Source organism: Exiguobacterium sp. EF_C8 (assembly GCF_054956715.1).
In genome coordinates, this window is record NZ_CM143264.1 from 2,199,102 (window position 1) to 2,256,772 (window position 57,671).

Consider the following 57,671-nt stretch of genomic DNA (forward strand, 5'->3'; position numbering starts at 1 on the left):
TCCAGGATATTCTTGAATTAAATCGTATAGGTGCTGCAACGATAAGTTTTCAACGGAAACATCGAGTTTCGAGAAGACTTTTGAACGCGTTGAGATAATCTCGTCCGTTCCATCTTCCGTCATTCGAAGAATCTGTTTGATTTCATCGAGCGATAATGGTTCTGAAAAAATATTACGTTCTACGAACGGGATTTCATGTTCTTCAAGCCACGCGCGTGCTTTCCGACAAGAAGTACAACTTGGTGAAGTATAGAGTGTTACCATTGAAAAACATCCTCCCCCTGATTTAACATCATTCAACACCTAAGTGAATACATAGATATCGATGATGGTTCTATTACTTGACAGTTTACATCTAATAAAGCAGAAAACCTAGCTTTTTTATAAAGATGAAAGAACTTTTCGTAAAAAAGCTTGTTAAAGCCACCACGTGGCTTTAACAAGCTGGCGTGTGATCAAATGGCTGAGAAATCGTCTCTTTTGCTTTAGGAAGTTTCATTTCTTTTAGTTTTTTCTCTAAAATATCCCGCAAAAGGCGCTTCTTCAGCTTTTTCTTTTTGTCACGTTCTTTCATATTCCGACACCCCAATCGGTCCGAAACAGAACTAACAACCTACGAAAGCAAAATAATCATCTTCTACATTAGTAATTATACCACGTATATCAAAAATCTATTCCTACTTTAAGCAATTAAATATGTGAGATTGTCGATTAAGTAATGAAAAATAGTTGCAATTTCTTTCAATTTTCTGTAGAGTGTATAGAAATATCAACGCTCAGGAAGGAGTTTTTCATTCATGTCATTAACACTCGTCACTATTCTCGATCATCCGATCGCTCAAAAATATTTATCCCGTTCTGGCTTGAATCATGCGATTTCAGTAGCTGAACGCGCACTGACGCTCGCTACGAAGCGAGGTTTAGATGCGGATACAGCTACGAAAGCTGCACTCCTCCATGACATCGGGCATTACGAATGGTATACCGATGGCACTTGGAACTATGATCTCTATCGTCAAAATGATATTCATGCCATTAAAGGGGCTGAACGCGCTCATAAACTTTTGATTCGCCTTGGTGAAGAACCAGCTCGTGCCAAAGAAATCGCACTTGCCGTTCTCTTGCATACGGATTCGTATCTTCCACCTGGTGCAATCAACCGGACACCACTTCAACAACTTGTGCACGATGCGGATACGCTGGAAGAACAACCAGGCGGACTACATCACTATGAAAAAATCGATTTTGATGAAGCCATGCGCCGTCTTGATGCGATTGATTCTGTCGTTCATCGCTTCGCACATCTTCCACGAATTGCATCAGAAAATTAAAAGGCATTTCCACGATCAACGTGGAAATGCCTTTTGTTTTAAACAATTATACGAGTTGCGCTTGATATGCTTCCAGTTCTGCATCCGTCATCGAAACAAAATGACCTGGTTCGATTTCACGAAGTGGTGGAATGCTTGAATCTTCATCTGATTTACCAACAGGTCCACTCGTCGGACGATCATAAACGATCCGCTTACGCGTACGCTCGTGCTCTGGATCCGGAAGAGGAATCGCAGACAAGAGCGATTTCGTATAAGCATGGACCGGATTCTCATATAAGCGATCCGCACTACATAGTTCAACGAGGTGACCTTGGTACATAACACCGATACGATCCGAGATATATTTTACCATCGATAAGTCGTGGGCGATGAACAAGTAAGTCAAACTACGATCACGTTGCAGTTTTTTCATCAAGTTGACGACCTGCGCTTGAATCGATACGTCAAGTGCCGAGATTGGCTCATCCGCGATGATGAAGTCCGGTTCTACAGCAAGCGCACGCGCGATTCCAATCCGTTGACGCTGACCACCCGAGAACTCGTGTGGGTAACGGCTCGCATGTTCTTTCGTCAAACCAACTGTTTCGAGTAAATCGTACACACGGTTATTCCGCTCGTCTTTCGACTTTGCTAGACCATGAATATCAATTCCCTCAGCGATGATATCACCGACTGTCATCCGTGGGTTGAGTGACGCATAAGGGTCTTGGAAAATCATTTGCATCGCACGGTTGAACTTCAGTTTATCTTTACGCGACTTTTTACCATGAACGTTTTCACCTTTGAACATGACTTCGCCGTCTGTCGCCTCATACAATCCGATGATTGAGCGACCAGTCGTTGATTTACCACAACCCGATTCACCTACAAGACCAAGTACTTCGCCTTCATAGATATCGAATGATAAACCATCAACCGCTTTAACGACACGTCCGCGTCCAATGTTGAAGTGTTGCTTCAAGTTTTTTACTTCAAGTAATTTATTACGGTTTTCCATTATTTCAGACCGCCTTTCAGAAGCGATTTCGCGAATACGCTATCTGGGCGGTATTTCAACGCCAGATCCCGAATTGCAAGTGGTGGCTCAACATACGGTGCTTGTGGGTGGAGCAACCATGTCGCCGCTTCGTGAGTATCTGTAATTTTGAAGAAAGGAGGTTCTTTTTCAAAATCAATCTTCATTGCATATTTATTTCGTGGTGCAAACGCGTCACCGACTGGTGGATGAAGTAAGTTAGGTGGTGTTCCTGGAATCGCCGGTAAATCTTGTGAACGGTCATCCGATGGACGTGGCATTGAACCAAGGAGTCCCCAAGTATATGGATGACGTGGCTCGTAGAAAATCTCATCGACTGTACCCTTCTCAATTAATTTACCTGCATACATGACCGCTACACGATCGGCCATGTTCGCTACGACGCCTAAATCGTGCGTGATGAAGATGATCGCTGTACCCGTTTTTTGTTGAATGTCTTTCAATAACTCAAGGATTTGCGCTTGAATCGTAACATCGAGTGCTGTCGTCGGCTCATCGGCAATCAAGACTTTCGGATTACAAGCAAGTGCGATTGCGATGACGATCCGTTGACGCATCCCACCAGACAATTGGTGTGGATATTGTTTCAGACGTGCTTCTGGGTTTGGAATCCCTACAAGCGTCAGTAATTCAAGCGTACGTTTTTTAGCAGCATCACCTGTCAATCCTTGGTGACGTTTTAAACCTTCGGCAATCTGTTTGTAGATCGTCATTGTCGGGTTAAGTGATGTCATTGGATCTTGGAAGATCATTGCGATATCACGACCGCGTACTTTTTGCATTTCTTTATCGGAAAGCTTAACCAAATCGCGACCTTCGAATAAGATCTCACCTTTTGTGATTTCACCTGGCGGATTTGGAATCAGACGCATGATGGCTTTTGAAGTAACCGATTTACCAGAACCGGACTCACCAACGATTGCGAGTGTTTCACCTTTTTTTAAATCGAACGATACTCCGCGGACGGCTTGAACCGTCCCGGCGTACGTATGGAAAGCGACATTCAGGTCGCGGACTGACAAGATTGTTTCCATTTTGGATGAGCTCCTCTCTAATCTAATATTTGTTAGCGACGTAGACGTGGATCGAACGCATCACGTAATCCATCTGCCAACATGTTGAAGCTGATCATGAGGAGTACGAGCACTGTCGATGGAACGACGAGCAAGAAAGGAAACGTCTTAAGTTCTTTGTACCCTTCATTGATCAGTGTACCAAGCGACGGTTGCGGTGGTGCAAGCCCAAGACCGATGAAGCTTAGGAAAGCTTCGAAGAAGATTGCCCCAGGAATCGTGAACATGAGCGAGATGATGATTGTACCCAAGGTATTTGGAATCAAATGTTTGAAGACTAAACGTGCGCTAGAAGCACCAAGTGTACGTGCTGCGAGAACGAATTCTTGGTTCTTTAGTTTCAGGATCTGACCACGAACGAGTCGACTCATCCCGATCCAACCAGTAATCGTCATCGCGAGGATGATCGTCGTGATTCCCGGTTCAAGAATCAAGATGAAGAGGATGATCAGGATTAAGTTCGGTACCCCTGTCAGGATTTCCGCGATCCGTTGCATGATATTATCGACGCGACCACCGTAATAAGCTGAAATACCACCGTATGTGACACCGACGAGAACGTCAATAAGCGCTGCCATCAAACCGATGAAGAGTGAAATTTTAGTCCCTTCCCAGACACGTGACCAAAGATCACGACCAAGGTGGTCCGTACCAAACCAATAATTTTCTTTTACTTGTTTTTGTTTATAAAAATCGATTGGTGTCTCACCAAGTGTTGCCATACCATCAAAGCCAGCCCACTCTAATCCTGTTACTTTAGGTGGAAGTTTAGCTTGAGTGATTGTTTGGGTATAAGCATCTTTACCAGAGATTGCAGGACCCGCTAATGACATGATGGCAATCACGATGATCAAGACAAGAGAAATGATCGCTGCTTTGTTTTTACGCAAGCGCATCCAAGCATCCTGCCAAAAGTTTAAGCTTTTACCGGCAATTCGTTCACCGGCTTGTTCATTGAACTCAACTTGTTGAAACAATGATGAATCGAACTGTTCCGCTTTTGCATTTGAATTTTGTTCAGCCATTATTTACTACCCCCCAAACGAATCCGTGGATCAACGACACCGTATAGCAAGTCGACGATTAAAATCATGAGAATGAAGATTGCCGAGAAGAACAGCGTCGTACCCATGATAACTGTATAGTCATTTTGTGTGATTGACGATACGAACAACTCACCAAGCCCAGGTACAGCAAAGATTTTTTCGATGACAAATGTACCTGTGATCAATGCAGCAGTCATAGGTCCAAGAATCGTAATAGCAGGAATCAATGCATTCCGAACCATGTGTTTCCAAGTGATTGATTGACCATCTAGGCCTTTTGCTTTAGCTAACGTGACGTAATCCTGACCTGTAACCTCAAGCATTTCCGTCCTTACGAATCGGGCAATCGAGGCGGTGACCCCAAGAGACAACGAAATCGTTGGTAGAATCGTATGCGCCGGACTTTCCCAGAACGCTACTGGCAAAGCGCCCCATTTCACGCCGACATAATACTGAAGGAGTGAGGCGAATACGAAAGATGGTACTGAAATCCCGAGAACCGAGATGAACATTGCTCCGTAGTCGACAACTGTGTTGTGACGAAGTGCAGCAACTACACCAAGTACGAGACCTAAGAGTACACCAAGTACGAGTGCTTGAACTCCAAGTTGAGCCGATGGTCCAATTCGTTCAGAAATTAAATCTGTAACTGGACGGCTGTCATATTTGAACGATACACCAAGGTCTCCTTGGAATAAGTTAACCATGTACGCTGCATAGCGTTGTGGTAGTGGATCATTCAAATTGTACTTATCCCGAAGGATATTCAACTGTTCAGGAGAAAGTTTCTCCTGGTTCTGGAATGGTGAACCTGGTAGCAGATCCATCAGGAAGAAAGTGAACGAAGCGATGAGTAAAAACGTCAATACGCCGTAAACCAGGCGTTGAGCTAAATAACGGCCCATAAGATGGCACCCCCTATAAAGATTTTCTGTTTTTTTCGAAACATCAATAAAATCAGTATGACCCACAATTGTCGGAACATTCAAGAATTTTGTTATAAAAATTTAAAATTCTTTTTAATTGTGCTTTGATTCGATGTTCGATCAGACGCTTTTTTTAATGTCGTCCAATAGTCAGAATTTTTCGTTTGATTCCATTATACTTTGCTAACAAAGTAATTAGAACCACTTTTTTACGAAAATTTCACATTTCCGCTAAAAATGAGTTTCCGTTCATTCAAAGTAGTATAAAACAGGAGCGCACCCGAACTGACTTAGGGACGCTCCCGTTCTCGATTACTTCACATCAACATATTTGTATTGGAAATCTGCTCCGAACAATTGACGGTTGAAATCTTTAACCGACGGACGGCTCAAGTATGCAGAACCAGCTTGATAGATTGGTGCGATGGCTTGATCTTTTTCAATCAACTGCGCCTCAGCTTGTTTGAACAAATCCAAACGCTTCGTCAAATCTGACTCGTCGTTTGCCGCATTTAATAATTTATCATACGCAGCTGATTTGTACTTCACGTCATTTTGGCTGTTCGTTGATTCGAAGATGGAAAGGTTAGACATTGGATCTTGGTAATCTGGACCCCAAAGTGAGTAAGAAACTTGGTAGTCTCCTTTTGTTTCAAGATCGAGTTTGTTCTTGAACGGCTGTTGCTTAATTGAAACCGTGACATTCGGAAGATTCTTCTCGATTTGACCTTTCATGTACTCACCGATTTTTTTCGCATCTTCACTATCGAACGAAAGCAATTCAATCGTTGTCTTTTTATCGCCATTTGCTTTTTTCCAAAGATCTGCTGCTTCTTTCGCGTCACGATCGAACCAGTTGATGTCGCTCGTGTAGTCTTTGCCTGATGCATCTTTGACGAAGTCTTTTGGAATGAAGCTTGTCGTCGGAATCGAACCGTTCGCAAGAAGTGTATCCGTGATACCTTTTGGATCGATCGCACGAGCGATTGCTTTACGGGCATTGACATCTTTCATCGTTGCATCTTCGTTATTGAATTTCAAGTAAGCGATCGAAGAACGAAGCGCTGTCTTGAATTCAGGTTTCGATTTGTAAGCTTCAACTTGCTCTGAAGTCAAAACTGCGTAATCGACATCATTTGAATCATAAAGATTTACTACTGTTGAATTATCTTTAACGACACTGATTGTGACTTCGTCGAGTTTGACAGCATCTTTATCCCAGTAGTTATCGTTTTTCTTCAGGACACGTTTTGAATCCGTTTTCCAAGTTTCCCAAACAAAAGGACCGTTATAAAGCAATTTATCTGGTTTTAGTGAGAAGTCTTTTTCGTTTTTCTTGTAGAATTCTTCACTGATTGGTGTATACGTACCGAACGATGTCAGTGAAAGGAAATACGGAGCTGGACGCTCGAGTTTTACTTCTAACGTTTTATCATCGATTGCTTTAACACCGAGTTCATCAACAGGCTTTTTACCTTGCGTGACATCAGAGCCGTTTTTTAACGTGTCAAAGATGTACGAGTAACTAGAACCTGTTTTTGGATCAGCAGCACGTTTCCATGCGAATTCGAAATCCTGTGCTTTGACGGGTGTACCGTCTGACCATTTCGAATCACGAAGTGTGAACGTATACGTTAAATTGTCGCTTGAGATATCCGTTTTTTCTGCAAGTGCTGGAATCGCTTTTCCGTCTTTGTCTAAACGATAGAGACCTTCCATCGTGTTCCCGATCATGTTGAAAGCGACGGCATCCGTAGCCTTCGCCGGGTCCACTGTCGTAATGTCCGAAGTGTCCGTTAAGCGTAGATTTTTCTTGCCGTCTGTCGAACCTGAATCTTTGTCTCCACCACCTGTCGAACATCCAGCAAGCACAGCGCTTCCTGCAAGCATGACTGATAAAGCGAGACCGACTGTTTTTTTCTTCATCGGTAAGTCATCTCCTTTTCAATTTTCAAGTTGCCATAATGCGTATGACATCAATAACGTCCCGTCGAAACTGCAATGTATTCCCCAAAATGCATTGACCTAGTTTCAAAAACTTAAACGAAGTGATAAATTGATTTTATGTGAGAATAGCATTAACGTCAAGTGAATAGTCACACTATTTGCTATTTTGCATCATTCATTTGTTACCGATTCGTAACAGCATTAAAAGTTTCGTATACTAAGGGTATCTATGTACGCAAAGGGGGATTTTCATGCGATCGACGTATTTCCGACCGGTCATCATTGCGGTCATTCTTGTTCTGCTTTACACGATTTGGGCAACTATGACGGATTCGACACACAGTATCTTGTATCATCTGTCTGGTGGTTTATTCATAGCAGGATTCTTGTTAGTTGCAGTAGGATTCTTCTCGAATATGTCTGCTAACGGTTTCTTCCGTGGCATGACAGCTGGATTCAAAAAGCAGCGGGAAGCGAAGTTGCGAGAGATTGATGGCGATTATTACGAAGATGAAGACGAGGAGGAAGAAGTGCTTCGCAAAAAGCAACGCCGTGCTTCAGCACGGACGAAACCCTATGTCTCAAGCGGTATCATCTTCATCGTCGTCTCACTGATCATCTCATATTTTTAAACGAAATCAACGTGACGCTTTACCTAAGGTATGATAAACTCAAGCTAATCAAACAAGAAAACACGACGACAAAGAGTAGTAACTTAGATCCACTCCTCTCAGAGAGTCCATGGTGCTGAAAATGGACAGGTGATGCCTAAGTGAATGGACTTTCGAGTGGCTGATTCGAAACAAGTAGAGTCAGATGGGTTTGCCCATTACAGCAAATTGAGCGGCTATGTAAATAGCAACTTGGGTGGCAACGCGATGACTCGTCCCTTGATTTTCAAGGGGCGTTTTTTATTTTGATTTTATTATTTGGAGGGATTTCATTATGAAAACGATTTTCTCAGGTATCAAACCAACCGGAACGGTCACACTCGGAAATTACTTAGGTGCCATGAAGCACTTCGTGAACTTACAGGATGGTCATGATGCATATTATTGCGTCGTCGACCTGCATTCGATCACGGTCGATATCGATCGTGTTGAACTGATGAACAATACACGCGCCCTTGCTGCTCTTTATATCGCAAGTGGTCTGAACCCAGAAAAATCAACGATTTTCGTTCAATCAGAAGTTAAAGCGCATGCGCAACTCGGCTGGATGTTGACATGTCTTTCCGGTATGGGTGAACTAGAACGCATGACGCAATATAAAGATAAATCACAAGGAAAAGAGCGGATTGGTGCAGGGTTGTTCGTCTACCCGACACTCATGGCAGCTGATATCCTACTCTACGACGCGGAACTCGTTCCGGTCGGTGACGATCAAAAACAACATATTGAGTTAACGCGCGATTTAGCGCAACGATTTAATAGCCGCTATTATGAGACGTTCACATTACCAGAACCGATCATTGCTGAATCAGGTGCCCGGATCATGAGTTTGACGACGCCAGATAAAAAGATGTCGAAATCTGATCAAAATCCGAAAGGCTTCATCTCGATGCTTGACGCACCGGATGTCATTCGTAAAAAAGTGAAATCAGCTGTCACGGACTCAGAAGGTATCGTAAAATTCGATCGAGAAAACAAACCAGGTGTGTCGAATTTACTTGAGATCTACTCCCTACTCGCTGGTATCTCGATTCCAGCTCTTGAAGCAAAATACGAAGGCTCGAATTATGGAACATTCAAAGCAGATGTTGCGGAAGCGATCATTGCGGAACTCGAACCGATTCAACAGCGCTATTATGAATTGATTGACTCTGAAGAGCTTGATCAAATTCTCGACGCTGGACGTGATCGCGCAGAAGCAGTTGCTGCCAAAAAACTTGCGAAGATTGAAAAGGCAATGGGCTTACAACGGAAACGTGCGAAAGTAAAAAAATAATTCGTCCTTTACGCGAAAGACCGGGGCATCCCGGTCTTTTTTATATATCACAGATAAAAAAAGGCTTCCGAATCAAATCGGAAGCCGTTTTTATTTTGCTTATTTTCCTTCAATCGAAGCCCATTTGTATGAGAAGTCTGCGCCGAAGTTATGCTCGACGACTCCTTTAACGTATGGTTTAACGAGGAATGCACGTCCACGCTGATAAACAGGTGAGATTGCTGCTGAATCAAGAAGGATTTTTTCAGCTTCTTGTAATTCAGACCAACGTTTTGCTGCATCTGTTTGAGTTTGTGCATCTTTGATGAGTTTATCGTACTCTTTGTCCGACCATTTACCACGGTTGTATGGTCCGCCCGTGACGAAGAGATCGAGGAACGTCATTGGATCTTGGTAGTCAGGACCCCAGCCTGCGAGTGAGAACTGGAAGTCACCTTTGTTTTCAAGATCAAGTTTGTTTTTGAATGGTTGTTGCTTGATCGTAACCTTCATACCTGGAAGGTTTTTCTCAAGTTCCCCTTTCAAGAACTCACCGATTTTTTTCGAGTCGTCGCTGTCATAGTTCAAGAGCTCAAGATCAACCGATTTTTGACCGATTTCTTTGAGACCCTCTTTCCAAAGTTTTTTCGCTTCGTCGGCATTGTATTCGTTGAATGCCGGATACTTGTCGCGGAAATCTTTTCCGTCAGCATCTTTCGCGAAATCTTTTGGTACGAGGTAGTTCGCTGGAAGTGATCCGTTTGCAAGGATGACATCCGTGATTCCTTTTTTGTTGTAACCCATGTCGATTGCGCGACGGATTTTTTCGTTATCAAGTGCTTTTACCTTTGTGTTGAGGTAAAGGTAGAAGATCGTTGATTCACCTTTTGTTTTGAACTCTTTATTGTCTTTGTACTGGGCAACGAACTCAGAAGTTAGACCTGTACGATCGATGTCGCCTTTTTCATATAAGTTAACGCCTGTCGCTGTCTCTTTAACGACCTTAACGTTGATCGTTTTGAGTTTAACGGCATCTTTATCCCAGTAGTTATCGTTTTTAACCATTTTCCAGCCTTGCTCACGTGTCCATTCTGTTAACTTGAATGGTCCGTTGTAAAGCGATTTGTCTGCAGTCGAACCGAAGTCTTTCCCGATTTTCTTCGAGAGTTCTTCTGATTTCGGCATGAATGGTCCGAATCCAGTGAGCCCGAGGAAGTAATCTGCAGGTGCTTTTAGTTTAACTTCGAGCGTTTTGTCATCGACTGCTTTAACGCCGATAGCATCACGATCACCTTTCTTCGTGTTGTACTCTTCTGCACCTTCGATATTGTAGAAGACATATGCATACTGTGAAGCGTTCTCTGGATTAAGAACTTCTTTCCATGCATATTCAAAGTCTTTTGCCGTGATTGGTGTACCGTCAGACCATTTCGCATCACGTAATTTGAACGTGTATGTTAATTTGTCATCGGAAACCGTGTGACTTTCAGCGATACCCGGAGTCGGCTGCTGCTTGTCATCAAGACGGTAAAGACCTTCCATCGTGTTGTTCAATACGTTAAATGAAACTGAGTCTGTTGAAGTCGTCGGGTTGAGTGTCGGAATATCCGAACCTTCGATCAAATTAAGTGTTTGATCATTTGATTTTTTGCTTGAACCTGTGTCGCCCGATTTGTCGCCTGAATCCGTTGTCGAACAAGCTGCGAGGAACGCACTTGATACGAGTGCTACCGATGTAGCTAAAGCAAAGCTTTTCTTCTTCATGTTACGATGACCCCCCTAGGTTTCTAAAAAAATGATACTGTCAGGTTTTTGACCGAAAAAAAAAGAATTACTATATTCGAATCAAACCCTTCGTTACAAATAGTTTACAATGTTCTGATAATTTTGCAAACCTTTTATCCGATTTTTCTAAATATTTTTTCAAAAAAGACTGGGACCTTAAGAAATAATGGTCCCAGTTAAGTGATTATTTTAAAATTTTCATCGAGCGGAGTAGGTATTCCGGTCCATAAATCGGTACTTCAATTCCTTGAATCGTATCAGAAACATATAATTTCTCAGTCGTCTGATACAAAGGAACGACGACAGCATCCTGATGGATTAACCGTTCTTCGGCTCGATGATAGAGTGCTTGTTTTCGTTTTATCTCTTTTTCTTTTCTTGCTTTTTCAACTGTCTGGTCGTATACCTTGGATTGATAATTTACCGAATTTAAAGGATTGTCTGAGACGAACTGATTTAAATAGGCTAGCGGTCCTGGATAATCTGGCATCCAGCCAGTAAGCGTCATCGCATATTGTGATGATTGTTCTTTATTAATTTTCTCTTCGATCGCAACCGGCTTAAGAACGATATTAATTTCAGGTATTTGTTTCTCAAGATAGGTTTCGAGTTGTTCCCCAATCCGTTTTGCTTGTGGATCATCAAAATTAAGCATCTCAATTTGTTGTTTACTATGTTCTTGTGATTTTTCAGGTTTCTCTTGAACGGATTCTGACATCAATACGTTCGTATCCGTGACGACGAATCGATTCGTCGGAATACCTGCATACCCTAAAGGAAGTTGAACTGATTCTTTTTCCATCAAAGCGTGAGCAATCCGCTTTCTGAGTGTCGTATCGCGGAACGTGTCATTTTTTTGATTAAAGGCGATATAAAAGACACCACTCCGCTTTTTTTGATAGGTCGGTCGTGAAACCTGATCACCTTGTGTTTCGACACTTTCTTGTAATGGAAGGATAGCCGCCTTGCTTTTCTCATACGAACTCCATTGCGTCTGATGATCGGGAATGATACGGCTTTCTATTTTCGCTACTGTGACAACGTTTTGCTGATGATACTGATCATTTTTCTTAAGCGTATATCCGCTTTTCGACATTTTTTCTAGTGTAAATGCACCATTTCCAACAAGTTCTTCCCACTTCTTTGATTCCGGTTGTGGATAGAAGACGGACATCGCAAGTAATTCCTTTAGATTCGAAACCGGCTGATTCAACGTGATGATAAGTTGATTGCGCCCTTTGGCTTTGACCCCTAAACGCTCTGGTTTCATTTTTCCATCATTGACGGCGCGTCCATTTTTAAATACTTCAAACAAGAAACCATACGGTGAATTGGTTTGATTAGCAGCGATACGCCGAAAACTATCGACGAACTGCTGCGCCGTAATCGGCTGACCATTGGCATCCTTCGTTTCTTTGAGTTGAATCGTATACGTCAATCGATCTTTCGAGACTGACATATCCTGCGCTAAACCTCGACGGACCGATGTTCCGGAAGTAAAGACATATAAGCCTTCATACAATTGCGCTAAAAGTGTCTGTGAACGACTATCTGTCGCCAGCGCAATATCTGACGTTTTCGGAAGCGATGATTCAATCAGTTCGACTTTTGCTGTTTTTGTTTCGTTACTTGTTTTAGTTTCTTGAGACGACGACAGACGATATATGAGCATTCCACTAAGTGCAATCAGTAAAAATAGGAGCAGTGCCATGATCGATGTCTTTTTTGTGATGTTAGCCATAAACGACTCCTTTCTGCGTCAAACACGCATTTCTTTATTGAATCAGAATTTCATCAAAAAAGCGACCCCCTTGATGTTTCAAGGGAGTCGCTTGAGCTTAAGCTTCATACCGTTTGAAGACGAGTGATGCGTTGTGTCCACCGAACCCAAGCGAGTTGCTGAGCGCATAAGTCATTTCGACGTGACGTGAACCTTCTGTCACATAGTCGAGATCACAGCCTTCGCTCGGCTGTTTGAGATGAATCGTCGGGTGAACTGTTTGTTCTTGTAATGATTTAATCGTCGCAATCGCCTCGACGCCACCTGCTCCACCAAGTAAGTGACCGATCATCGATTTCGTCGAGTTGACGACGAGTTGTTTCGCTTGTTCACCGAAGACACTGTGGATCGCTTTTGTTTCAAGGATGTCGTTCATTGGTGTACTCGTTCCATGAGCATTGATGTATCCGACTGCCTCCGGAGTGATGCCCGCATCTTGAATCGCCATCGCCATCGCGCGTGCTCCACCGTCTCCGTCTGGATCCGGAGCTGTGATGTGGTACGCATCAGCTGTTAATCCATATCCACTGACTTCCGCATAGATTTTTGCACCACGTGCTACTGCATGCTCATATTCTTCAAGAATTAAGATTCCTGCTCCTTCTCCCATGACGAATCCGTCACGTCCTTCGTCAAATGGACGGCTTGCCGTCTCAGGATCGTGGTTCGTTGACATCGCTTTGTTGGCACAAAAACCAGCAAATGCTAAGTTCGTGATCGGAGCTTCCGCACCACCAGCAATCATGACATCCGCGTCACCACGTTCGATGACACGCAGTGCTTCTCCGATGGCATTCGTTCCTGAAGCACATGCAGTGACGGAACAGTTATTTGGTCCCTTAGCTCCAGTATAAATCGATACCTGACCGCTTGCCATATTCGGGATCATCATTGGAATGAAGAATGGGCTGACACGACGGTGTCCACGTTCAAAGTAGATTTTCGCTTGTTTCTCGATCGTCTCAACGCCACCGATTCCAGATCCGATCCAGACCCCAGCACGTTCTGCAATTTCTTTAATGTCGATTCCAGCATCTTTTACAGCTTCCAGGCTTGCGACAAGTGAATAATGAACGAAGCGATCCATTTTCCGTGCTTCTTTCGCCTCAATGAATTCTGTGACATCGAAGTTCTGTAATTCGCCTGTAACCTTCGTTGGATACTCATCGATATCAAGACGCTCCATCGGACGAATTCCGTTCGTTCCTTCTTTTAATGCATCCCAGAATGTATTCGCATCATTCCCGATTGGTGTCAATGCCCCGATTCCTGTGACTACAACGCGTTTTCTCATCATCTTATGTGTTCTCTCCTTTAGTCCAAGTAATATATGCTGCTCCCCAAGTCAATCCGGCACCGAAGCCAGCAAGTACAAGTTTCGTACCTAGTGTCAGACGACCTTGCTTACGTGCTTCTTCGAGTGCGAGTGGAATCGAAGCAGCAGATGTATTCGCATGCTCATCGATCGTAACGATGACCTTTTCTTGCGGAATATGCAGTCGTTCACACGCTGCATCGATGATGCGTAGGTTCGCCTGATGCGGAATCAAGATATCGACATCTTCAAGCGTGCTGTCTGCTTTTTGAATGACCTTCTCAACGATTTCCGGTAATTTACGAACAGCGAACTTAAAGACTTCGCGACCGTTCATCTCGATTGGTCCATCGATATCTTTAAACAACAGATGGGCTCCACGTCCGTCTGTTCCGAGTTCAAAAGCATTTAATCCATCTTGCTCAGTTTGGCCGATGACGACCGCTCCTGCACCATCCCCGAATAAAATCGCTGTCGACCGGTCTGACCAGTCAACGATACTCGACATTTTTTCGGCACCGATGACAAGTGCATGTTTTCCTTCGACTGTTGATAACATGCTTGCAGCTGTTTGTAATGCGAAAATGAATCCACTACAGGCCGCACTGATATCAAAAGCGGTCGCCCCTCGTGCTCCGAGGCGCTCTTGGACGATACAGGCTGTAGAAGGGAACGCACGTCCTGTTGCCGTTCCGACAACGATCAAACCGATGTCCTCTACTGTCAATCCAGCATCATCGAGTGCCTTCTGAGCCGCTTCCGTCGCTAAGTCTGTTACATCCACATCATCGGCTGCAATTCGTCGTGCCCCGATTCCTGTTCGTGTCCGAATCCATTCATCACTTGTGTCGAGCGTCGTTGCTAGCTCATCATTCGTTACGCGACGTGATGGCAAAGACGTTCCTAATCCTACAATCCCGATCTTCATAAGGCATCCCCTTTTGTTATTAGTATCTGGTACTAATATAAAGCGTTAATTTGCTTTTGTCAAAGAAAAAAGGAAGAGCAAGGTCTCCCGTGCCCTTCCTTCTACCTCATTCTGCTAACGTCCGAACGACTTCCATGACCATTTTAGCGGAATTGATTGACGCAATCTCGAGGAATTCATCAAACGAGAGTGACGCTTCTTCATTAGCGCTATCTGAAATCGAACGTGTCACGACGAACGGAACACCAAACTGATGACAGACTTGTGCGATTGGCGCAGCTTCCATCTCGACGGCTGCGACTTCTGGGAAGTGCGCCTTAATTTGAGCAGAACGCTCTGAATCATGGATGAATGAGTCACCTGTCGCGATCAATCCATGAACCACACGAATTGCATCCATCCGCTCGATGACAGCTTCTGCTGTTGCTACGAGCTTTGGATTTGCTTGGTAGGCAGCTGGCATTCCAGGTACCTGACCATATTCGTAACCAAACGCTGTCACGTCTACGTCATGGTGACGTACTTCTGTTGAGACGACGACATCCCCAACCGTTAAGCCTTCTTTAAATCCGCCTGCTGAGCCGGTATTGATGACAGCAGTTGGTTTGTAGTGGTCAAGCAATAATGTCGTACCGATCGCAGCGTTCACTTTCCCGATTCCTGACTTCAAAATGACGACAGGAACGCTATTCAAGAGTCCTTCATAAAAATGATAGTTTGCAATGACTGTATCTTTACGTTCTGACAACTCGTTGCGCAATAAGTTGACTTCCTCTTCCATTGCGCCGATGATTGCGATTGGCATGGTCCATTCCTCCATCAAACAGAAAGCCGGATTGCTCCGGCTCCTGTGTTCTTTATTTGATCGATGTAATTTTTACTGCGTATTCGCCGCCTGGTGCTGGTACAGAGACTTGATCTCCGACTTGGTGCCCCATTAAACTTTTTGCGATTGGTGATTCGTTCGAAATTTTACCCGTGAACGGATCTGCTTCGGCACTACCAACGATCGTATACGTATCTTCTTCGTTGTCTTCGACACTCAAGAAAGTGACTGTCGTTCCGATACCGACGACTGAGATATCCTTCTCTTCTTCCGAGATGATGGCAACGTTGCGAAGCATCTCTTCCAGTTGAGCAATCCGGCCTTCGACCATTGCTTGCTCTTCTTTTGCTGAATCATACTCTGCGTTCTCTGAAAGGTCACCGAACGAACGGGCAATCTTGATGTTCTCGACGACTTCTTTCCGGCGGACTGACTTCAATTCATTCAATTCATTTTCAATGTTCGCTTTACCTTCAAGCGTCATGTAGTATTGCTTTTCTGCCATTTTTGTCACGCTCCTTTTTATTCCACTAGTATAGTATATTCACATCTTTTTTGGAATCAATATCCTCTTTGATCAAGTGCCGAACGATAATCAAGGATCGCTCGGATTTTCGTTACGAGTAAATCGATTGCCACGTGGTTTTCGCCGCCCTCTGGTACGATGATATCCGCATAACGTTTTGTCGGCTCACAGAACTGCAGATGCATCGGACGGACGACATTCGTGTACTGCTCAACGACAGAATCAATTGAACGCCCACGTTCGTTGATATCACGTTGCATCCGACGAAGAATGCGAACGTCCGCATCCGTATCGACGAACACCTTAATATCCATTAGTTCCCGTAACCGTTCGTCTTCAAGCGCTAAAATTCCTTCTACGATGATGACATCACGTGGTTCGAGACGAATCGTTTCTTGAGCACGTGTATGTGCGACATAATCATATACCGGTTTTTCAACGGCAATGTTTTCGCGGAGCGCTTGAATGTGTTCGATCAAAAGACCATTATCGAAAGCAAATGGATGATCATAGTTTGTCTGATATCGCTCTTCCATTGATAATTCACTTTGGTCTTTATAGTATGCGTCCTGTTCAATCATGACGATTGATTCGCTTGGGAACGCATCGACAAGTGAACGTGCCACCGTCGTCTTCCCTGAACCCGTTCCGCCCGCTACGCCTATTACTACCGGTTTTTGCATGTCATTCGTTCCTCCATCATTTCGACTTTTTCCGACTGACGGATACACCGTCACCGAGCGGAAAAATCGTCGTATCATATTGTTCTTGTTCCATCATCCAGACCGTGAATTCTTTGACAAGACGCACGAGCCGACGTCTTCTTCGATCGAACGTCTTCGGGTCAGGCTCAAGGACATCTCCGTGTAAGAAGAGATTGTCCGTATAAAGCACGCCACCCTCTGGAATGAGTCGCCCATATCCCGCAAAGAATTTTTTATACTGTCCTTTAGCTGCATCGATGAAGACTGCATCAAACTGGTCTTCAAGCGTTTCGGCTAATTCTACTGCATCACCAAAAATGATGTCAATCCGATCCGCCACATCTGACCGGGCGATGAAGGTTTTTGCTTCTTCATACCGCTTTGCATTCCGTTCGATCGTCGTAATACGCGCATCCGGTAACGCATGTGCCATCCGGATCGCACTATAACCAATTGCTGTTCCGACTTCTAAAATACACTTCGGTTGCTGTAATCGCAGGAGCGACAACAAGACTTCGGAACCGGTCAACTCGATGATCGGTATATGATGTTCTTCCGCATAACGCTCCATTTCTTCTAGTAGGGCATCACGAGGATGAATCATCGATTCGACATAGGTCGTGAAATCCTTCACGCCATTCACTCCCTCTTCCGCATAAACAGGTTGACTTGAAGCGTCATTTCCGCTTCAACCCAACCCGTTGCTCATTGCTCTTTACTCGCTTCGTATTCCACCCATTCCGGTTTATACTTAACGACGTTTCGTTGATGTTCTTCATATGTCTCTTCGTAAAGAATCTGTCCTCGTGGATGTGTATCACTTGGTGGACGGGCGAAGAAATAGACATATTTTGTTTTATTCGGGTTCAAGACAGCTAATACGGAATCCTTACTGACTGTTGAAATCGGACCAATCGGAATTCCTTCGTACTTATACGTATTGTACTTCGAGTTATTCTCAAGATCCTTCAGCGTCGTCAATGCCGTATTCTCGCCTGTGCCATACCAAACCGTCGGGTCCGACTGAAGTTTCATGCCATCATCTAAACGGTTTTTGAAGACGCCTGCGATTTCACGACGATCCTTCGGTGTCGCGGCTTCACGCTCGACCATTGAACCGAGACTGAGCACTTCATGGAAGGTCATGCCTGACTTTTGAATGGCATCCTCATTTTCATCGTAGACTTTTTCTGTCTCGTCGAGCATCGTCTCGACGATTTGATCAATGCTTTTTCCTTTATCGAACTCATACGTTGCTGGGAAGAGATATCCTTCAAGTGCGTACAAGACGCCATTCTTCTTCACTTCATCCGTCAACATCGGATATTTTTCAATCATGGCATCGATGAACATCGCATCCGTCAATTCTTTACGAATCGTCTCTTCTTTGAACTTCGTCGCTTTCGCGATTAAATCAATTTGACGATCCATCGTGATGCCTTCAGGTAACGTGATTTTCACATCCGCTGCCTTCATGACCGTTCCCGTTTTCAATTCATTGATGATTTCATCCGGGGACATGGCTTGTGACAGGGTATATGTACCCGCCTGGAATGACGATTCATTCTTATAACGGACGTAATAACGGAAAATCGTCTCGTTTGCAATCAAATCTTTTTCCTTTAGTAAGGACGCGATCGTACTCGTTCCTGCGCCTAAAGGAATTTCGACTTTGACGGATTTCGTCGCTGCTTCATCGACCGGTTCAAGCGCATTTTTCAAAAAGACATAGATGACCGCACTGGTAACTAGAAAAATCGTAAACAATACAGAAAGGATGATCAGCGTGATCCGGCGTGATGTCCGGCGTCGCCTTTTTTCGATTTCAGCATTTTGCTTCCATTCGTTCTCCATCGGTTCCTCCTTCTTCTCTTAAAACAAGGTGACACCGTAAGAGAAAGTCTCTTACGACGTCACCTGTCATGAGTCGGGTTAGTCTAACTGATCTTCGAGCGTGTTAAAGACTTCTTCGATTTCATCCCAAGTCGCTGTATCGTCTTCGTCGATTGGTACGAGGTTGAAGTCGTTGTCTCCATCACCGTATTCGTCGAGTTCGTAAACGAAGATATCGACTTCTTCTGCTTCGTCATAATCTGCTCCGATTGGCTCGAGGAAGATGTATGTCTTGCTCGAACGTGGGCTTTCATAACGCAGACGTTCTACGAATTCGAAATCATTTCCTTCGCCGTCCGGAATTACGTAACGTGTTGGCTCATTCTGTTGCATCAGTGATCCGCTCCTTTAACGCAAGCTCGAGTTCATCCCAAGTTTGCTCATCATTTTCATCGATCAGGCTCAATTCAAAATCATCTTCGCCTTCTCCATATTCATCGATCTCACAGATGATTAGATCATCCGCTCCTTCGTCAGGGTTACCGATCATTTCAAGAAATAGATAGGTTTTTCCTGTACGTTCACTTGAGTAACGGTACCATTCTTCGAAAAGATGTTCGCCGCCCTCTTCATCTGGAAAGAGATACTGACGTTTTTCTTCAGCCATCGGTTTCTCCCCCTTCATCGATTCGCCCGATCCAAATACGATTGCAGGATCATGACGGCAGCCATCTTATCGATGACTTGTTTTCGTTTCTTGCGGCTGACATCGGCATCGATCAACATCCGTTCTGCTTGCATCGTCGTCAACCGTTCATCCATGAAGACGACTTCAAGCCCAGTATGCTGTTCGATTTCCTTCGCAAAGGCTTCACTCGCCTCCGCACGGGGACCGATGGAACCGTTCATGTTTTTCGGAAGACCAATGACTAGGATTTCGACATTGTATGTCTCCATGATGACATCGAGCCGTTTGAAGGCTTCTGGGTAATCCGGTTCCGTCCACTTGACCGTCTCGACACCTTGCGCCGTCCAGCCCATCAAGTCACTGACCGCTACCCCGATCGTCTTCGAACCGACGTCTAGTCCCATTGCACGTTTCATTTTGAATTTCCACTCTCCGCCAAATAAGATTTCACGAGTTCTTCGAGCAATTCGTCACGTTCAATCTTACGAATTAAGTTACGTGCGTCATTATGACGAGGAATGTAAGCAGGATCTCCAGATAGGAGATAGCCGACGATTTGGTTGATCGGATGATATCCTTTTTCTTCTAAAGCATGATAGACCGTCAACAACACATCCCGTGTCGCTGCTTTGTTATCGTCTTCTGGAAAGTTGAATTTCATCGTTTGATCCATCTGACTCACGTTCATCACCTCTTTCATATACACTACGTTTCTATTATGCCAGTGATTGCACGTATTGTGAAGCGTACGCGAGTGCTTCTTCTAATTTAGACGCATCTTTCCCACCAGCTTGAGCCATGTCAGGGCGACCGCCACCGCCACCACCGCAGCGTGTTGCGACTTCCTTGATCAATTTACCAGCATGATAGCCTTGGTCGATTAAATCTTTTGAAACGCTTGCGACGAGATTGACTTTTTCACCTTGCGCACTACCGAGAACAATGATCGCTGATCCGAGTGAGCTCTTCAACTCATCCATCATACCGCGAAGGGCATCCATATCTGAGACATCGACACGTTTCGCAAGCACACGTACGCCGTTGATTTCCTCAACATCGTCCTTTAGTGAAGCAGCTTCGATGTTCGCAAGTTTTGCTTGCAACGATTCGTTCGCCCGTTCCGTCTCACGAAGTTGTTGTTGCAGTGCTTCGATACGGACTGGAACTTCCGTCGTTTTCGTTTTCAAGACAGCAGCTGCTTGTTCGAGTGTTTCTAAGTGTTGATTCATCACACGATACGCGCCTGCACCTGTTACCGCCTCGATTCGGCGTGTACCTGCACCGATCCCAGACTCTGAGACGATCTTGAACAAGCCGATTTCGGCTGTGTTCCCGACATGGATTCCGCCACACAACTCGATCGAGTATGTGCCTGCTGAGACGACACGGACCGTTTCACCGTATTTCTCACCGAACAATGCCATTGCGCCTTTTGCTTTTGCATCAGCGATGTTCATCTCTTCGATATCAACCGGTAGTGATGCCCAGATTGCTTGGTTGACGTCTTGTTCAATCTTCGTCAACTCTTCTTGTGTCACTGCACCGAAGTGTGAGAAGTCGAAACGAAGACGATCTGGAGAAACGAGTGATCCCGCTTGGTTGACGTGTGTTCCGAGCGTATCTTTCAATGCTTTATGAAGCAAGTGTGTTGCCGTATGGTTTTTCGTGACGGCTTTACGCTCTGCTGCTTCGACGTTTGCAACGACGTCTGCAGCTTCCGTTGCGATCCCTGTACGAACGATGACCGTATGCAAGTTTTGACCGTTTGGTGCTTTTTGAACATCTTTGACATCAAGAACAAAGTCTTTGCCTTCGATTGTTCCTGTATCCGCGACTTCACCACCACTTTCAGCATAGAACGGTGTGATGTCGAGAATGACTTGTGCTTCTTCACCAGCAGCGACTTCTGTGACTCGTTCTCCATCATGCAACAATGCGATGATTTTCGCATCCGCCTTAAGGTCGGTATAGCCGACGAACGTACTCTTATCTTTTAGCGTTGAGAGGACTTCCGATTGCTGTTGCATCGAACCACTCTCTTCACGCGCTGCACGTGCCCGTTGACGTTGTGCATCCATCGCTTGTTTGAAGCCTTCTTCATCAACAGACATCTGATGATCTTCCGCATACTCAACTGTCAATTCGAGTGGGAAACCATACGTGTCATACAAACGGAACGCATCTTCGCCACTGATGATGTGCTCACCGTTTGCCTTAGACGTCTGAGCGACCGTGTTCAAGATTGCAAGACCGTCATGAAGCGTCTCATGGAAACGTTCTTCTTCGTTTTTAATGACGCGTTTGATGAAGTCCGCTTTTTCCGGAACTTGTGGGTAGAAGTCGACCATGACATTTCCAACCGTATCAACGAGTTCATACATGAACGGACGTTCGATCCCAAGCATCTTCGCATAACGAACCGCACGGCGTAGTAAACGACGAAGGACATATCCACGTCCTTCATTCGAAGGAAGAGCACCATCACCGATCGCAAATGATACAGTACGGATGTGGTCTGCGATGACTTTGAATGCTACATCAAGTTTCGAATCATCACGGTAGATCTTGCCGCTGATTTCTTCCGTCTTATGAATGATCGGCATGAACAGATCCGTATCGAAGTTCGTCGGCACGTCCTGCATGACACACGCCATCCGTTCGAGTCCCATCCCAGTATCGATGTTTTTACGCGGAAGTTCCGTGTAATTGCCGTGTCCATCATGGTTGTACTGACTGAAGACGATATTCCAGATCTCGAGATAGCGTTCGTTTTCGCCACCTGGATAAAGTTCTGAATCGTTCGGATCGTCTCCGAAAGCTGGACCACGATCGAAGAAGATTTCCGTATTCGGACCAGATGGACCTTCACCGATTTCCCAGAAGTTATCTTCAAGCGGAATGATCCGCTCAGCCGGTACGCCGAGTTCAAGCCAGATTTGACGCGCTGCGTCATCTTCCGGATGAATCGTGACCGAAAGACGTTCTGGGTCAAGACCGTACCAGTCATCACTCGTCAAGAGTTCCCAACCCCATTTGATTGCATCTTCACGGAAGTAATCACCGACAGAGAAGTTTCCGAGCATCTCGAAGAACGTATGGTGACGCGCTGTTTTCCCGACGTTTTCGATATCGTTCGTCCGGATTGATTTTTGTGCGTTGACGATACGTGGATTATCAGGAATGACACGACCATCAAAATATTTCTTGAGTGTTGCAACACCCGAGTTGATCCACAAGAGCGATGGATCCTCGACCGGTACGAGCGAAGCACTCGGTTCGATCGCATGCCCTTTGCTTTGGAAGAAATCAAGATACATCTGACGGATTTGTGCACCCGTTAATGGTTTTAGAGCTTTCATGAACAGTTACCTCCATTGGTTTTATTTGGACGCAAAAAAGCGATGCTTTCATCCCTGAAAAGGGACGAAAGCATCGCTTCCGTGGTACCACCCTCGTTCGTAAGCAATCCATTGCCTACCTCGAACATCTGATAACGGGGATGACCCGCAGGTGTTTACACCCGACTCCGGAAGGAGCTTCAAAGGGACTCGAGAAAGTGATTGCAGCAGACTCACTTCTCTCTGGACTCGAGTTTTCCTTTTACTTATCTTCCATCAACGTGTTACGTCCATTCATCTATCGTGATTATTACCTATCGAACAGCATCCGTCAAGTCTTTGTCACCCCACCGAGTCGTTCGATCAATCGTGTTCGGCGCCGGGGTTCCTCTTCTTGCGACGCTTTATGGAACGCACGCGGATCACCGAATAATAACAAACTCGATTTTGCCCGAGTAACTGCCGTATAAATTAAATTTCGGGAATGTTTGAACGCCCCCGTGAAATAGACCGGCATCAAGACGATCGGAAACTCAGATCCTTGCGCTTTGTGGATCGTAATCGCATAGGCGTGCGTGAATTGATCCCAATCACTCCGGTTGTACTCGACCTCCGTCTGATCGAACCGGGCGATGATTTTATCGACTTTATCGACATTCTCTTTAGCGAAGAAGATATTGACGATTTCGCCGATATCTCCGTTATAGACGTTTTCTTCCGCATTGTTGACGAGCTGGAGAATCTTGTCCCCGGTCCGGTAAATCCGCGTCCCTTGTTTGACTTCCCGTTTCTTCGGTTCCTCCGGGTTATAGACGCGTTGCAAGGCGACATTCAATTCGTCGATCCCGACCTGACCACGGTAAGTCGGCGCGAGGACCTGTACATCGAATTTCGAGTAGCCTTTTGCGAGTGCTTTTTCCGCGAAGGCCGAGATGCCCCGTAACGTCTCTTGCGGAGACGCAGTATAGAAGCGGCGATCCGCAAGTGGTGATAACAAATCAGCAGACGTCGTCCGGTTCTTCAAATCGTGCGCAAGACGCAATATCGAAGAATCTTCTGCTTGACGATGGACGACGTTCAAACGGACGACGGGAATTCCTTCCGTATCCATCAAGTCTGCCAGCACCTGTCCTGGACCGACGGATGGCAATTGATCGCGGTCACCGACGAACAAGATCTTCATGCCATTCGGGACGGCGCGAAGCAAACTCGATAACAAGTAGATATCAATCATCGACGATTCATCGATGATCAGTACTTTTCCCGTGATCGGCTGATCCTCATTCAGTTGAAAGTTCGTTCCATCATACTTTAAGAGACGGTGAATCGTCATCGCCGGTACATCTGTTGCTTCCGATAGACGTTTAGCGGCACGTCCCGTCGGTGCAACAAGGACGTATGGATAGACATCCCCTGTCTTGACGCGACTCTTCTCAAGCGGCCAGTCATGAATTTCTTGCAACGCATGCAAAATTCCCTTGATGACAGTCGTCTTACCGGTACCCGGTCCACCAGTCAAGACCATCAGCGGCGCTTTGACCGCTAACTCGATCGCTTCTCGCTGTTGCGCGGCATATTCCATGCCGAACTGTTCTTCGAGGTGACCAATTGCTTCAAGGATCGTCGCGACATCGACTTCTTGTTCGGCACCGTTTGCCATGACGCGTGCTAGTTCCTTCGCCGCGCGGACTTCCGCATAAAAGATCGTCGGTAAATACAAGCAACCTTCTTCAAGCTTGACCTTATCTTCAGCGAGCAATAGTTCGATCGCTTGTTCTAGCCGCTCTCCCGGATCTTCCCCTAGCAGACGGGGTGCCCGTTGCAATAGCGAGTCGACCGTCGCGAAGGCATGTCCCTCGCCCGCTTCTTGTTCTAATATATGCATGATCGAAGCAGCGACACGCTCCGGGTGTAATCCGACAAGTCCGAGGTGCGCGGCAATATGATCGGCTGTCTTAAAGCCAATCCCGTTTACTTCATACATCAAGGAATACGGATTCTCCCGAATCCGTGCCATGGCGTCGCCCTCGTACGCGGCATAGATCTTTGCCGCCAGCTTCGGTGTGACATCAAACGGTGCTAAGAACAGCATCAACTGATCGACACCGTATAGCGTCGCGAGTCGATTCAATATGATGTCTGCTTGTTTTTGTTTTAACCCAGGCACCTGATTCAGTACCCGTTCATCCTTTAATATGAGATCCACTGCGTCTTCTCCAAGAGCATCGACGATATTTTTCGCTGTTTTCGGACCAATGCCGGTGAACGAACCATTCGTCAAGAAGCGGATCGTCGCATGTTTAGTCATCGGAACCGATCGGCGAATCAGCTCCGCCTTCAGTTGTTTTCCGAAGCGAGGATGATCAACGAGACGACCGAATGCTTGATACGTCCCTCCGAGTTCGATTCCGACTCCTGTACCCGTAATGACGAGCTCGGTCTCTTTTAATTCAAAGTTCTTTTCTTTGACGGCGACCAGTACAATGGAGTGTGCTTCCTCTTCAGAAGAAAAGAGCACACGTTTGACGCGCCCGACGACTTGATGGGGGTGCTCCATCACTCCACCTTCTTTCTCTCTTTTTCATTCGCTGCTTTCATCATAGCATTCGTTTACCGGATTTTAAATCAGGGAAAGATACCGTGAAACATTTCGTTAAGAGGAGGAGTTCAAGGATGGCACGTTTACCGATTGCAGGATTGTGTGAATTAGTACTTGAAGTCGAGGATATGGATCGCGCCCTTGGCTTTTGGAATGAGACACTTGGTATTCCGATTGTCGAGCAATGGGCACCTGAGGATGCTGAGCCGAGCAAAGAACAATCTAAACAAGATGGGGTCTGGGCAACGTGGCTCTACATTGGCGGCAACACCCGACTCGGTCTTTGGCTGAAACGGGACTTCACGATGGAAGAACGAACCGTTAAACATTTACCGGTCTCCGAATGGGATACGTTGTACGATGAAGGCGGAGTCCATGTCCATTGTGCCTTTTACGTTGAGAAGGACGAGTTCCAGCAAGCCTTAAATCAGCTTCGGGAAGCTTCAATCACCGTGAAGCTAAGAGAATGGGATGAACAGGAGACCTCGAACCAAAAAGAGTATTCCGCTTATTTCAAGGATACAGAAAATAACGTCATCGAACTGTATACGAAAAACATGGATGAAGCCTATGAAGACTTTTCCGGACCTCCGCTTCGTGTCATCCGTGAAGTCGGGAATTAAATACCATACAAAAAAGACGACTCCGCCTGGAATCGTCTTTTTTAGATCAATCTGCTTGTTTTAATAACGCATCCATCTTCGCTTTTGCATCTCGTGCAAGGGCGTGTTCCGGCTGATAGGCAAGAACGGCTTCAAGTTCTGCATAACAGGCTTCCTGTTGACCGAGGAAGGCAAGAGCAATCGCATAATTGTATCGTGCATCTGTATGCGTTTCGTCAAGCATCAAGACATGCTCGAACATCTCGACCGCTTCTTCCAACTTCTCGTTTTGCGCTAAGGCAAGTCCGTATTGGAACGAGATCTCGATATCGACACCGTTTAGTTCTGACGCGCGTTGTAAACGAGGTAAGCCGCGTACTGGATCACCGAGTTTTTGATACGTCATCCCTAGCATGAAATGGAGATCCGCGTCGTCAAGTCCGTACAATAACGCTGCGCGCAATGATTCCTCTGCTTCGACGAGTTGATCGGCAGCAAAGAACAGAGCGCCTTTCGCATAATAGGCACTCGCAAACGTATTATCAATCATCAGTGCCCGGTCATAAAAACGAAGGGCACGATCAGCGTCGTTCATCGATTGGAGTAATGTTCCAAGATTGACGTACGCCGTCGGATCTTTTGGGTTTTCTTCGATCGCATCATTAAAAGCTTGCGCTGCTAATTCATAATTTCCAGCTTCTAGATGCCGGAACCCTACTTCATTATAGTTCATCTTCTTTTGCTCCTTACGCTAAATAAGCGAGGCGTTCGCCTGCTTTATAAGCTGCATCGATTGTGGCACCACCGAGGCAGATGTCTCCATCATAGAACACGACCGCTTGTCCTGGTGTGATCGCCCGTTGACGTTCGTCAAACGAAACATCGAGTCCATCTTCAAGGACACGAACCGTGACGGCTGTGTCTTGTTGACGGTAACGGAATTTCGCTGTGCAACGGAATGTCTCACCGACTGGACGTTCAGATGTCCAACTGACATCTGAAGCAAGTAATCCTTCCGAATACAATAATTCGTTATGGAATCCTTGATCGACATAGAGAATGTTCTCTTTTAGGTTTTTTCCGACGACGAACCAAGGTTCTCCGTCGCCACCGATACCAAGCCCGTGGCGTTGCCCCATCGTATAGTACATCAATCCATCGTGACGACCCATGACGTTGCCGTCAAGCGTCCGCATCTCACCGGGTTGTGCCGGTAGGTATTGACCGAGGAACTGTTTAAAATTCCGCTCGCCAATGAAGCAAATACCGGTCGAGTCTTTTTTCTTAGCTGTTGCAAGGTTCGCTTCTTCTGCGATCCGGCGCACTTCTGATTTTTCCATGTGACCGATTGGGAACATCGCCTTCGCGATTTGCTCTTGCGACAATTGATTCAAGAAATATGTTTGATCCTTGTTTGCATCGACACCACGAAGCAATTTATGTTCTCCATCTTCATAGACAGCACGTGCATAATGACCTGTCGCGACGAAATCGGCACCAAGACGCATCGCGTGATCGAGGAAGGCTTTGAACTTGATTTCCTTGTTACACATGACGTCTGGATTCGGTGTCCGACCGAGTTTATATTCATCGAGGAAGTACGTGAAGACCTTATCCCAGTACTCTTTTTCAAAATTGACCGCATAATACGGAATGCCGATTTGATTGGCTACGGCGATGACGTCTTCATAATCTTCCGTCGCCGTACAAAAGCCGTTCTCATCCGTGTCATCCCAGTTTTTCATGAAGATCCCGATGACGTTATAGCCTTGCTCTTTTAATAAATGAGCCGTCACAGACGAATCGACACCGCCCGACATCCCAACGACGACTGTCGTTTCACTCGGGGCTTTCGCTCGTGTATTCATTCATTTCACCTCTTAGTTAATTCTGAAACGATTTTACGACATCTTGCAAGGCTTGTGCGAGTAGTTCGACTTGCGCGAGCTCATTTCCGTGACCAAAACTGATCCGAACCGATGCCCGTGTCCGTTCATCTTCACCATACATCGCCGACAAGACATGCGAAGGCTCGACGGATCCTGCCGTACATGCACTCCCGCTCGATACAGCCATCTGGCGCATATCAAGCATGATCAAGAACGGTTCGATTTCAATTTGCGGGAAGTAAAGATTGAGGACATTCGGCAATCCTTCAACACCGTTGACTTCGTAAGTGACGCCACTTTCATCCAAGCGTGTTAGCAAAACGCTACGCAGTTGTTTGATGTGGTCCTGCTGTTGATCGCGCTCTGCGATCATCAGTTCGAGCGCTTTCGCTAAACCGACGATTCCCGGTACGTTCTCCGTACCAGCGCGACGCTTGCGTTCCTGTTCTCCGCCATACGTCTGCGTCGCTAATTTCACACCTGTCCGTACATATAATAGCCCGATTCCTTTTGGACCATTGATTTTATGACCAGACGCGGATAAAAGATCGACCTGTAACGCTTCGACATCAATTGCTTGTTTTCCGAACACTTGCACCGCGTCCGTATGGAACAAAATACCGCGTTCCCGTAAGAATTGACCAATTGCCGCAATCGGCTGGATCGTCCCGACTTCATTGTTGCCGAACATGATCGAGACGAGTATCGTATCTTCCCGAACTGCTTCTTGTAAGGCAGTCAACGACACAACGCCAGACGACGGTACATCGAGATATGTGACATCATAGCCTTGCTTTTCAAGCTCTTCGAACGCACGGAGTACGGCATGATGCTCAAACCGTGTCGTAATGAGATGACGCCCTTTTTCACGCGCTACCTCAGCCGCACCGAAGATGGCGTAGTTATCCGACTCCGTTCCACCACTCGTGAAAATCAGTTCAGTTGGTTTCGCATTTAATTCTTGTGCGATCTGCCGACGTGCATTGTCGATCGCCGCCCGAGCAGAACGACCAGCCGCATGGACACTTGATGGATTGCCGTACTGTTCGAGCAAATAAGGCGTCATCGCCTCAAGGACTTCCGGACGCATCGGCGTCGTCGCCGAATGGTCAAAGTAATTCATTCGTATTCACCTCTCAAATATAGAACATGTATCCTGTATCGTCTTCTTCCGCTAAGTCTTGTAGTGTCGTTGAATCGAGTACTTGATCGACCGCTTGTTGGATTTTGTCCCAAAGTTTGCGTTTCGTGACCTCGTCACAAGCATCGACTTCGACGACGACGAGTGGTCCTTCAAGCAGGCGGATGATTTCACCCGCCGTAATGCTTTGTGCTTCACGACCGAGCTTATACCCGCCATAAGCGCCGCGAACACTTTTGACGAGACCCCCATTTCGAAGTGGTGCGATCAATTGCTCGAGGTAGTGCTCTGATAAATCATACATCTGGGCGATTTTTTTTAAGGACAATGGTTTTGATTCAGCTTCTTTCGCGAGTGCGATCATGATCGTCAGACCATATCGCCCTTTCGTTGAGATTTTCATCATGCGAAGGATCATCCTTTCTAGTATAGTAGTAGCTAAAAGTGGAAGGAGCGTATGTGTATGGCACATTTATTTGAATCCCAGTCTCCTGCCGGACCGCTCGCGAATCGGATGCGTCCGCAGAATCTGGATGAAATCGTCGGACAACGCCATCTAATCGGAGAGACGACGCTTTTGCGGCGCGCCATCTTAGCCGATCGTCTCGGAACCGTCATTTTTTACGGTCCACCGGGCACCGGTAAGACGACCCTCGCACGTGTCATTTCCAGTTATACGAAATCAGCATTCGAGCAATTGAATGCGGTCACGGCAAAACTGGAACAATTACGTGAGATTTTAAAAGCAGCCGAAGCTCGTCTTCAGTTCGAGGATCAAAAAACGATCCTCTTTCTCGATGAGATCCATCGGTTCAATAAGATGCAGCAAGACGCCTTACTGCCGGCACTTGAGGCGGGTACGATCACGTTGATCGGTGCGACGACTGAAAACCCGAGTTTTGAGGTCAACGCCGCTCTCTTATCGCGGGCAACAGTCTTTCGTTTTGAACCCCCGACGGCAGATGATTTACGGATCGTCCTCGATCGGACCCTGAAGGACACGGAGCGTGGTCTTGGCAAATATCCGATCACCATCACGGAGGACGCGATCGATCATTACGTCAAGTTGTCAGATGGCGATTACAGGGCATTATTGAATGCGCTCGAACTTGCCGTCTTAACGACACCGGAAATCGATGGTCAAATCACGATCGACCTCGCTGTCGCTGAGGAATCGATTCAGCAAAAGGCATTGAAGTATGATAAGGACGGCGATCGTCATTATGATGTCATCTCCGCCTTCATCAAATCGATTCGTGGTTCCGATCCCGACGCCGCGCTCTACTGGCTCGCCGTCATGATTGAAGCCGGTGAAAGTCCACGTTTCATCGTCCGTCGTCTCTATGTCCATGCGGCAGAAGACATCGGTCTATCTGATCCGCAAGCGTTATTGATGGTCGATGCTTGCGCGCGCGCGTGCGAATACGTTGGTTTCCCAGAAGCACGGATCCCGCTTGCTGAAACGGTCCTATATCTCGCGACAGCACCGAAATCGAATGCCGTCATCTCAGCCATTGACCAAGCATTGATGCTCGTCCGTCGTTCAGATGGTGGACCTGTTCCCCCACACTTGCGCGATGCCCATCATCCGGGTGCAGCGGCACTTGGGAATGGCGTTACCTACCAATATCCGCACGACTTCGAACATGCCTATGTGCCACAGAATTATTGGCCAGAAAACCTTGCCCGGACCAAACCCGTCTTTTATCGTCCAAGCCCACGCGGTTTTGAAAAACAACTGCAGGCTCGACTCGATTTTTGGAACAAACAAACAGCCACACATCAGAAAAAGCGACCATAAGGTCGCTTTTTTTTAACGAACGCGTTCGATCGTCACGCCAGCTTCACGGACAATCTCATTGATGACGTAGCTCGCTGCAATCAGTCCACCGACAGATGGAACAAATGCATTCGAACTCGGTGGCATCTTCGCTTTACGAATCGCAGCGGCATCGTTTCCGACGACTTGACGGACTTCTTCAATGATCTTAACGGGCGGTTCATCGGAAAAGACAACAGGAACGCCTTTATGAATACCGGCTTTCCGGAGTTTCGTCCGGATGACCTTCGCCAGAGGATCATAACTTGTATCTTTGATGTCAACGATCTTGATGCGTGTCGGATCCATCTTGTTCGCCATCCCCATGCTCGAAATGATCGGAATGTTACGTTTCTTACATTCTTGAATCAAGTGAATTTTGAACGAGACCGTGTCCGATGCATCGATGACATAATCCGGCTGCTGTTCAAAGAACGACTCGAATGTTTCTTCATTGTAGAACATCTTTAAACGAACGATTTCAAGGTCTGGATTGATTAACGCAAGACGTTCAGCCATCGCATCGACCTTCGGCTGACCGACCGTCGGAAGCAAGGCATGAATTTGTCGGTTGACGTTCGTGATGTCGATATCATCCTTATCAACGAGAATCAAACGACCTACACCACTACGGGCAAGCGCTTCTGCCGAGAACGATCCAACACCACCGATTCCCAGAATAGCGACAGACTTGGATGCCAATGCGTCAAGTCCAGTTTTACCGATTGCTAGTTCATTACGCGAAAATTGATGTAACATCTCATAACCTCACAATACTCATACTGTTTTACTCGGAATTATATCATAAAAAAAAACGTCATGCGACGTGTCAAACAATAAAATAATAAGACGATGGGACCCGAAGTGCCGTGTCGATACCTTATTTTTGAACCTGCTGTGCAGGTGGGTGTCTTATCCGATTCCTATTCGTACGTCCTCCTGCTGTGTTACGAGGCATGTACTACTAGTTGGAACGTCAAACTCCCTATCAAAAAAGAGTGGCTCAAAGATAAAAGGCGGCTCTCGTACAATTCAGGAACCCCATCTGATGCATTTAATATAGCATCCTCCCCTCTGAAATGCAACTACTTCCCACTCCAGAAAAAGATGCTTTTTTAAGTCCAACGTTTCGTGAAGTCTTCGTTCGGATCATATCGTTGTTGCTGAAACACGGGATCGAATCGTGGTGTCCGCGTCGCATTCCCGACCCCTGCGATGAATGCCCAGTTGCCATAGTTCGAAGCGACGTCATGATCAATCAATTGTTGTTCAAAATACTGTGCTCCGATGCGCCAGTCCTGTTTTAATTCATGAATGAGATAACTGGCAACGATCTGCCTGCCCCGGTTCGACATCCATCCCGTCTCGCGAATCTCGTTCATAAAGGCATCAACGAACGGTACACCGGTCTTTCCTTTTCTCCAACGTTCGACAGCTAGCTGATCCGTCTTCCACGTGTATTGCCCTTCCTTTAATCCATTTGATCGAAACAGACGACTTCCTGTCTCACGCATCGTTAAATGGAAAAAGTCACGCCATAACAGTTCGAAATACAACCAGTACGTCGATTCATTTGCTCCCTTTTTTCGCTCGGCTTCCTGCAATTCAGCCATGACGCGACGCGGTGACAGCGATCCGTTCGCTAGCCAGGCAGATAACTTCGAAGAATCATTTCGTAAAAAACCGTTACGTGTTTCTTTATAGGTGAATACAGGCTCAGCCAGGTATTCTTGAAGACGTGCTCTCCCCGCTGATTCTCCACCACGGAACGGGAACGCGATCTCTGGATCCGCTTTGACTGATTCCTCCCTTATTAATCGAATACCGGTTGGTGGATCAAGTGGATCGTAGAAGGTTCCTTTCGCCTCGACACGTTTTCGAAACGCTGTAAAGACGCGCTTCAGTTCGTCACTTCCGATATCTTCCCGGCGATGTAGTGTCTGTGTCTCAAAAGAACGGACTGTATATCTGTCTTTGACATACTGCTCACTTGCCGCTTCTTCTGTTCCAGTCATCTTATGGAAATAGACTGTATCATCCGTTTGCAGATAAGAATCAAGTGCCTCATTCACCTTCCCCTCTAAAATATCTAATGCAATTCCGATTTGAGACAAATGATCAGCTAAATTCGCTAATGTCTCTTCTTCGAATTTCGCTTGTTGTGCGCCTCTTTCAAACAGCTGTTCCTTATGATTTTTAACGTATACTGCCCGAATCGTATCTTGTTCTTCGCATGCGCTCCGAAGTGCTTCATGATCATCGACACGCAAATCATTGCGGTACCAGACGACTGCTCCCATATTGATCGGCTCCCTTCTCTTATACTATGACCCGACCAAGGGACTTAGAAAACCAATCGATGTGCCGACGAGGTTTTAAGACGTTGTTTTCGTGGAATATGATTACTACAACAAATCAGAGGAGTGAATGGATCAATGGCTGCAAAACGCGGTAAACTCAGAACATTAGTGACGCTTGTAACGACGGTTGGACCAATCGTTTATAAATTCTATAAAAAACAACAAGCTAAAAAATCAATCAACAATCCTAAATAAAAAATGGACGCTTCCTGATCGAAGCGTCCATTTTTTAACGTTTACTGACACCTTCACTCGCGTCGACATAAAAACGCCATGGATAGGCCGTCGCTTCTCCAGCATTTGGAATACCAATGCGTGTCGTCTGGACGATTGCATCGACTGGGTCGGCAACGAGTCGAAACCGGTCTTGATAAAGATCCTGACCTGAATCAGCAGTCGTTAGACCGAATCCTTGGCATAATTTTGCCGGTCCATTGACGAGATTTCGTCGTTGAATCGCAGTCAATTCTGCGTAGGAACAACCGAAACGGCGTTCAGCGACAAGATCGTGCCCACTGATGATTTCGGCACCTCGTAACAGCAGTCCGTATCCTTCCCCTTCATGTCCACAAACGATATTCATACAGTGATGCATACCATACGTGAAATAAACATATAAATGTCCGGGTGGACCGAACATCGGTGCCGTTCGTTTCGTCGGTTTACCGGAAAACGAGTGTGCCGCTTGATCGTGAGGACCGAGATAGGCTTCGACCTCGACGATTCGCATCGTTACCTCATCGACCGTGATGTGTGTTCCTAAGAAGTCTGGTCCGACTTCAACTGGAGACCGTTCAAAAAAGTGTCGTTCCATCCGTTCGCCCTCCTTCATGAAACAAGCGAACCTCCCATACCGGAAGATTCGCTTGTCGTGACTTAAGATTGTTTGACTGCTGTACGAATTGAGAGATCATTCAATTGCGCATCCGAGACTGGGCTTGGTGCTGCCGTCAACAGATCACTTGCTGATGCTGTTTTCGGGAAGGCAATTGTATCACGCAAGTTCGAACGCCCTGCGAGTAACATGACGAGACGGTCTAGACCAAGTGCGATCCCCGCATGTGGTGGTGTTCCGTATTCGAATGCTTCCATCAAGAAGCCGAATTGCTCGTTTGCTTCTTCTTCTGAGAAGCCAAGCAACTTGAACATCCGCTCCTGGATATCCCGTTCATAAATCCGTTGTGATCCACCGCCGAGCTCATATCCGTTTAAGACGAGGTCATACGCGACTGCGAGGACTTTGCCAGGATCCGTCTCGAGCAATTCGAGATCCTCACGACGCGGCATCGTGAACGGGTGGTGGTTCGCATAGAAACGACCATCTTCTTCTTCGTACGTGACAAGTGGGAAGTCTGTCACCCAAAGGAAGTTGAAGACCGACTCATCAATTAAGTCGAGTTCCTTCGCCAACTTCTGACGGAGCGCACCTAAGCTGTCTGCTACGATCGATGCTTTTGCTGCGACGAACAACAACAAGTCGCCTGCTTCCGCATCTGTCGCCGCTGTCAAGCGAGCGGTTGCTTCTTCGTCGAAGAACTTCGCGATTGGACCATTCAATCCGTCCGCTGTCACTTTGACCCATGCGAGACCTTTTGCACCGTAAATCGCCGTAAATTCTTGTAACTTATCGATGTCTTTTCGTGAGAAGCGTTCAGCTGCACCTTTGACGTTCAATGCTTTGACTTCTCCACCTGCTTCAAGTGCCATATCGAATACTTTGAATCCTGCTCCTTTGACGGCATCCGCGACATCGATCAATTCGAGACCGAAGCGTGTATCCGGTTTATCCGAACCATACCGGCTCATTGCTTCTGCATACGGCATCCGTGGGAATGGTGTCACGATATCTTTTCCGAGCGTTTCTTTCATGACGCGTGTCATCATCGACTCCATCATGGCATACAAGTCTTCGATGTCCATGAAGCTTGTCTCGATGTCGACTTGCGTGAATTCAGGTTGACGGTCTGCCCGTAAGTCTTCATCACGGAAACAACGTGCGATTTGGAAGTACCGCTCAAAACCAGACACCATCAACAATTGTTTGAACAATTGTGGAGATTGTGGCAAGGCGTAGAACTCGCCCGGGTGAACCCGGCTTGGGACGAGATAGTCACGTGCGCCTTCTGGCGTTGATTTCGTTAAGATCGGTGTCTCGACTTCCAGGAAGTCTTGCTCATCGAGGAAGTTCCGCATGATGTTCGATGCTTTCGAACGGAGACGGAATGTCTCTTGGAGCGATGGGCGACGCAAGTCGAGGTAACGGTATTTGAGACGTAAATCTTCTGACGTCTGCTCCGCTTCTTCACTGATCGGAAACGGTGTCATCTTCGCTGCGTTTAAGATGACGACTTCATCCGCGACGACCTCGACTTGTCCAGTCGGGATGTTCGGGTTCGGATTCTCACGTGCGATGACATGTCCTTTAATATCGAGGACATATTCCGAACGAATCGATTCGGCAAGACGGTGTGCCTGCTCGTTTTCCGGTTGGAAGACGATTTGGACGATGCCACTACGGTCACGGAGATCAAGGAAGATCAATCCTCCTAAGTCACGTCGTTTTTGAACCCATCCTTTAAGTTGAACGTGTTGTCCGATGACTTCTTCTGTCACCTGTCCGTTCATATGCGTGCGTCCGATCATTGTGCTTCCTCCTTTAATTTCGCGACGATCGTATCAGCGACTGCTGATAACGGAACGTCCGTCTGTTCCCCTGTAGCCATGTTTTTGAGGGCAGCTGCACCACGCTCGACTTCTTCATCCCCGAGGATGACCGTGTAACGTGCTTTCAAGCGATCTGCTGCCTTAAATTGTCCTTTGAACTTCCGACCGAGATAATCCCGATCCGCGACAAGTCCTTCAAGACGCATTAATTGTAGGAGTCGTGTCGCTGTCTTTTCGACTTCGTCACTGCCTTGCGCGACGATGAAGACATCGATTCGATCGTCGACTGCTGGTAAGACGTTCTCATTTTCAAGCGCCATCAATAAACGCTCGATACCGATTCCGAATCCGATTCCCGGTGTTGCCGGTCCACCGATCTGTTCGACGAGACCGTTGTAACGACCACCACCACATAGTGTCGTGATTGCCCCGAAACCTTCTGCTTCTGACATGATTTCGAACGCCGTGTGATTGTAATAGTCGATTCCGCGAACAAGCGTTGGATCAACGACGTACTCGATACCGAGTGCATCTAAGTGAAGCAACACTTCGTCGAAGTACGCTTTTGATGCCGGGTTTAAGTAATCGAGAATCGATGGTGCTGTTGCCATGCTCGGGTGATCGCGGTCGACCTTACAATCGAGGACACGAAGTGGATTCGTTTCGAGACGATTTTGACAGTCCTGGCATAATTCGTGAACGACTGGCTTAAAGTGTTCGACGAGTGCTGCCCGGTGTGCGGCGCGACTTTCGTTATCCCCGAGCGTGTTGATGACCAGTTTAAGATGCTTCAATCCGAATGAACGGTAGATGCTCATCGCGAGACTGATTACTTCCGCATCGATGGCCGGTTGTTCACTTCCGAGTGCTTCAACTCCGTATTGGTGGAGCTGACGGAAACGTCCTGCTTGCGGACGTTCATAACGGAACATCGGGCCGATGTAGAATAATTTCGTTGGTTGGTTCGGTGAACCGAACAGTTTGTTTGTCACGAATGAACGAACGACGGCAGCCGTTCCTTCCGGGCGTAACGTCAACTGGTCTTTTCCGCGTTTCTCAAGCATGAACATCTCTTTTTGAACGATATCCGTCGTCTCACCAACGCCACGTTTAAAGAGTTCTGTCTCCTCAAAAATCGGCGTCCGGATTTCCTTATAGTTGTAACGCTTACTAATTTCACGTAATTGTTGTTCGATGTACTGCCAACGTTCGACTGTTCCTGGAAGGACATCAAACGTACCGCGTGGTAATTTCATCTCAAATTCCTCCTTTTTTGAATACAAAAAAGTTCTCGTCCGCAAAGGGACGAGAACTTGAAGATCCCGTGGTACCACCCTGGTTGTCAAATCACATTTGACCACTCGGTGCAGTTAACGCCTGCGTACGACCTTCCCTACTATCGGTTCAGGAAGATACCTCGGAAGGGTCTTTCATCGAGTTCGTCTGTTCGCCCTTTCAGCCAAGGGGCGACTCTCTAAGCAGACGAGGTCTTGATTACTCCTCTTCGTCTTCGGTCGTATGAATCATTTGGTTACGTCTAATATTGCCTCGTCTCTCGGTTCCTGTCAAGCGTTTGCTTCTTTTTCAAGAATCAACGTTACAGGCCCATCATTAATGAGCGCGATATCCATCATGGCACCGAACTGACCTGTCTCGACCGTTAGTCCTTGCGCACGAAGACGTTCATTGAACGCTTCATACAACTCATTGGCAACATCCGGTTTCGCCGCTTCCGTGAAGGCTGGACGACGTCCTTTTTTGACATCACCATACAGCGTGAACTGCGAGACGGATAGAATCTGACCGTCGACATCCTGTAACGAGCGATTCATCCGTTCTTCCTCATCTTCAAACACACGGAGTCCTGCGATTTTATCAGCTAACCAGTTCACCTGATCAATCGTGTCTTCGTGCGTGACACCGACGAGCAAAAGAAATCCTTGTTTGATTTGACCGATGATTTTTTGATCGACTGTGACACTTGCTTCTTTGACTCGTTGTAATACAACTCGCACGACGGATCCGCTCCTTACGTCATCATGACGCGATGTACAGCATACACGTCAGAGATTTGTTTAATTCGATCGACGACTTTTTGTAGATGATTGACATTATTGATCGCAATCGTCATCGTGATTTTGGCTTGTTTACTGTCGTCGCCCTTCCCACTGACAGCGACGATGTTCGTATTCGTTGCAGATACCGACTGCAAGACATCATTCAACAATCCTGCCCGGTCAAATCCAGAAATTTCGATTTCGACGTTATAACTCTTGACGGCTTTACCTTCATGTTCCCACTCGACCTCGAGCAGACGTTCCGGATTTTGTTCGTGAATGACGTTCAAACAGTCCGTCCGGTGAATTGAGACGCCACGCCCGCGCGTGATATATCCGACGATATCGTCCCCTGGAACCGGATTACAACAACGACTCATGCGAACGAGCATGTTATCGATGCCTTTGACCCGAACCCCTTCCGGATTTTCCTTTTTCGGACGATCGAACGTCTTCATCTCACTGATTGCTTCGTTCAGTTCTAGATTTTTGGATTCTTTGTCTTTGCGTAATTTTTCCGTTAATTTATGCGCGACTTGGGCAGCAGTCAGACCATGATAGCCAACAGCAGCGTACATGTCTTCTTCTTGCGAGAAGTTGAACTTCCGCGTCACGTCTTCGAGCGTCTTCTCATTGATGACTTCTTTCGGCTCAAAGCCAAGCTTCTTCACTTCTGCTTCGATCAGTTCCCGTCCTTTTGAGACGTTCTCTTCGCGTTGCTGACGTTTGAACCATTGACGGATTTTATTTTTCGCCTGACTCGACACACAAATCTTGAGCCAATCCTTACTTGGACCATAACTATGCTTCGACGTGACGATTTCGATGATGTCACCTGTCTTTAGCTTATAGTCGATCGGTACCATCCGTCCGTTGACTTTCGCTCCGATCGTCCGGTGACCAATTTCCGTATGAATTCGGTAGGCATAATCAATCGGAACAGAACCTTTCGGCAACTCGATGACGTCACCTTTTGGTGTGAAGACGTACAGCATGTCACTGAAGAAGTCGACTTTGACCGATTCCATGAATTCCTCGGCATCTGCCGTGTCCTTCTGTAACTCCAAAATCTCTCGGAAGTGAGCAATCTTATCCTCAAATCCAGATTTTGCTTCCTGTTCCTTACCTTCTTTATACGCCCAGTGAGCGGCAATCCCGTACTCGGCAATGAAATGCATGTCTCGCGTCCGAATTTGGACCTCGAGCGGCTCGCCTTTCGGTCCGATGACCGTCGTATGCAGCGATTGATACATGTTCGGCTTCGGCATCGCGATATAATCCTTGAAGCGTCCCGGCATCGGTTTATACTGCGTATGAATGATTCCGAGTACAGCGTAACAATCTTTGATTGAGTCAACAATGATGCGAACAGCCATCAAATCATAGATTTCACTGAACTCTTTTTTCGAGTTTTGCATCTTATTATAAATGGAATAGATATGCTTCGGACGTCCATCGACTTCCGCTGCAATCTGTACATCATCGAGTACTTCATTGACCTCTTCAATAACCGAACTAACGAGCGCTTCTCGTTCCGTCCGTTTTTGTTTCATCATCGAAACGATCCGGTAGTATTGTTGCGGATTGATGTAGCGCAAACTGATGTCCTCGAGTTCCCATTTGATCGTCGAAATCCCGAGACGATGTGCAAGTGGCGCGAAGATTTCAAGCGTCTCTTCTGCTTTTTGCACTTGCTTTTCCTTGACCATATGTTGCAACGTCCGCATATTGTGCAAACGGTCAGCCAGTTTGATCAAGATGACACGAATGTCTTCCGCCATCGCGATGAACATCTTGCGATGGTTCTCAGCTAACTCTTCGCGCTTCGATTTATATTTAATTTTCCCGAGTTTCGTGACGCCATCGACGAGCATCGCAACGTCAGATCCGAATCGTTCGGATAATTCTTCGAGTGTAATGTCCGTATCTTCGACGACATCATGAAGAAGCGCAGCGACGATCGTCGTTGCATCCAAACCAATATCGACTAAGATACCGGCAACTTGTACCGGATGAATGATGTACGGTTCCCCTGAACGGCGGAATTGCCCATCATGTTCGTCTTTCGCGAATTGGTAAGCACGTTCGATGTCTTTGACTTCAACTTGCGTCATGTATTCCGCACATCGAGCGAGAAGGTCTTCTACATTTACGATTTGTTTATTTGTCATCCCTTTTCCTCACCCAGTCCCCGGGATCGTCTGCAACGGAATCCCTAATATATAATTCTTATTATCGTGAAATCTTGAGAAGATGTCAAAATAAAAAGAAATACCCCCTTGGTCATCAAGTACCAAGAGAGTATAGTGTCTTCAGTCTTCGTAGCGAATCAATGAAAGAATGTCATATCCTTCGAGTTTCTCACGTCCGCCAAGACCATCGAGTTCAATTAAGAATCCGATTCCGGCAACTGTTCCGCCTAATTTTTCGATCATTTGGATCGTTGCTTCAATCGTACCACCTGTCGCAAGCAAATCGTCAAGGATGACGACGCGTTGTCCCGGTTGGATTGCATCTTCGTGCATCGTCAAGACGTCTTTTCCGTACTCAAGACCATACTCGACACGGACTGTCTCGCGCGGTAATTTTCCTTCTTTACGAACAGGAACGAATCCGATTTCCATCGCGTAAGCTGCTGGGCAACCAACGACGAATCCACGTGCTTCTGGACCTGCGATGACATCTGCGCCTTTACTACGTGCATACTCAACGAGCGCATCGACCGATTGTTTATACGCCGGTCCGTTTTGCATGAGTGATGTGATGTCCTTGAAACTGATTCCTTCTTTCGGCCAATTCTCGACCTCTTTTATATGCTGTTTGAACTCCATGTCTTTTCCTCCTGCTTCGCCGCTTCTACCAAAGTATCAAAACGCTCTTTCAACTGAGCGAGTGACGAATAAATGTATTGTTGCTCGAGCTCTTGACGCGCTTCATGACGCTGGTACGTCGGTGCTTCCGTCAGATCTCGTTTTGCAGCATTTGGGTTCACACCCGGCAGCCCGTCCTCCATTGTAACAAGAAAATCAAGTTCCGAGAATACCGAATGCATAAAGTTAATCGATCGTTTCGTCCATTTTCGCGATTTTGACAAACGTACGAGACCTATCCGGAGCTCATCCCGTGGACATTTCGCAAAATACTGGAAGTACTGTTTGAAGTCCTCACGAGATGGAATCGTCTCGAAATAATAGCCTTCATCCTTAAAGGCACAATAAATCCGCTCTGCCTGTTGCACATATGGATAAAATGCTGCTTCCTCTTCCGGCAGGTCAAGAAAGACGATGTTTTGTCGAATCGGACCATTCAACGAACGTTCAGTGTATTTCTCCTTCATCTCATCGGTAAAGGCGACGAATGTCGTCGTCTCGTGCGGTAAGGCGAATAGATCGCTCAGCGGACGCTTACCTCCACGGTAATCAAAAACTTGAACATCTTCGACAGCGACGTCTTGAATCATCAATTGTGGTTTACGGAAACCATTCCATTCATTGATGTTCAGACTGCCCATCAAGTGAATCTCCGATAAGGTTGAAACTTCATCGACGAGGTCGCCGAAGCCGAAGCCGATTGCATCGAGTTCCTTCCCGTCGTCCGATAGGAGTGCCTTGACATGCGTCAGATCACGACCGATTCGTTTCATATCGCGAATCTTCGCCTGCTCAATGACGATCCGTGGCGCGGGGTTTCCCATCCCGAACGGTGCCAGTCGCTGAATGTCTTCAATCAACTGAATCGAGACATCACTAACGTGTAGACGTAGGTCGACATCGATTGTCGCGATGAACGCGTCATCCGGTAACGTGCTCGCTTGTTCATTCAAGCGTTGACGTAACGTCTCAACGTCATCAGAAGATAAAGTCATCCCAGCCGCAGCTGGATGTCCTCCGAAGTGTGGCAAGATATCTTCACACTTCGTCAGCTCAGCGAAGAGGTCAAAGGCTGGAATCGATCGCCCAGAACCTTTGGCTGTTCCTTTTTCAGCATCATGACACAGCATGATGACGGGGCGATGATATTTTTCAACAAGTCGCGAGGCGACGATCCCGACGACACCTGGGTTCCAGTCTGCCGCATCGACGACGAGGACGCGGTCATCCTTGAAGCGTTCCTCGACAAGCGCCGTTGCTTCTTCCGCAATCTGCTTGACGATATCTTGACGTTGCTTATTTTGTTGGTCGAGCTGTTTCGCGAGATGAAGTGCTTCATCTTTACTTTCTGCTAGCAACATCTCGAGCGCTGGCATCGCAGAATCAAGACGACCTGCTGCATTGATCCGTGGACCGAACGCAAATCCGACCGACTCTTCCGTTAGTTCGTCCTCAGTTAAACTGCAGACGTCACGTAACGCAAGGATACCTGGACGTTCACTTGCGTTCAGTGCTTCGATGCCACGAATCGCAAGCAAGCGGTTTTCGCCGACGAGCGGAACAAGATCGGCAATCGTTCCGAGCACGGCAAGATCGAGTAATTCGACTGGTTCACGATCAAGGAGAGCATGCGCGACTTTAAAAGCAACTCCTGCGCCTGCGAGTTTCGAGAACGGATACGCTGGATCAACACCTGGATGGATCAAGGCAAAGGCATCAGGTAACGTTTCTTTTGCTTCGTGATGATCGGTGATGATTAAATCGACCCCGAGTTCTTTCAGGACATCTGCTTCGTGGATACCGGAAATCCCACAGTCGACGGTGATGACGAGACTAAACCCTTCTTCCGCTGCCCAGCGAAATGCGGCTTCATTCGGTCCATAGCCTTCCGTGAATCGGTTTGGGATATAACACTCTGCCATCCCTCCGATTTCAATCAAGGCGTGCCAGAGAATCGCCGCGGAACTCACACCATCGACGTCATAATCACCGTAAATTAAAATCATTTCACCTTCGTTGACGGCACGTTGAATCCGTTCGACGACTTTTGGCATGTCTTTAAAAGCAAATGGATCATGAAATGCCATTTGATCGGTTTCTAAAAAATCACGGGCTGCTTCACGAGTCGTGAATCCCCGTTGGACAAGTAGTTGTGCGACGTGCGGTGAGATCGTGCCATCCGCCGTCAATTGTTCGATTTGTTCTGAATCGATGACTTTATCAAGCCATGTTTTTTTAGCATGGTACATCTCAAACCCTCCAATCAACTTCCCCATTATAATAGAAAATCCGCACCAGCGATAGCTGATGCGGATACTCTTTTAAGAAGCACGTTTTGTCCGACCCAGTGTCCGACCTTTCATGACGAGCCAGAGTTGCGCGGCGATGAAGATCGAAGAATACATCCCCATGATCAACCCGACAAGCAAGGCAAGACTGAATCCACGGATCGCTTCGCTACCGAAGATGTAGAGCGCTGCTGCTGTCATGATGACCGTCACGACGGTGTTGATCGAACGGACGATTGTTTGTTGAATCGATTCATTGACGATATGCGCCAACTCATCGAACGAAACTTTTCGTCCCCCTTTTTCGGCAAGTCCGAGATTTTCTCGAACCCTGTCGAACGTAACGATCGTATCGTTGACAGAATACCCGATGATCGTCAGGATCGCTGCAATGAAGTACAAGTTGACCTCAATTTGGAACAACGAGAAGAAGGCGACGATCATTAACGCATCATGCAATAGTGCAAGCACTGTCGCAATCCCGTATAACGGTTGGAATCGGAACGAGACATAGATGACGATCCCAAGTGACGCGAGTAAGACCGCATAAATCGCGTTACGCGCGATTTCTTGACCAACTTGCGCCGAAACCGTCGAGATACTCGGTTCTTTCTTATATTCCGTTTCAATCGTTTGTTTCATTTTAGAGATTTGATCTTGGCTGAATTCCCCAACGAACGTGACGTTCGCTAGTTTTCCACCTTGAGCAAATTGGATGCCATCGATTTCCGCAGCATCAATGCCTGACTCTTCAATGACAGAGCGGACATCGGCTTCCTTGATTTGATTCTCAGAAGAAATCTCGACGCGTGTACCTTGCGAGAAGTCGATCCCAAGGTTAAGACCGCGGAACGACAGCAAAAGTACCGAAATGATGACGAGGGCAATCGTGATCGCGAAATAGATTTTGCGATGTTTGACGTAATCGAATTTCGTAGGATTAAAGCTCACGGATTTCACTCTCCTTTACACCGAACCATGATTTCTTCTTATCGAACCATCGGCTACTGACAAGGAGTTGCATCAGGTAACGTGAGACAAAGACATTCGTGACGAAAGTGACAGCGATTGAGACCATCAACATGATGGCGAATCCTTTGACCGTGCTTGTACCGAAGTAGTACAAGACACCAGCAGAAATCAATGTCGTTAAGTTGGCATCAAGAATCGTACCGAACGAACGACGGTTTCCGGCTTTAAATGCGGATAAGACGGATTTGCCGCTTCGTAATTCGTCCTTGATCCGCTCTGCAGTGATGATGTTCGCATCGACCGCCATACCGACACCAAGAACGAGTGCCGCAATCCCCGGTAATGTAAGGACGGCATTAATCCCGTTAAAGAAGATCATGACGAGATAGATGTAGAACAACAAGGTAATAATCGAAACTAATCCAGAGATCCGGTAGAACACTAGCATGAACAAGAAGACAGCAGCTACACCGATAGCTGACGCGAAGAGTGTCTGATCAAGTGCATCCTGTCCAAAAGCAGCCGAGACTGACGTCGAATAGATTTCCTCGAGTTTGACCGGCAGTGCTCCTGCGTTAAGGATTGAGGACAATTGTTTACCATACTCGGCATCGATATCGCCACCGGAAATGATTGCCTTATCCGAGTTGATTGGTTGAGTGACCGATGCATCCGAAACGATTTTCGAATTCTTCTTTTGAATCTCTTTTTCGTACGTATCACCCTTTTCGTAATCGAGCCAGATGACAAGGCGGTTCGCCGGTGCTTGCATTTGTGAGACTTTTTGAGTTACTTCATAAAATTTCTGTTTTGACTTCATCGTCAATTCGACGAGTGGTTCATTCGTATTCGGATCATATCCGACTTTTGCTCCTTTAGCTTTTAAGTCTGAACCGTCAAGCAACAACTTATCGTTGATGTCACGGAATGACAATTGTGCCGTCGAAGATAGGATTTGACGCGCTTCCGTCTGATCCTTGACGCCAGCAAGTTGAACACGAATCCGGTTGTTACCTTCGATCCGAATATCCGGTTCAGAGACACCGAGAACATTGACACGGTTCTCAATTGCCGTCAATGTGGCACTCATCGCATTTTGGTCGATGACGTCTCCTTCTTTCAGTGGTTGTACTTCATACAAGACTTCGAAGCCACCTTTAAGGTCAAGGCCAAGCTTCGTATCCTTCAGCAACCATGACGATGTCGTACCGATTAGCACGAGCAACGCGATGACGACGATGAAGAATGTGGCAAGTTTCCCTTTCTTGATCATGCTACATTGTCCTTTCTCTAGTTCCCAGTATATTTTCAGACAACTTTGTTCTCCTACCCTAGCTTACAAAAGAAATGGTAATCTTAGCAAACGTTTTTCTCATATATAAACAGAAAAGACGCTCCGGAATCCGGAAAGCGTCTTTTCAATACCTTATTCGACCGTTTCGTCGCCCATGACAGTTGTTGATTTTTTCGTCACTTCTGCCACAGCACTTCGGTTGAATGTCAATTGTGCGTTTCCTGACTTCAATGTCACCGTCGTGTCGTCAACTTTTTGGACAACCCCGTGAAGACCACCGATCGTTACGATCGAATCGCCGCGTGAAAGTTCAGTTTGCATCTGACGCACTTGCTTCTGGCGTTTGTTCTGTGGACGGATCAACAAGAAATAGAACACCACGAAGATCAAGATCATCGGGAGGAATGTCAATAATTGTTGCATCATATTCAGCTCCTTTTATCATTCAAATCACGTTCATTATACCGTGAAAGGATTGATTTGTCAGACGATTTGTTAGAAATTCTTTGCGTTCGGTAAATTGTAACCGTATTCTTCGAAAAATTCTTCTTTAAAATCAAGCAGACGATCCTCACGAATCGCTTGGCGAACGCCTTCCATCAACTTGACGAGGAAGTGAAGATTGTGTGTCGAACAAAGATGAAGCCCAAACGTTTCTTGCGCGCGGATCAAGTGATGGATGTATGAACGCGAGTAATTCTTACATGCGTAGCAATCACATTTCTCATCGAGTGGACGGAAATCACGTGCATATTTCGCATTTCGGACGACAAGACGTCCTTGTGATGTCATCAACGTTCCGTTGCGTGCAATCCGTGTCGGTAAGACACAGTCGAACATATCGATTCCGCGAATCGCGCCTTCAATCAACGCATCCGGCGAACCGACGCCCATGAGGTAACGTGGTTTATCTTCTGGCATGAGTGGTGTCGTGAATTCGAGTGCTCGGTACATGACATCTTTCGGTTCACCAACCGAGAGACCACCGACCGCGTACCCTGGGAAATCAAGCGCAACGAGGTCTTTTGCACTTTGACGACGTAAGTCTTCATATTCTCCACCTTGGATGATACCGAACAGCGCTTGATCGTGCGGACGTTCGTGCGCTGCAAGACAACGTTCTGCCCAGCGGCTTGTTCGTTCGACAGATGCTTTCATGTACTCGTGAGAAGCAGGATATGGTGGGCACTCATCAAACGCCATCATGATGTCTGAACCGAGTGCGTTTTGGATTTCCATTGCTTTTTCCGGTGATAAGAACAGTTTGTCACCGTTTAAATGGTTACGGAAATGAACGCCTTCTTCCGAAATATTCCGGAGATCAGCGAGTGAGAAGACTTGGAAGCCACCTGAATCCGTGAGAATCGCGCCATCCCAGTTCATGAATTTATGCAGACCGCCCGCTTCCTTGATGACATCGTGTCCAGGACGCACCCATAGGTGATACGTGTTCGCGAGGATGATGTTCGCGTTCATATCCTTGATTTGTTCTGGTGCCATCGTCTTGACCGTCGCTTGTGTTCCGACCGGCATGAAGACCGGTGTCTCAAAACTACCGTGCGGCGTATGGACGATTCCTAACCGCGCTCCGGATTGTTTACATGTTTTGATATGTTCGTATGTTACCGCGTGTTTTGTCATTAGTTTCGTTCCTCTCTCGTTAAGAACATCGCATCACCGAAGCTAAAGAAACGATAGCCATTCGCGACAGCTTCTTCGTAGGCATGCAGAATGTGTTCCCGTGTCGATAACGCGGACACGAGCATGATCAATGTTGATTTCGGTAAGTGGAAGTTCGTGATCAATCCATCGATCCCTTTGACTTCCTGACCTGGGAAAATGAAGATGTCTGTCCAACCTGTTGCTTCGACGAAGTCACCGTGATCACGGATGACCGTTTCAAGCGTTCGCGTCGACGTCGTACCAACCGCGATGATCCGTCCGCCTTGTTTCCGTGTTTCGCGTAGCAGTGCCGCTGAACTTTCCGGCAATTCGTAGTACTCACTATGCATCTTGTGACTATCGACGTCGTCGACCGAAACAGGACGGAATGTGCCAAGTCCGACATGTAACGTCAACGGTGCGATCCGGACACCTTTCGCTTGAAGCGCTTCGAGCAATTCCGGTGTGAAGTGAAGACCCGCTGTTGGTGCAGCGGCGCTCCCGCGTTCGCGAGCGTAGACCGTCTGGTAACGATCTTGATCTTCCAGTTGTTCATGAATGTACGGCGGCAATGGCATCGTTCCGAGTTGATCGAGCACTTCGTAGAAAATCCCGTCGTAGAAAAACTTCAGAATCCGTCCCCCGTCTTCAAGTGCTTCGACACACTCAGCACGGAGTAATCCGTCACCAAACGACAGAATTGTACCTGGCTTGACTCGTTTTGCTGGTTTTGCTAGCGTTTCCCAAACATCGTCACTCGTCTGCTTCAAGAGCAACAATTCGATTTTTCCACCTGTCTCTTCCTTTACACCAAAGAGACGTGCTGGTAAGACTTTCGTATCGTTGATGACGAGTGTATCGCCTTCCCGGAAGTGGTCGACGATATCATGGAAGTGTTGATGCTGAATCGCACCTGTCTCCCGGTCGAGGACCATCAATTTCGAACTCGTCCGGTCGAGCAATGGCACTTGAGCAATTTGTTCTTCTGGTAAATGAAAATCAAATAAGTTTACATCCATTGGTTCAATTTCCTTCTTTCAGTCCTAAATGTTGGCGGGCGAACGGTGTTAAGACACGTCCGCGCGGGGTACGTTGTAAAAAGCCTTGTTGTAACAGATATGGTTCATACACATCTTCGATCGTCTGCGCATCTTCTCCGATTGTCGCTGCAATCGTCTCAAGACCGACCGGACCACCGGCAAACCGTTCTGCAAGCGATCGTAGTAAACGATGGTCGACATCGTCGAGTCCGAGCGCATCGACATGCAAGCGATCAAGTGCACTTGTCGCAAGCGAGGCATCGATCTCAGTTTGATGAGCAACTTGAGCGAAGTCACGGACACGCCGTAACAACCGGTTCGCGACACGTGGTGTTCCGCGTGAACGAAGGGCGATCGCTTCTGCTGCGAGACGATCCGCTTCGAATCCAAACAGACGTGATGTCCGGGTCACGATGGCAGACAACTCTGACATCGTATAATATTCAAGCTTCAGCGTCACGCCAAAACGATCACGTAGCGGTGCCGACAGCATCCCGGCACGCGTCGTCGCACCGACGAGTGTAAATGGTGGCAAGTCGATCCGAACGCTACGCGCGAGTTCCCCTTGACCGATGACGATATCGAGACAATAGTCTTCCATTGCCGGATATAGAATCTCTTCGATCGATCGACTCAACCGATGAATCTCATCTATGAACAGGACGTCTCCCGGCTCAAGTGATGAGAGAATTGCCGCCAGATCACCTGGTCGTTCGATCGCAGGACCGGCTGTCGTCTTGATGCCGACCCCCATCTCGTTTGCGATGATTGTCGCAAGCGTCGTCTTACCAAGACCTGGAGGACCGTAGAGAAGAACGTGATCGAGTGTTTCCTGACGAATTTTTGCCGCCTCGATGAAGACACTTAAGTTTCCTTTTGCTTTCTCCTGCCCGATATATTGTTCGAGCGTCTGAGGACGCAGACTCCACTCTTCTTGATCTTCCGCATGGGCGGATTCTGACAAAATGCGCTCTTCCATGTCCTCACCTCACATTCAATAACAACTGGAGTGCCCGTTTAACATATTGATCCGTTGACAGGACTTCTGCCTGCAACGCTTTTTTGACTTTTTCGACTTCTCGATCACTGTAACCGAGCGCCGTCAGAGCTTCACAGGCTTCGTTCAGCTCTGCGTTACCTTGTGCGAACAAGCCTTCGCTCGGTACGTAGTCTGGCGCGAGCTCTGCTAACTTTCCTTTTAGGTCGAGTGTCATTTGTTTTGCTGTCTTTTTGCCGACACCTGGGAACTTGACGAGATAACTTTCCTTTTCTTGTTCGATCGCTTCAACAAGCGCATCGACATTCCCTGATGCGACGATTGCAAGCGCTCCTTTTGGTCCGATCCCTGTCACACCGAGCAACTTCGTGAACAAGGCACGCTCACGCCGGGAACGGAATCCAAATAAGACTTCTTGGTCCTCACGGACATAGTGATACGTATATACGATGATCTGTTCGTCTCCGGTCCGATAAAAAAACGGGTTCGGTGCTACGATCTTGTAGCCAATCCCGCCAACTTCTACCGTCACGAATTCCGCACAGACATAAGCGACTTCGCCGCGTACGAATTCTATCAATGTGGAACGCTCCCATCCTTAAACAAACTCTCGTGTTATTGTAGCATACATCTTCGTTTGGCTTCAAAGCGTTCTTCAGCAAAAATCAATACATACGTTCGCTCTCTCAATCAGAAGACAAAAAGCGTGATCGTTTGCACGACCACGCTCTCACTCTCTATTTTACGAACGCTCAAGCATTCGTTCGAGCGCCAATACGGCATGCCGCGTCGTCTCTGCGTCGACTTTAATGATGTTGACCGGCTCACCTGCTTCGACCTGTTCGAGCGCCCAAGCCAAATGCGGCAAGTCAATCCGGTTCATCGTCAGACATGGACACATGAACGGATTGAGCGACACGATGTCGAGATCCGGATGAGTCGTCGCGAGTCGATTGACGAGGTTCATCTCTGTTCCGATCGCCCACTTCGTTCCAGGAGCAGCCTGTTCGATTTGTTGAATGATGTACGCAGTTGATCCATTGAGATCAGACGCTACTACGACTTCATGCGAACATTCCGGGTGAACGAGAATCTTTCGCTCCGGATCCGTCTTACGGAACTGTTCAATTTGACCGACTGTGAATTTCTCATGCACCGAGCAGTGCCCTTTCCATAAGATGACGCGGACGTCTTGGTCCTCCCCGTCAAAAACGAGTTCGTCGCGAATCGGATCCCAAATCGCCATCTGCTCTAACGGAATTCCGAGCGCATGTGCCGTATTGCGACCGAGATGTTGATCCGGCAGGAAGAATAAGATGTCTCGTTCAGCAAGCGCCCACTCGACCATCTGGACAGCGTTCGATGATGTCACCGTCGCCCCACCGTGACGACCGACGAATGCTTTGATGGCTGCTGTCGAATTGACATACGTCAACGGTAAGATCGAATCTCCGAACCGTTCCGTCAAGATCGTAAAGGCACGCTCCGTTTGTATATCATTCGCCATATCTGCCATCGAACAGCCAGCACGCATGTCAGGCAAAACGACCGTATGTGACGCATCGGTCAACATATCTGCCGTCTCCGCCATAAAGTGAACACCGCAAAAGACCGTATATTCGGCTTCTATCATCTGCTTCGCGACTTGTGCAAGCTGGAGCGAATCTCCCGTCGCATCCGCGAACTGGACGACTTCGTCTTTTTGATAGTGGTGGGCAGGTAAGAATAAGCGACTGCCCATCCGTGCTTTGACCCCTTCGATGATCGCAATCAATTCTGCTTCTGATTGCTGTAAGTATGACGCCGGAATCCCTTCGTGACGTAATAGATCAAATGACATCTTTTTTTCCTCCTTCGATTTTCATACTAATATCAAGTGCTGTTACTGAATGCGTCAACGCACCGAGTGAGATGACGTCTGCTCCGCTATCCACGAAGTCTGATAACGTGTCTATCGTAATCCCGCCGGATAGTTCGACCGTGATATGTGGTGGAATCAATTGCCGGAGCTGTTTGATTTCTGCTGGTGTCCGGTTATCGAGCATGATGATGTCGACTTTTGCAGCCACTGCCTCAAGCACTTCCGCTTCCGTCTCAACTTCGACTTCGATTGGTGTCGTATGACCTGCAACTCGTTTTGCTCGCATCACCGCTTCCGTAATCGATCCCGCGACCGTGATGTGGTTATCTTTGATCATGACCGCGTCATCGAGTCGTCCGCGATGACTATAGCCACCACCGACGCGAACGGCGTGTTTTTCTAGCATCCGTAATCCAGGAGTCGTCTTCCGTGTATCCGTGATTCGGATTCGTCCTGCTACTACCTCGACCGCTTGACGTGTCTGCGTCGCAATCCCAGATAAGCGTTGCACAAGGTTCAAAGCGACGCGTTCTCCGCTTAAAATATCCTGTAACGAACCAGACCACTCAGCAAGGAGCGTTCCTCGCGTGACGACCGTCCCTTCCGCTATATGAATCGTCACGTTGACTTGTAACAGATGCGCCATCTCACGAATAATGTCTCCTCCACAGAAGACACCGTCTTCCTTTGCTAAAAAACGACCGGTTCCGCGTTCTTGTCCCGTCAGACATCCTTCACTCGTGATATCCCACTGTCCGATGTCCTCGATTAAAAATGCCTCCAGTTGTTGCCGTAACTGCCACTTGTTCAATGTTCTCATCCTCTCCTGTCAACCGACTTCGCGCCCCTTCAAGCAATAGACATGCTGTCACGTAACGTAATCGATTTTCTTCTGCTTCCTGTCCGGATTCTTCTAATGCCCAGCCTTTTAACGCATCCAGACATTCTTGTACCTGCCTAATATCCATTTCGACACCGATGACCTGCGATAAACGGTCTGTTACGGAACGAAGTGTTCCTGGACGTCGTTTGACGCGTTCTAGCTTTAAATCAGGTAATAACTTGAGCTGTTCTGCTACTGCTTTCCCCATGACGACACACTCAAGAAGCGAGTTCGACGCCAGACGATTTCGACCGTGCAGTCCGATCGATGCTGTCTCGCCGACCGCGTAAAGTCCTTCGACATTCGTCTGCCCTGTCAGATCCGTCTCGATTCCACCCATTAAGAAATGAATGCCTGGTGCGATTTCAACGAGATCTGGATTTATGTTCAGTTTTTCACATTTTTCGACAAACGTTGGAAACCGTTTTGTTCGATCAACGACTTTTGACGTGTCGAGATAGACCGGTTCGTGTTTTCGCACCTCATGGATTCGTTTTGCGACTTCATCGCGCGCCGCTAAATCTTGCATCGGATGATCTGCCATGATCCGGTCCCCGCTTTTCGTCACAAGAATGGCTCCTGCTCCGCGTAGTGCTTCCGTAATCAAACCTTCTGAGCGACCTGCATGAACAAGTACCGTCGGATGGTGCTGGATATAGCCGAGATCACGAATCGTCGCTCCCGCTTCAAAAGCGAGTGCAATCCCATTTCCTTGAATCGATGGATCATTCGTCGACGACGCGAATATTCCACCAACTCCACCAGTAGCGAGAATCGTTGCTCGCGCCACAATCTCGATCGGTTCTCCATGGCTATATCCAACTGCACCTACAACCTGTCCATTTACTTGAATCAATTCCGTGATACACGTCTGCTCAAGAATCGGAAAAGGCACTCGCGGCATTAACGTCTCCATGATTCGTTTGCCAGTCTCGTCCCCGCCAGAGTGATAAATCCGCGGCAAACGGTGCGCACCTTCTCGACCGAGCAAGAACTCTCCCTCGGATTGATCAAACAGGACACCTTGTCGTAACAAGAATTCCATTGCCTCGGCTCCTGATCGGGTCACATAATCAACAGCGGACGGATTGATGCGCCCTTTTGCCGCCTGACACGTATCTTCAAAATGACCACGATGATCAACTTCCGCATAAGCAGAAGCAATCCCACCTTGTGCTCGGACAGAGTTGGTCTCAAATCGCGTGCCTTTTGTGACAAGCAACGCTTCAGTTCCAGGCGGAAGATGCAAGGCGACCGAAATCGCAGCAAGCCCTGTTCCGATGATCAATACATCCGTCTCAAGCCTTTTATGTAAAGACATATGTTTTACACCTCTATATCTAAATGTTTACTATTGACTTGACAATAAGTTTGGCATACTTTTAGCTGAGTGACAAGACGAAAGGACAGGATTTTTTCATGATCTATCTCGATTACGCAGCTACTACTCCGCTGCATCCACAAGCACTCGACCATTATCAACAAGCCGCTCAATCGTTCTACGGCAACAGTTCTTCTCTTCATGACATCGGTGGGGATGCAGAACGCCTGCTTCAACGAGCACGACAGTATCTGATGCAACAATTAGCTCAAAAAGAAGGATCTATCATCTTTACAGGAAGCGGTTCAGAAGCAAATTACATCGCTTTGACACACTTGATACGACAGAGTAACAAATCAGTTGTCTTGACACTTCGATGTGAACACGACTCGGTCTTGCTTCCACTTGCGCGCTGGGCACAAGAAACACGTCATTTTTCTCTACTGCCGGACGGAACGTTCGACTGGGATCGATTCGTTACGGCTTGTACGGACGAGGTTGGTGTCGTCTCGATTCAACACGTCAATTCGGATACCGGTTTTCGGTTCCCAGTCGAACGAATTGCAGTATATTGTCAATCGCGCGGGATTCTGTTTCATTGCGATGGGGTTCAAGGATTTTTAAAAGATGATATTACCATCGACTCCTTTGACGCTTACACGATGAGTAGCCATAAAGTCTACGGTCCTAAAGGGTTAGGTGCCTTGTATTTGCGACGACCGCTCTTTAGTCCCTACTACGAAGGACATCATGAGTTCGGGATTCGCCCAGGCACAGTCGATGTTCCGGGAATTGCCGCCTTCATCGCTGCCTGTGAGGCGTCGCGCTTAGAAAATCCAGGAATCCAGGCATCCAGTCAGGTATTTCGTGGTATGCTAAAAAAAACATTGTCTTCGTCTCGTTATCTGATCGTTGAATCTCCAACGCAACTGGCTTCCATCTGTGCCATCCATACGAAACAACGGGACGGTCAATACGCGTTGCTCGCCTTGAATCGTGCTGGAATCGCCGTTTCCGCCGGTAGTGCCTGTCGGGCTGGAGAAAATGGTCCGAATGCGACATTACGCGCCATCGGCTTCGATGAATCGGCGGCTCATGGATTGATTCGACTCAGTTTTGGAAGACACACGACGAACGAAGAAATCGAACAGTGCATTGATGTGTTGAACACGATCTCATGACACTGGAGAAAGGTAGGAGACATCATGGGGAAACGCATCTCCGGAGAAGAACGCCGGAAATCATTACTTCGTATGATTGAGGAAAGTGAACAACCTGTTACGGGAACAGCACTGGCGAAACAAGCAGGCGTCAGCCGCCAAGTGATCGTGCAGGATTTATCATTGTTAAAAGCAAAAGGATATCCCGTCATCGCGACAGCTCGTGGGTATTTGATCAATGACCCTGAAATCGACGGTTCGAAATTACGCCGCAAGATCGTCTGTCGCCACGGCATCGAGCAATTAAAGGATGAATGTGATGCCATCGTTGACGAAGGCGTCGTCATCCGGGATGTCATCATCGAGCATCCTGTCTACGGCTTCATTACAAGTGAGTTGATGCTAAAAAGCCGCCGAGATGTCCGTGTACTGCTTGAACAGCTAGAGGAGACACAAGCTACTCCACTGTCGAGCTTGACCGACGGAGTCCATATCCATACGCTTGAAGCGGATCATGAAGACGCACTAGAAGCAGCTATCGCAAAACTTGACCATCTTGGAATCCTCGTCTCGGAACTCGATGTCTGAACATCAAAAAACCGCCTATTCCTAAGGAATGAGCGGTTTTTATTGTTACATCGATTCAAGCGGTAGCTCTGGCATCATAGCGGGAGGATCAAACGTCGCTAAGACTTTCCGGACGCGGCGGTTCTCGATATGCAAGACCGTCAACGTGACACGTTCATAACGCATCGCCGTTCCGACGTCCGGCAGTTGTCCGCTTTCCTCCATGATCCATCCCCCGAGTGACTGGGCATCGGTGTCCGGCATCGTCAATTGAAATTGCTGACAGAAGTCTTCAATGTCATACTCCGCTAGACATTCGAATTGTTCTGGACCAATCCGTTTCGTGTATTCCAATGATTCATCGTGCTCATCCCAAATCTCCCCGACAATTTCTTCTAAAATATCCTCAAGGGTGATCAGACCTGCCGTCCCTCCGAACTCATCGAGCACGACTGCCATATGGGACTGCTTGACTTTGAGTTCCGGCAATAAATCCATCAATCGTGTCTGTGGTACGACGAACGATACCGGTCGAATCCATTCCCGGATATCGACGGAACCATTTTTCACGTATGCACGCAGAAAGTCCCGTTCCGATAAGACACCGATGACATGATCAATTGAGTCCTTATAGACCGGTAGACGAGAATAGCCGCCTTTTTGTACTTCTGCAAGGATGTCTTCGAGCCGCGCATCGATATCGATCGCTTGAATATCCATGCGTGGCGTCAAAGCATTCTCTACCGTTGCATGTTGAAAATCAACCGCCTGGTGGACAAGTTCAGCTTCAGCGATTCCCATAATTCCCTCTTCCTGACTGATATCGACGAGTGCCTTGAGTTCCTGTTCGGTCACGAGTGGCCCTTTGGGATCGGCTCCAATCAATCGAAGCGCAAACTGGCGTAAGCGGAGTAACAGGAAAACGAGCGGTCGAAAGCACAGTAAGAAGAAGCGCAGTGGACGTCCGATCAATAACACGTAACGTTCCGTATGCTCACGGGCATACGATTTCGGAATCAATTCTCCAAACAACAGCAACAGAAAGAACAGCCCAAGAAAGGCAATGGTCTGCGTTGCGATCGTCTCGGCGAACTGGATGATCCACCAGCCGCCAAACAAGATGAAGCCGACATTGACGAGCGTATTCCCGATCAAAATCGACGTCAATGTCTCCTCATAACGTTGAAGCAACCGAAACACACGGGACGCACGCGCGTCCCCTGCTTCAGACTGGTGCAACAACCGCAACCGATTGACACTCGCGAGTGCTGTCTCGGCTGAGGAAAAGAACGCGGATAAGATGAGAATCGGAATTAACCAAACGAATGAAATCATGGGCAATGGGTCCACGATGCTTTCACACTCCGTTTCCTAGTGGAATGAACCGCTTAGAAGGATGACTCAACGAATTCAAATTCGAAATCACGGATTCGAACGACATCGCCGTCGATTGCACCAAGACGACGTAACTCTTCGTCGACACCCATTTGACGCAGTGTCCGAGCGAAACGTTTAATCGATTCTTCACGCATGAAGTTCGTCATCGTGAAGAGTTTTTCGATTCGTGGTCCTTTGATGACGAAGCAGTCGTCTTCATCTTTCGAAATCGTAAAGCCGGCTTCAGGTGCTTCATAACCGTAGACGACACGTGGTGTCGCTGTTTTCTCTTCGAGTTCCTCAAGACCGAATTCTGGCGTCGCATCAACGAGGTCAGCGATTCGGAATAAGAGATCACGTAATCCTTGGCGTGTTGCTGCTGAAATCTCGAATACTTCAAGCTCTGGGAAAGCTTCCTTGAAGGCTTCGAGATGTTCTGCCGCATCCGGCATATCCATCTTGTTCGCGACGACGACTTGTGGACGCTCTGTCAAGCGGAGATTATAGTCCGCGAGTTCTTTATTGATGATGTTGTAGTCTTCGATTGGATCGCGTCCTTCCATCCCACTCATGTCGATGACGTGGACGATCACTTTCGTCCGCTCGACGTGACGCAGGAACTGATGACCGAGTCCGACGCCTTCACTTGCGCCTTCAATCAATCCTGGCAAGTCAGCCATGACGAAGCTACGGCTATCTTCCGTTTCGACGACGCCGATGTTCGGTGTGATCGTCGTGAAGTGATACGCGCCGATTTTTGGACGTGCTGCTGAAACGACAGATAACATCGTTGATTTCCCGACACTCGGGAAGCCGACAAGACCAACGTCTGCTAGCATCTTCAGTTCAAGCTTCAAGTACTTCTCTTCCCCTGGCTCACCGTTTTCCGCGTGTTCAGGTGCCGGGTTGGCTGGTGTCGCAAAACGTGTATTTCCACGTCCGCCACGTCCGCCTTTTGCGACGATCGCTTGTTGTCCATGATGGACGAGGTCAGCGATAACCGCGTTCGTATCATCATCATAGACGACCGTGCCTGGTGGAACCTTGACGATTAAATGCTCGGCTTTACGACCGTGCATCCCTTTTGACATTCCGTTTTCACCTTGAACCGCTTTAAAGTGACGTTTGTAACGGAAGTCCATCAATGTCCGAAGTCCTTCGTCGACTTCAAGGACGACGTGAGCTCCGTGACCACCGTCACCGCCAGCAGGACCGCCGTCCGGAACGTATTTCTCGC

At 47.2% G+C, this 57,671-nt stretch carries 52 protein-coding genes, 1 other RNA gene, 1 pseudogene and 3 other annotated features (2 of these 57 cut by a window edge); of the genes and pseudogenes, 7 read left to right on the plus strand and 47 right to left on the minus strand.

The features are described from left to right. A protein-coding gene (gene spxA / locus ACY2IG_RS11830) for a transcriptional regulator SpxA (protein WP_012370920.1) crosses the window boundary here: on the minus strand, window positions 1-264 show its 5' portion. It extends 135 nt beyond the left edge of the window; only the first 264 of its 399 coding nucleotides appear in the window; the start codon lies at window positions 262-264; the stop codon falls past the left edge of the window. A 172-nt stretch (window positions 265-436) separates the two neighbouring features. After that, window positions 437-574 carry a hypothetical protein gene (locus tag ACY2IG_RS11835; protein ID WP_023468890.1) on the minus strand — a complete coding sequence of 46 codons (138 nt, stop codon included), beginning with the start codon at window positions 572-574 and terminating at the stop codon, window positions 437-439. Window positions 575-797: 223 nt separating this feature from the next. On the opposite strand from ACY2IG_RS11835, the gene ACY2IG_RS11840 reads away from it, so the two are divergent. Further along, complete coding sequence (locus ACY2IG_RS11840; RefSeq protein WP_035406605.1) at window positions 798-1,331, plus strand: HD domain-containing protein; 534 nt, start codon at window positions 798-800, stop codon at window positions 1,329-1,331. Between the two features lie 46 nt (window positions 1,332-1,377). On the opposite strand, the gene ACY2IG_RS11845 is transcribed toward ACY2IG_RS11840, so the two are convergent. The 5 genes from ACY2IG_RS11845 to ACY2IG_RS11865 form a co-directional block, all read right to left on the minus strand. After that, window positions 1,378-2,331 (minus strand): ABC transporter ATP-binding protein, encoded by a 954-nt coding sequence (locus ACY2IG_RS11845; RefSeq protein ID WP_035406602.1) that lies wholly within the window; start codon window positions 2,329-2,331, stop codon window positions 1,378-1,380. Next, window positions 2,331-3,404: an ABC transporter ATP-binding protein gene (locus ACY2IG_RS11850; RefSeq protein ID WP_035406599.1), complete on the minus strand. Its 1,074-nt coding sequence runs from the start codon at window positions 3,402-3,404 to the stop codon at window positions 2,331-2,333. Before ACY2IG_RS11850 ends, ACY2IG_RS11845 begins: the two co-directional genes overlap by 1 nt. A 32-nt stretch (window positions 3,405-3,436) precedes the next feature. Next, complete coding sequence (gene opp3C, locus ACY2IG_RS11855; RefSeq protein ID WP_035406596.1) at window positions 3,437-4,468, minus strand: oligopeptide ABC transporter permease; 1,032 nt, start codon at window positions 4,466-4,468, stop codon at window positions 3,437-3,439. Continuing rightward, entirely contained in the window at window positions 4,468-5,394 is a 927-nt protein-coding gene (gene opp3b / locus ACY2IG_RS11860) for an oligopeptide ABC transporter permease (protein WP_035406592.1), read from the minus strand. The genes opp3C and opp3b overlap by 1 nt, the downstream gene beginning before the upstream one ends. A gap of 333 nt (window positions 5,395-5,727) precedes the next feature. Further along, a complete protein-coding gene (locus ACY2IG_RS11865; protein ID WP_462617959.1) occupies window positions 5,728-7,341 on the minus strand; it encodes a peptide ABC transporter substrate-binding protein in 1,614 nt (537 codons plus the stop codon). Between the two features lie 272 nt (window positions 7,342-7,613). Here ACY2IG_RS11865 and ACY2IG_RS11870 point away from each other — a divergent pair, with 272 nt between their 5' ends. Together ACY2IG_RS11870 and trpS are read left to right on the plus strand one after the other, a co-directional pair. Beyond that, entirely contained in the window at window positions 7,614-7,994 is a 381-nt protein-coding gene (locus ACY2IG_RS11870; RefSeq protein ID WP_035406587.1) for a DUF3899 domain-containing protein, read from the plus strand. A 56-nt stretch (window positions 7,995-8,050) separates the two neighbouring features. Beyond that, window positions 8,051-8,256: a binding site (T-box leader), on the plus strand. A gap of 51 nt (window positions 8,257-8,307) precedes the next feature. Continuing rightward, a complete protein-coding gene (gene trpS, locus ACY2IG_RS11875) occupies window positions 8,308-9,309 on the plus strand; it encodes a tryptophan--tRNA ligase (protein WP_056062436.1) in 1,002 nt (333 codons plus the stop codon). A gap of 99 nt (window positions 9,310-9,408) precedes the next feature. On the opposite strand, the gene ACY2IG_RS11880 is transcribed toward trpS, so the two are convergent. From ACY2IG_RS11880 to recD2, 15 genes are all read right to left on the minus strand, one after another. Then, complete coding sequence (locus ACY2IG_RS11880) at window positions 9,409-11,052, minus strand: peptide ABC transporter substrate-binding protein (RefSeq protein WP_056062443.1); 1,644 nt, start codon at window positions 11,050-11,052, stop codon at window positions 9,409-9,411. A gap of 205 nt (window positions 11,053-11,257) precedes the next feature. Further along, complete coding sequence (locus ACY2IG_RS11885; RefSeq protein WP_462617960.1) at window positions 11,258-12,814, minus strand: peptide ABC transporter substrate-binding protein; 1,557 nt, start codon at window positions 12,812-12,814, stop codon at window positions 11,258-11,260. Window positions 12,815-12,911: 97 nt separating this feature from the next. After that, window positions 12,912-14,150: a beta-ketoacyl-ACP synthase II gene (gene fabF / locus ACY2IG_RS11890; RefSeq protein ID WP_035406574.1), complete on the minus strand. Its 1,239-nt coding sequence runs from the start codon at window positions 14,148-14,150 to the stop codon at window positions 12,912-12,914. Window position 14,151: 1 nt separating this feature from the next. Beyond that, window positions 14,152-15,096: a beta-ketoacyl-ACP synthase III gene (locus ACY2IG_RS11895; RefSeq protein ID WP_329468808.1), complete on the minus strand. Its 945-nt coding sequence runs from the start codon at window positions 15,094-15,096 to the stop codon at window positions 14,152-14,154. Window positions 15,097-15,202: 106 nt separating this feature from the next. After that, entirely contained in the window at window positions 15,203-15,901 is a 699-nt protein-coding gene (gene mtnN, locus ACY2IG_RS11900; RefSeq protein ID WP_329468809.1) for a 5'-methylthioadenosine/S-adenosylhomocysteine nucleosidase, read from the minus strand. Between the two features lie 52 nt (window positions 15,902-15,953). Next, complete coding sequence (gene greA / locus ACY2IG_RS11905; protein WP_029342224.1) at window positions 15,954-16,427, minus strand: transcription elongation factor GreA; 474 nt, start codon at window positions 16,425-16,427, stop codon at window positions 15,954-15,956. A 56-nt stretch (window positions 16,428-16,483) separates the two neighbouring features. After that, window positions 16,484-17,131: a uridine kinase gene (udk, locus tag ACY2IG_RS11910; protein WP_035406565.1), complete on the minus strand. Its 648-nt coding sequence runs from the start codon at window positions 17,129-17,131 to the stop codon at window positions 16,484-16,486. Window positions 17,132-17,147: 16 nt separating this feature from the next. Continuing rightward, the gene (locus tag ACY2IG_RS11915; protein ID WP_462617961.1) at window positions 17,148-17,786 is read right to left on the minus strand and encodes an O-methyltransferase; all 639 of its coding nucleotides are present in this window, start codon (window positions 17,784-17,786) and stop codon (window positions 17,148-17,150) included. Between the two features lie 71 nt (window positions 17,787-17,857). Next, entirely contained in the window at window positions 17,858-19,006 is a 1,149-nt protein-coding gene (mltG, locus tag ACY2IG_RS11920; RefSeq protein WP_462617962.1) for an endolytic transglycosylase MltG, read from the minus strand. 78 nt (window positions 19,007-19,084) lie between these two features. Beyond that, window positions 19,085-19,378 carry a DUF1292 domain-containing protein gene (locus ACY2IG_RS11925; RefSeq protein WP_023468908.1) on the minus strand — a complete coding sequence of 98 codons (294 nt, stop codon included), beginning with the start codon at window positions 19,376-19,378 and terminating at the stop codon, window positions 19,085-19,087. Then, window positions 19,365-19,652, minus strand: coding sequence for a DUF1292 domain-containing protein (locus ACY2IG_RS11930; protein WP_023468909.1), 288 nt, complete (start codon window positions 19,650-19,652; stop codon window positions 19,365-19,367). The genes ACY2IG_RS11925 and ACY2IG_RS11930 overlap by 14 nt, the downstream gene beginning before the upstream one ends. 14 nt (window positions 19,653-19,666) lie before the next feature. Beyond that, window positions 19,667-20,089 carry a Holliday junction resolvase RuvX gene (ruvX, locus tag ACY2IG_RS11935; RefSeq protein WP_056062458.1) on the minus strand — a complete coding sequence of 141 codons (423 nt, stop codon included), beginning with the start codon at window positions 20,087-20,089 and terminating at the stop codon, window positions 19,667-19,669. Then, entirely contained in the window at window positions 20,086-20,355 is a 270-nt protein-coding gene (locus ACY2IG_RS11940; RefSeq protein ID WP_029342229.1) for an IreB family regulatory phosphoprotein, read from the minus strand. Before ACY2IG_RS11940 ends, ruvX begins: the two co-directional genes overlap by 4 nt. Before the next feature lie 34 nt (window positions 20,356-20,389). Further along, entirely contained in the window at window positions 20,390-23,032 is a 2,643-nt protein-coding gene (alaS, locus tag ACY2IG_RS11945; RefSeq protein ID WP_308101803.1) for an alanine--tRNA ligase, read from the minus strand. Between the two features lie 57 nt (window positions 23,033-23,089). Further along, window positions 23,090-23,300 (minus strand) — a binding site (T-box leader). A gap of 42 nt (window positions 23,301-23,342) precedes the next feature. After that, a complete protein-coding gene (gene recD2, locus ACY2IG_RS11950) occupies window positions 23,343-25,568 on the minus strand; it encodes an SF1B family DNA helicase RecD2 (RefSeq protein ID WP_056062464.1) in 2,226 nt (741 codons plus the stop codon). Window positions 25,569-25,684: 116 nt separating this feature from the next. On the opposite strand from recD2, the gene ACY2IG_RS11955 reads away from it, so the two are divergent. Then, complete coding sequence (locus ACY2IG_RS11955) at window positions 25,685-26,233, plus strand: VOC family protein (protein ID WP_290772620.1); 549 nt, start codon at window positions 25,685-25,687, stop codon at window positions 26,231-26,233. Between the two features lie 46 nt (window positions 26,234-26,279). Here the strand turns inward: ACY2IG_RS11955 and ACY2IG_RS11960 are convergent, their stop codons facing one another. The 4 genes from ACY2IG_RS11960 to cymR are packed head-to-tail and all read right to left on the minus strand — an operon-like array spanning window position 26,280 to window position 29,645. Then, entirely contained in the window at window positions 26,280-26,945 is a 666-nt protein-coding gene (locus tag ACY2IG_RS11960) for a tetratricopeptide repeat protein (RefSeq protein WP_329468811.1), read from the minus strand. Between the two features lie 13 nt (window positions 26,946-26,958). After that, complete coding sequence (gene mnmA, locus ACY2IG_RS11965) at window positions 26,959-28,080, minus strand: tRNA 2-thiouridine(34) synthase MnmA (RefSeq protein WP_029342234.1); 1,122 nt, start codon at window positions 28,078-28,080, stop codon at window positions 26,959-26,961. A gap of 16 nt (window positions 28,081-28,096) precedes the next feature. Next, complete coding sequence (locus tag ACY2IG_RS11970) at window positions 28,097-29,224, minus strand: cysteine desulfurase family protein (RefSeq protein WP_442899592.1); 1,128 nt, start codon at window positions 29,222-29,224, stop codon at window positions 28,097-28,099. Window positions 29,225-29,237: 13 nt separating this feature from the next. Further along, entirely contained in the window at window positions 29,238-29,645 is a 408-nt protein-coding gene (cymR, locus tag ACY2IG_RS11975; RefSeq protein ID WP_035409489.1) for a cysteine metabolism transcriptional regulator CymR, read from the minus strand. Window positions 29,646-29,705: 60 nt separating this feature from the next. Between cymR and ACY2IG_RS11980 the strand changes: the two genes are divergently transcribed. After that, window positions 29,706-31,043, plus strand: coding sequence for a replication-associated recombination protein A (locus ACY2IG_RS11980; RefSeq protein WP_329468812.1), 1,338 nt, complete (start codon window positions 29,706-29,708; stop codon window positions 31,041-31,043). Between the two features lie 12 nt (window positions 31,044-31,055). Here the strand turns inward: ACY2IG_RS11980 and ACY2IG_RS11985 are convergent, their stop codons facing one another. The 19 genes and pseudogenes from ACY2IG_RS11985 to ACY2IG_RS12075 all read right to left on the minus strand — a co-directional run bounded on the left by ACY2IG_RS11985 (window position 31,056) and on the right by ACY2IG_RS12075 (window position 53,330). After that, window positions 31,056-31,820: a tRNA threonylcarbamoyladenosine dehydratase gene (locus ACY2IG_RS11985; protein ID WP_023468920.1), complete on the minus strand. Its 765-nt coding sequence runs from the start codon at window positions 31,818-31,820 to the stop codon at window positions 31,056-31,058. A 93-nt stretch (window positions 31,821-31,913) separates the two neighbouring features. Further along, window positions 31,914-32,103: non-coding RNA, 6S RNA (ssrS, locus tag ACY2IG_RS11990), on the minus strand. Between the two features lie 73 nt (window positions 32,104-32,176). Further along, complete coding sequence (locus ACY2IG_RS11995) at window positions 32,177-33,361, minus strand: DASH family cryptochrome (RefSeq protein WP_462617963.1); 1,185 nt, start codon at window positions 33,359-33,361, stop codon at window positions 32,177-32,179. 289 nt (window positions 33,362-33,650) lie between these two features. Further along, window positions 33,651-34,235, minus strand: coding sequence for a DNA-3-methyladenine glycosylase (locus ACY2IG_RS12000; RefSeq protein WP_035406536.1), 585 nt, complete (start codon window positions 34,233-34,235; stop codon window positions 33,651-33,653). 62 nt (window positions 34,236-34,297) lie between these two features. Continuing rightward, window positions 34,298-36,064 (minus strand): aspartate--tRNA ligase, encoded by a 1,767-nt coding sequence (gene aspS / locus ACY2IG_RS12005; protein ID WP_035406533.1) that lies wholly within the window; start codon window positions 36,062-36,064, stop codon window positions 34,298-34,300. After that, window positions 36,061-37,341: a histidine--tRNA ligase gene (hisS, locus tag ACY2IG_RS12010; RefSeq protein ID WP_290751770.1), complete on the minus strand. Its 1,281-nt coding sequence runs from the start codon at window positions 37,339-37,341 to the stop codon at window positions 36,061-36,063. The genes aspS and hisS overlap by 4 nt, the downstream gene beginning before the upstream one ends. A gap of 42 nt (window positions 37,342-37,383) precedes the next feature. Continuing rightward, window positions 37,384-37,605: a binding site (T-box leader), on the minus strand. A 45-nt stretch (window positions 37,606-37,650) separates the two neighbouring features. After that, complete coding sequence (gene dtd / locus ACY2IG_RS12015; RefSeq protein ID WP_035406526.1) at window positions 37,651-38,100, minus strand: D-aminoacyl-tRNA deacylase; 450 nt, start codon at window positions 38,098-38,100, stop codon at window positions 37,651-37,653. A gap of 14 nt (window positions 38,101-38,114) precedes the next feature. Further along, entirely contained in the window at window positions 38,115-40,313 is a 2,199-nt protein-coding gene (locus ACY2IG_RS12020; RefSeq protein ID WP_056062492.1) for a RelA/SpoT family protein, read from the minus strand. Window positions 40,314-40,454: 141 nt separating this feature from the next. Then, window positions 40,455-40,973: an adenine phosphoribosyltransferase gene (locus ACY2IG_RS12025; RefSeq protein ID WP_035406521.1), complete on the minus strand. Its 519-nt coding sequence runs from the start codon at window positions 40,971-40,973 to the stop codon at window positions 40,455-40,457. Beyond that, window positions 40,952-43,261 carry a single-stranded-DNA-specific exonuclease RecJ gene (gene recJ / locus ACY2IG_RS12030; RefSeq protein ID WP_462617964.1) on the minus strand — a complete coding sequence of 770 codons (2,310 nt, stop codon included), beginning with the start codon at window positions 43,259-43,261 and terminating at the stop codon, window positions 40,952-40,954. The genes ACY2IG_RS12025 and recJ overlap by 22 nt, the downstream gene beginning before the upstream one ends. 72 nt (window positions 43,262-43,333) lie before the next feature. Beyond that, window positions 43,334-45,542, minus strand: a pseudogene (gene secD, locus ACY2IG_RS12035) (protein translocase subunit SecD). A gap of 156 nt (window positions 45,543-45,698) precedes the next feature. After that, window positions 45,699-45,989, minus strand: coding sequence for a preprotein translocase subunit YajC (gene yajC, locus ACY2IG_RS12040; protein ID WP_308101811.1), 291 nt, complete (start codon window positions 45,987-45,989; stop codon window positions 45,699-45,701). 72 nt (window positions 45,990-46,061) lie between these two features. Then, window positions 46,062-47,207 (minus strand): tRNA guanosine(34) transglycosylase Tgt, encoded by a 1,146-nt coding sequence (tgt, locus tag ACY2IG_RS12045; RefSeq protein ID WP_029342245.1) that lies wholly within the window; start codon window positions 47,205-47,207, stop codon window positions 46,062-46,064. Beyond that, on the minus strand, window positions 47,207-48,247 hold the full coding sequence (gene queA / locus ACY2IG_RS12050; protein ID WP_214853061.1) for a tRNA preQ1(34) S-adenosylmethionine ribosyltransferase-isomerase QueA: 1,041 nt from the start codon (window positions 48,245-48,247) through the stop codon (window positions 47,207-47,209). The genes tgt and queA overlap by 1 nt, the downstream gene beginning before the upstream one ends. 4 nt (window positions 48,248-48,251) lie before the next feature. Next, on the minus strand, window positions 48,252-49,247 hold the full coding sequence (ruvB, locus tag ACY2IG_RS12055) for a Holliday junction branch migration DNA helicase RuvB (protein WP_035406506.1): 996 nt from the start codon (window positions 49,245-49,247) through the stop codon (window positions 48,252-48,254). A 4-nt stretch (window positions 49,248-49,251) separates the two neighbouring features. Further along, window positions 49,252-49,845, minus strand: coding sequence for a Holliday junction branch migration protein RuvA (ruvA, locus tag ACY2IG_RS12060; RefSeq protein ID WP_023468936.1), 594 nt, complete (start codon window positions 49,843-49,845; stop codon window positions 49,252-49,254). Window positions 49,846-50,007: 162 nt separating this feature from the next. Beyond that, a complete protein-coding gene (gene nadA, locus ACY2IG_RS12065) occupies window positions 50,008-51,105 on the minus strand; it encodes a quinolinate synthase NadA (RefSeq protein ID WP_462617965.1) in 1,098 nt (365 codons plus the stop codon). Further along, a complete protein-coding gene (gene nadC / locus ACY2IG_RS12070; RefSeq protein WP_462617966.1) occupies window positions 51,095-51,937 on the minus strand; it encodes a carboxylating nicotinate-nucleotide diphosphorylase in 843 nt (280 codons plus the stop codon). The genes nadA and nadC overlap by 11 nt, the downstream gene beginning before the upstream one ends. Next, a complete protein-coding gene (locus ACY2IG_RS12075) occupies window positions 51,861-53,330 on the minus strand; it encodes an L-aspartate oxidase (protein ID WP_462617967.1) in 1,470 nt (489 codons plus the stop codon). The genes nadC and ACY2IG_RS12075 overlap by 77 nt, the downstream gene beginning before the upstream one ends. Window positions 53,331-53,428: 98 nt before the next feature. On the opposite strand from ACY2IG_RS12075, the gene ACY2IG_RS12080 reads away from it, so the two are divergent. After that, window positions 53,429-54,511: a cysteine desulfurase family protein gene (locus ACY2IG_RS12080; RefSeq protein WP_462617968.1), complete on the plus strand. Its 1,083-nt coding sequence runs from the start codon at window positions 53,429-53,431 to the stop codon at window positions 54,509-54,511. A gap of 24 nt (window positions 54,512-54,535) precedes the next feature. Then, on the plus strand, window positions 54,536-55,078 hold the full coding sequence (locus ACY2IG_RS12085) for a 3H domain-containing protein (RefSeq protein WP_462617969.1): 543 nt from the start codon (window positions 54,536-54,538) through the stop codon (window positions 55,076-55,078). A 45-nt stretch (window positions 55,079-55,123) separates the two neighbouring features. Here ACY2IG_RS12085 and ACY2IG_RS12090 read toward each other — a convergent pair whose 3' ends face one another. Together ACY2IG_RS12090 and obgE are read right to left on the minus strand one after the other, a co-directional pair. Continuing rightward, a complete protein-coding gene (locus tag ACY2IG_RS12090; protein WP_069201482.1) occupies window positions 55,124-56,392 on the minus strand; it encodes a hemolysin family protein in 1,269 nt (422 codons plus the stop codon). Between the two features lie 53 nt (window positions 56,393-56,445). Beyond that, window positions 56,446-57,671 carry the 3' portion of a GTPase ObgE gene (gene obgE / locus ACY2IG_RS12095; protein ID WP_023468943.1) on the minus strand. It continues 70 nt past the right edge of the window, so 1,226 of the gene's 1,296 nt are visible here — the last part of the coding sequence; its start codon lies off the right edge, out of view; its stop codon occupies window positions 56,446-56,448.

Coding starts and splice junctions, on each gene's coding strand:
- ACY2IG_RS11835 (WP_023468890.1), bottom strand. CDS start 574: ATGAAAGAACGTGACAAAAAGAAAAAGCTGAAGAAGCGCCTTTTGCGG.
- ACY2IG_RS11840 (WP_035406605.1), top strand. CDS start 798: ATGTCATTAACACTCGTCACTATTCTCGATCATCCGATCGCTCAAAAA.
- ACY2IG_RS11845 (WP_035406602.1), bottom strand. CDS start 2,331: ATGGAAAACCGTAATAAATTACTTGAAGTAAAAAACTTGAAGCAACAC.
- ACY2IG_RS11850 (WP_035406599.1), bottom strand. CDS start 3,404: ATGGAAACAATCTTGTCAGTCCGCGACCTGAATGTCGCTTTCCATACG.
- opp3C (WP_035406596.1), bottom strand. CDS start 4,468: ATGGCTGAACAAAATTCAAATGCAAAAGCGGAACAGTTCGATTCATCA.
- opp3b (WP_035406592.1), bottom strand. CDS start 5,394: ATGGGCCGTTATTTAGCTCAACGCCTGGTTTACGGCGTATTGACGTTT.
- ACY2IG_RS11865 (WP_462617959.1), bottom strand. CDS start 7,341: ATGAAGAAAAAAACAGTCGGTCTCGCTTTATCAGTCATGCTTGCAGGA.
- ACY2IG_RS11870 (WP_035406587.1), top strand. CDS start 7,614: ATGCGATCGACGTATTTCCGACCGGTCATCATTGCGGTCATTCTTGTT.
- trpS (WP_056062436.1), top strand. CDS start 8,308: ATGAAAACGATTTTCTCAGGTATCAAACCAACCGGAACGGTCACACTC.
- ACY2IG_RS11880 (WP_056062443.1), bottom strand. CDS start 11,052: ATGAAGAAGAAAAGCTTTGCTTTAGCTACATCGGTAGCACTCGTATCA.
- ACY2IG_RS11885 (WP_462617960.1), bottom strand. CDS start 12,814: ATGGCTAACATCACAAAAAAGACATCGATCATGGCACTGCTCCTATTT.
- fabF (WP_035406574.1), bottom strand. CDS start 14,150: ATGATGAGAAAACGCGTTGTAGTCACAGGAATCGGGGCATTGACACCA.
- ACY2IG_RS11895 (WP_329468808.1), bottom strand. CDS start 15,096: ATGAAGATCGGGATTGTAGGATTAGGAACGTCTTTGCCATCACGTCGC.
- mtnN (WP_329468809.1), bottom strand. CDS start 15,901: ATGCCAATCGCAATCATCGGCGCAATGGAAGAGGAAGTCAACTTATTG.
- greA (WP_029342224.1), bottom strand. CDS start 16,427: ATGGCAGAAAAGCAATACTACATGACGCTTGAAGGTAAAGCGAACATT.
- udk (WP_035406565.1), bottom strand. CDS start 17,131: ATGCAAAAACCGGTAGTAATAGGCGTAGCGGGCGGAACGGGTTCAGGG.
- mltG (WP_462617962.1), bottom strand. CDS start 19,006: ATGGAGAACGAATGGAAGCAAAATGCTGAAATCGAAAAAAGGCGACGC.
- ACY2IG_RS11925 (WP_023468908.1), bottom strand. CDS start 19,378: ATGCAACAGAATGAGCCAACACGTTACGTAATTCCGGACGGCGAAGGA.
- ACY2IG_RS11930 (WP_023468909.1), bottom strand. CDS start 19,652: ATGGCTGAAGAAAAACGTCAGTATCTCTTTCCAGATGAAGAGGGCGGC.
- ruvX (WP_056062458.1), bottom strand. CDS start 20,089: ATGAAACGTGCAATGGGACTAGACGTCGGTTCGAAGACGATCGGGGTA.
- alaS (WP_308101803.1), bottom strand. CDS start 23,032: ATGAAAGCTCTAAAACCATTAACGGGTGCACAAATCCGTCAGATGTAT.
- recD2 (WP_056062464.1), bottom strand. CDS start 25,568: ATGGAGCACCCCCATCAAGTCGTCGGGCGCGTCAAACGTGTGCTCTTT.
- ACY2IG_RS11955 (WP_290772620.1), top strand. CDS start 25,685: ATGGCACGTTTACCGATTGCAGGATTGTGTGAATTAGTACTTGAAGTC.
- ACY2IG_RS11960 (WP_329468811.1), bottom strand. CDS start 26,945: ATGAACTATAATGAAGTAGGGTTCCGGCATCTAGAAGCTGGAAATTAT.
- mnmA (WP_029342234.1), bottom strand. CDS start 28,080: ATGAATACACGAGCGAAAGCCCCGAGTGAAACGACAGTCGTCGTTGGG.
- ACY2IG_RS11970 (WP_442899592.1), bottom strand. CDS start 29,224: ATGAATTACTTTGACCATTCGGCGACGACGCCGATGCGTCCGGAAGTC.
- cymR (WP_035409489.1), bottom strand. CDS start 29,645: ATGAAAATCTCAACGAAAGGGCGATATGGTCTGACGATCATGATCGCA.
- ACY2IG_RS11980 (WP_329468812.1), top strand. CDS start 29,706: ATGGCACATTTATTTGAATCCCAGTCTCCTGCCGGACCGCTCGCGAAT.
- ACY2IG_RS11985 (WP_023468920.1), bottom strand. CDS start 31,820: ATGTTACATCAATTTTCGCGTAATGAACTAGCAATCGGTAAAACTGGA.
- ACY2IG_RS11995 (WP_462617963.1), bottom strand. CDS start 33,361: ATGGGAGCAGTCGTCTGGTACCGCAATGATTTGCGTGTCGATGATCAT.
- ACY2IG_RS12000 (WP_035406536.1), bottom strand. CDS start 34,235: ATGGAACGACACTTTTTTGAACGGTCTCCAGTTGAAGTCGGACCAGAC.
- aspS (WP_035406533.1), bottom strand. CDS start 36,064: ATGATCGGACGCACGCATATGAACGGACAGGTGACAGAAGAAGTCATC.
- hisS (WP_290751770.1), bottom strand. CDS start 37,341: ATGAAATTACCACGCGGTACGTTTGATGTCCTTCCAGGAACAGTCGAA.
- ACY2IG_RS12020 (WP_056062492.1), bottom strand. CDS start 40,313: ATGACAAATAAACAAATCGTAAATGTAGAAGACCTTCTCGCTCGATGT.
- ACY2IG_RS12025 (WP_035406521.1), bottom strand. CDS start 40,973: ATGGAGTTCAAACAGCATATAAAAGAGGTCGAGAATTGGCCGAAAGAA.
- recJ (WP_462617964.1), bottom strand. CDS start 43,261: ATGTACCATGCTAAAAAAACATGGCTTGATAAAGTCATCGATTCAGAA.
- yajC (WP_308101811.1), bottom strand. CDS start 45,989: ATGCAACAATTATTGACATTCCTCCCGATGATCTTGATCTTCGTGGTG.
- tgt (WP_029342245.1), bottom strand. CDS start 47,207: ATGACAAAACACGCGGTAACATACGAACATATCAAAACATGTAAACAA.
- queA (WP_214853061.1), bottom strand. CDS start 48,247: ATGGATGTAAACTTATTTGATTTTCATTTACCAGAAGAACAAATTGCT.
- ruvB (WP_035406506.1), bottom strand. CDS start 49,247: ATGGAAGAGCGCATTTTGTCAGAATCCGCCCATGCGGAAGATCAAGAA.
- nadA (WP_462617965.1), bottom strand. CDS start 51,105: ATGTCATTTGATCTATTACGTCACGAAGGGATTCCGGCGTCATACTTA.
- ACY2IG_RS12075 (WP_462617967.1), bottom strand. CDS start 53,330: ATGTCTTTACATAAAAGGCTTGAGACGGATGTATTGATCATCGGAACA.
- ACY2IG_RS12080 (WP_462617968.1), top strand. CDS start 53,429: ATGATCTATCTCGATTACGCAGCTACTACTCCGCTGCATCCACAAGCA.
- ACY2IG_RS12085 (WP_462617969.1), top strand. CDS start 54,536: ATGGGGAAACGCATCTCCGGAGAAGAACGCCGGAAATCATTACTTCGT.
- ACY2IG_RS12090 (WP_069201482.1), bottom strand. CDS start 56,392: ATGATTTCATTCGTTTGGTTAATTCCGATTCTCATCTTATCCGCGTTC.